We start from the raw sequence: 56,651 nt of genomic DNA, 5'->3' as shown, positions 1-56,651 counted from the left end.
TGCGTCACCGACGGCATGACCGGCAGTCCGGCGGCTCTCAGCACCGCCTTGGTACGGGCTGCCTGTTGCTGATGTGCTTCGCGCTCGGCGCGGCTTTCCTTGAGATGGCGGATCGAGGCGGTCGCGGCGGCGCAGAGGCCGGGCGGCAGCGCCGTTGTGAAGATGAAGCCGGGGGCGTAGGAGCGAACGGCATCGACCAGCGACTTCTTGCCGGTGATATAGCCACCCATCACGCCAAAGCCCTTGGCCAGCGTGCCCTCGATCACGTCCATGCGGTCCATGACACCGTCGCGCTCGCAAATGCCGGCGCCACGGTCGCCATACATGCCAACCGCATGCACCTCGTCGATGTAGGTGAAGGCATTATACTTGTCGGCGAGATCGGCGATCCTCTCGATCGGCGCGACATCACCGTCCATCGAATAGACGCTCTCGAAGACGATCAGTTTGGCACGGTCGGGGCCGGCGGCGATCAGCAACTCCTCAAGATGGCCGAGATCGTTGTGCCGCCAGATCTGCTTGGAGACACCCGAAGACCGTACCCCGTGGATCATCGAGGCATGATTGAGCGCATCGGACAGGATCAGACAGTTGGGCAGCAGCTTGGCGATGGTCGAGATCGCCGCCTCGTTGGAGACGTAGCCGGAGGTAAACACCAGCGCCGCTTCCTTGCCGTGCAGATCGGCGAGCTCATGCTCGAGCTGAACCAACGGATGATTGGTGCCGGAAATATTGCGCGTGCCGCCGGCTCCGGCGCCCATCGCTTCGGCGGCGGCGGTCATGGCGCCGATCACCTTGGGGTGCTGGCCCATGCCGAGATAGTCGTTCGAACACCAGACGGTGATCTCGCGTGTCCCGCCGCCCTGATGCCAAAGAGCGGTAGGAAACCGTCCGGCCATCCGCTCCAGTTCGGCGAATACGCGGTAGCGCTTCTCGTCCTGCAGGGCCTGAACGGCACTCTCGAACACCGCATCATAGTTCATGATTGAGCCAATCCCTCCGACGCCCGACAGGCGTACGTCTCTTCATGAACGGATCGCCGTGCATGCCGCCGACGGTCCGCCGTCTTTCCACCTACGATAACCTACGCACATTACTGCGAACCGCCCTTGATCACGATCAAATCATAAACTGTCTTGATCAGCGGTTTCAGCGAAAAGACGAGGAAGCCCTCGATATTCATGCGCGGTCACAGCGTTTTGAACGGGTCCAAAAACCCGACGCATCTGCCTGAATTTAAAGCACGGTGTCGCTGAAGTCTCAAGCTGTTTCCTCCTGTCGAATGCTGGAACCGGTGAGCGGCCATGCAGGCCGGGCATCCAGCGCGACCTTTGGTTATTGTCGAAAGCCAGCCGGAGCTTTGACAACGCACCTAACCGCTTTTTCACCTTTGGCTGTTAGGAGGAAAGCGAAGGAGTATGCCGGTGCAGCTTGATCTGTCATCCCTGACCTTTTTGGTCGTGGAAGATAGCGCCTACATGCGCACGATCCTAAGGACGATGCTGCAAGGCTTCGGCGCGCGACGAATCGTGGAAGCCGAAGACGGCGCCTCGGGTCTTGAAGCAATGGACCGCGCCAATCCGGACATTCTCATCCTCGATTGGGTCATGCCGATCCTCGACGGCGCCGACATGGTGCGGATGATCCGCGTTCCGTCCAATCCTTTCGCGTATATTCCGATCATCATGGTCACTGGCCACACCGAGCGCAGCCGGATCATCGAGGCCCGTCGGCTCGGGATTCATGAGCTGTTGTGCAAGCCGATCTCGGCCAAGTCGCTTTACCAGCGCATCCAGTCGGTGGTGCTGGCGCCGCGCGACTTCGTCAAGACGCCGACATATTTCGGCCCGGCGCCGCGCGAGATCCGTAACCGTCAAAATATCTGGCAGGCCAAACCCGGCGACAAAGCCGCCTCCTGAGGCGCTTCTTTCATCGCCCCTGCAACTCTTTGCTTCGCTCGACGTTGAATCTGCTGTCGACGGCCCATTTTCGCCGCAACTCGCACGATAGCCGTCTCCCTGGAGGCACGACATGGCGCGCACCCTCAGTTGTCTGGCTTTTCTATCAATGGCCGCTGTTGGGGTATCGGGCTTAGCCTCCCCGGCCAGTGCCCTCGACGCTCCCTCGGCCGCCCCTCAAGGCGCGCCCGTCTGCTTGGTTGGCCTTGGCTCGGGCGATGGCTCTCCCGCTTGGTCCGAGCTCGATGTGACGGCAAGTCGTAGCGTCGATCTCGATCTTGCATATGGCGCCGGCCTGACGGTCGCTTGCGGCACGTTCGGAGCCCCCCAATCCCGCCCGACTGCGATCGGTACTCCCAACCGCGCCGCCGACCCATCGGCCAAGGGCGACTTCGGTTCGCTGTGACGGTCGCTAGACGCCCTCAGCCGGTCGGTATCTGAAAGGCGGCGTCTAGCCGCTCGAAGCGCATGCCTTTCGCAACGAGAAGACGGATCCCCTCGACAACGCCGGCTCCTGCCGGTCGTTCCGGATGATTGATGTGGGCGATGATCACGTCGCCGGGCTTTGCCGCCGCAATGCGTTTGCTCACCGAGGCGGCTGGCAATGAGGCGCCAACGTCGGCGTTGAGGGAATAGCCAGCGATCCGATATCCGAGGTTACCAATCAGTTCGACAGCATCACGGCTGTAACGCGCCGACGCGTCTCGATACCAGACAGGCGCCCGACCGAAGGTCGCGGTTACCGCCGCGGCGCCGCCCAAAACCTCCTGCGATACAGCCGTCAGCGATCCGGCGGTCGGCAGGCCGAAGACGCTCGGTTGGTCGGTGATGGCCGGCACGTGATTTTCGCCGTGGTTTTCAATTTCGAACAGGTCGGAATGGGCCAGAAGTAGTGCCGCGGTCGCCGCGTTGCGCCTCAGCCAGCGGTGCGTGACGAACACCGTGGCCGGGATGTGCTCGGCGATCAGTTCGTCGAGGATACGACTATCGACGGTGCCGGAACAGGCATCGAAGGTGAGGGCCACAGCCCGATCACCAGCCGGCAGCACCAAGCGCGGCTCGATATCGTGGGCCAAAACGGGAGAAGCTGCCATTACGGCGATGGCAACAAGAAGAAACCGCATTGCTCGACTCTCTAAAGTCCTGATGGCGCGTCGATGCGCCGGCGGCGTGTCGAAATCAAGGCTGCCGTCGTGCCGCTGAAAATCCACAACTGACACTCAGGATTTGCTCCTCTCGGATTTCCTCCCGTGTCTATCATGCCGCCGGATTTGCTCCGCATCGTCCTGCTGGTCGCTTCCAATCATCAGCTTTGGGCGGCGGTACCGGCCTTCTGGGCGGATGCGTTGGCAGCAATGACCGGATTGCCGGGGGCGAGGGTCAATGCCTCGGCGAACAGCAGTTTCGCCGCGTCACGATTGCCTCTCAGCCATTGCGACCACCCCATGTTGTTGACCACCTCGCCGCGTCGTCCGGCGATAGCGATCACCTGCGCATAGGCCTTGTCGGAGGCATCGAATCTGCCGAGGCGATCGGAGGCGGCGGCAAATCCGAGCCAAGCCTCCGGATCGAGCGGATCCTTGGCAAGGGCAGCGCGGAAGGTGCGTTCGGCACCAGCAAAGTCACTCTGGCGGAAGGCCGCTTTGGCTCGATCGCGCAAGGTGGCTTGCTGGCTCGCGAACTGTGAATGCTCCGGTCCGCCATCGATGAGCGCGTCCTCGAAAGCTGTACTGCAGGCACTGAGCGGTGCCGAAAGGAGAAGCACGAGCGCGGGTATGAAAAAATGACGATCCATGATGCATACCTTTATGGATCGTTGGAGCGTAGAAGAGATGGTATAAATCTGCGTCAAGGATTCATATTCAATTTTAGAAAGATAGAGGACTGAAGTAATTCTTAAGGCGTGTGGCGATACTGAATTTCATTAAGGGCCTGTTCATAGGCTTGATCAATTATCGCTCCGAGTTGATCTGTGGGCGGGGAAAAAAGAAAAATGATCAGGCTCAACAGCATCGCCGGACGATTCTATGCCTTGATAGCGTTGGCTGTCCTGGCGGTCGCTGGTGTCGCCGGGCTGTCGACCTATGAACTCACCGCCACTAACCGGGTTCATCGGACCGAGACATTACGTTCTATTACGGATGGCGCGTTGTCCTCGGTCGGTCACTTCGCAGATCTGGCAAAAAGCGGTACGCTCGACGAGGCGACGGCGAAGAAGGAGGCTCTCGCGACCCTTTCCGCCATGCGCTACGACGGCAATGAGTATTTCTTTGTCATCGACTTTGACGCCCACATGGTCATGCATCCGATCAAGCCAGAGCTTGATGGCAAGGATCTTTCCGCCTCCACCGATCCAGCAGGCGCGCACTTGTTTAAAGACATGGCACAACTGGCCCAAAACGGTGGCGGCTTTTACAGCTATTTGTGGCCGCGTCCCGGCGCTGAGCGGCCGGTGGCCAAAACCAGTTATGTGCTGCCTCTCCCCGCCTGGCGTTGGGCGATCGGCACGGGTGTCTATGTGGATGACATCGCCGCTGAAAACCGGTTGTCCGTGATCTGGGCGGCGGTTTCCACGCTGGTGATCGCCGTGCTTCTGGTGCTCGTCGCAAGCCTCCTTACCCGTACCATCACCCGTCCCATGAGCGCGTTACGCGTCTCAATGGCTGATATCGCGGAGGGGCGACACGCCGAGGTCGCGGGCATCGAGCGTACCGACGAAGTGGGCGAGATGGCGCGTGTTGTCGATGTTTTCCGGCGCCATGCCGAGGAGCGCGATGCCTTGCGCGCCGAACAGGAGCGCGCCGACCGAGACCGTCAGCACCGTCGCGAAACGGTGGAGCTGCTCATTTCCAGTTTTGGCGACGAGGTCGGGCGGCAGCTCGACGCGGTGATTTCAGAAATGGACGGCCTCGACCGGTTGGCCCACGATCTTTCCTCTTCCGGCGAGGAGACGGAGCGGCTGGCCGGAACTGCGGCTCAAGGGGCCGAGAAGTCGGCCGACAGTGCCTCGGCGGTCGCTTCCGCATCCGACGAATTGCGTGGCGCCATATCCGAAATTTCACAGCAGATCGCCAGAACGTCCGAGGTGACCTTGCGCGCCGCCGAAATGGTCGACGGGGCGAACAAACGGGTCGGCGAGTTGGCAGAACTGGCAGTCGCCATCGGTGAAGTGGTGACGCTGATCGACAATATCGCCGCTCAAACAAACCTTCTGGCCCTCAACGCCACCATCGAGGCCGCCCGCGCCGGTGAGGCGGGGAGGGGGTTCGCGGTGGTGGCGAGCGAGGTGAAATCACTGGCCGCCCAGACGGCCACGGCAACAAGCACCATTTCCGAAAAGATCGAAAGCATCCAATCGTCGACCGGCGAGACCGTCGACGCCATCCGCTCGATCGGCGTGGTCATGAGCGAGGTCCGCTCCTACACCACCGCCATCTCAGCGGCGATCGAAGAACAGGGCGTCGTCACGGGATCCATCGCGGCCAACATTGGAGCGGTGTCCTCGGGAGCCGCCGATCTGACGCATAGTGTTGGCGGCGTGACGGCGGCGGCCGGAAAGTCCCGCGCCGCGGCCGGGTCGGTTTTCACCACCTCCGCCGATGTGACGGCCAAGACCGCCGAGCTTCGCCGGCGGGTGCGATCTTTCCTCGACGATGTGGCTGCCGCCTGATCAACTGTTGAACTTCACCACCACCGGCCAGATGGCGATGAAGAGCACCACCGGCAGGATGCAAGCCGTGACGGGTACCGACAGTTTGGCCGGCAGGGCATAGGCTTTTTCCTCGGCGGCGGACAGGCGCTGATGGCGCATGTCTTCGGAGAAGACGCGGAGTGCGTCGGAAAGGCTTGAACCCAGTTCGCGCGACTGTTGAAGCAGCGTTGCAAAGGCGCGCACTTCCGGCACGCCGACACGATCGGCCAGCGTCTGCAAGGCAAGCTCCATCGGACGCCCAGCCCGGACTTCGAGGCACAACACCTGAAGATTGACGCCAAGCGCTGGATACATCGGCGCCAACTCCTGCGTCACGCGCTCCAGGCTGCCTTCCATGGAAAGGCCCGCGTTGGCGCAGACGCCCATCAGATCCATGAAATCGGGAAAGGCAATGCGGTTTTGCCGCAGCACAGTCTTGGCAAGCCGGTCGACGTAGAGGCTCGGGCCAAGATAGCCGGCGATGGCGGAAACGAGCAGGACGAGAAGCAGCGTCGTCGTCTTGGGCTCAAAGCCGGTCCCGGCTACAAGCAGAAGCACGCCGACCGGCAACCCGACCGCGCCAGCGATGCGGGCAAGAAAGAACAGACCAACGGCATGCGGTGAAAACAGGCCGGCGCGGATCATCCGCTGGCGGGCCAACTTCATCTTGCCGGCATCGCCGCTGCTGAGAATGCCGTTCGCTTGGGCGAGGAACTTTTCCAGCGTCGGTGGCAGGCGACTGCTGTCCGATGCGAGGCTGAGAGCCGATAGCGCATCATCGCCCGCCTCATCGCCAGCCGCTTCACGCTTCGACGTCGGCAGGTCGACCTTGAGACGACGCTTGACGCGCCGGCTACGTTTTAGCGATCCGGTCACGGCCGTGGCAATGGCCGCCGACATGGCAACGAGGGCCGCCAGCACCATGAGTTCGGGGCGGGCCGCTACGGTATCGAGAACAAGGCGGATGACGTCGAGCATAAAGGCCTCAGAAGCGGAAGCTGATCATCTTCTTCATCATCAGGTTGCCAACGCCGAGCCAGGTGACGGCGCCGACAAGACCCCAGGTGGTCATTGGCTTGCCCCAGACCGAGCCGTAGTAGTCCGGCGATATGAAATTGAGGGCACCGAACAACATGACAGGCATGGCGGTCAGGAAGATGGCCGAGATCCGTCCCTCGGCTGAGATGGAGCGGATCTTGCGCCGCATCTTGATGCGCTGGCGGATCACGTCGGTGAGGTTCTGCAGGATTTCGCGCAGGTTGCCGCCGGTCGACGATTGGATCGACACGGCCGTGACGAACAGCGGCAAGTCTTCCTGACCGACGCGGACCTGCATGTTGACAAGTGCCGTCACCAGGTCGGCGCCGTAGGTGACCTCATCGGTCATCATGCCGAACTCCGTGCCGATCGGATCGGGCATCTCGCGCGCCACCATGGACATGGCCACGGGCACTGGATGTCCAGCCTTGAGGCTACGGACGATCAACTCGATCGCCTCGGGAAACTGCAGAGCGAATTTCATTTGCCGTCGGTTACGCCGCATGCGCAACGCCATGACCGGCAGCACGAAGCCGCCGAGCGGCAGTGCGATGGCGGTCTTAATGAGGTCGTGGTTGGTAAAATTGAAGACCAGGCCGGCGATGATGACGCCGGTGGCGGCAAACAGCATCATCAGCTTGGTCAGGCCGATGGTGATGCCGCATTGGACGATCAGCTGGCCGAGCCAGGCAAGGTGACGAGGCATGCCGCCGGCGGCGGTGAGGCCACGCTCACGCCTGAGCATCACCATCACTTCCTGTCGGTTGGCGTCTGGCGCGGAAACCCGGAGCCGGCGGTTGACCTGCCGACGATCAGAGCCGGCGTTCACCGTCAGAAGATATACCGCTTCGGCCAGGAAGGCGGCGGCGAAGCCGGCGAAGGCGTAGAACAGATACATCTCGTTCATGCCGGCCTCACAAGAGCGGTTTGGTGGGGTCGAAATAGGCGCTCGGCACGGAAATTCCCTTGGCCACGAGATCGTCGAGGAAGCGCGGCCGGATGCCTGTGGCGCGGAATTCGCCCACCACGGTGCCGTCCGCTTCGGTGCGCAGGCGATTGAAGCGGAAGATCTCCTGCATCTGGATGATGTCGCCTTCCATGCCGGTGATTTCGGAAATGGAGGTGACGCGGCGCTTGCCGTCGGAAAGGCGGGTCAGTTGCAGGATCAGCCGGATGGCCGAGGCAATCTGCGAGCGGATGGAGGATACGGTCATTGGCATGCCGGTCATGCCCAGCATCTGTTCCAGTCGGGCAATGGCGTCGCGCGGCGTATTGGCGTGAATGGTGGCCATCGATCCCTCGTGGCCGGTGTTCATGGCCTGCAGCATGTCGAAGGCCTCTTCGCCTCGGCACTCGCCGAGGATGACGCGATCGGGGCGCATGCGCAGCGCATTCTTGACGAGGTCGCGCTGACGGATCTCGCCATGGCCCTCGGTATTGGCCGGCCGCGTCTCCATGCGGGCGACATGCGGTTGCTGCAGTTGCAGCTCGGCGGCATCCTCGATGGTAATCAGCCGCTCGTCCGGTGAGATGAACGCTGAGAGGGCGTTGAGCATGGTTGTCTTGCCGGTGCCGGTACCTCCTGAGATCAGCGTGGTCACACGGGCATTGACGGCGGCGGCCATCAACTCACCCATCGGCTTGGCCAGTGCTCCGACGTCGATCAGCCGGTCGAGCGACAGTTTCTTCTTAGCGAATTTGCGGATGGAGACCAACGGCCCGTCGACGGCGATCGGACGGATCGCTGCGTTGAAGCGTGACCCGTCGAGCATGCGGGCGTCGCAGGTCGGATGGCTTTCATCGACGCGGCGGCCCACCGCGGCGACAATCTTGTTGATGATGCGGAGAAGGTGCGCCTCGTCCTTGAAGGGAATGTTGATCGGCTCGAGCTTGCCGAAGCGTTCGACGAAGCAGTTCTGGTGGCCATTGATCAGGATGTCGTTGACGGTGGGGTCGCGCATGATCGCCTCGAGCGGCCCGAGCCCCATCATCTCGTCGTAGACGGCGGTGACGAACTCACCGAACTCCTGTTCATTGAGCGCGAGCCGCTCTTCGGTGGCAAACGCGCTCACCTGTCCGTAGATCTCACGCATCACCGCGTCGGGCGACAGCTTTTCAAGCTGAGAAAGATTGAGGTCCTCGATCAGGCGTTTATGCAGCTTATCCTTGGCAGCGATCAGCTTTTCGTTGATCGGCTTGGGGAGCGGCAACGGCTCCATCTCACGCAATGGCGCCACCTGGATCAGCGGCGCGGCAGGGCGCTCGGCCAAGAGCGGGACCGACGCGTCGCTCGATGGCGGGGTCTGGAAGCGGCTACGCATGGCGCCGGCCCTTGGTAAGAGTTGGTGCGTCGGAGCGTTTCAGCCGGGCGAGCAGCGAGCGGAGCGGCGCGGTCCAGGATGAGGCGGCGAGTTCGGTGGGGTCGGCGATGATCGCCCTGAGGTCGGTGATCACCCGGGAGTTGGGTGCCACCTCGCCGAGGGGACGGCCCTGATCGAGGGCTTCTCGCACGGCCTTGTAGTCGTTGGCGACCGAGCCGGCAAAGGTGTCGCCGAACAGCTCCTTGACCTCGGCGAGCGATATGCTGGGGCTGCCCTTGGCATCGACGCGGTTGATGATGACGCCGAAGCGCGCGTCCTTATGCACCCGCTCTCGGACGGCATGGGAGAGACGTTGCGCGTGCCTGAGGGCAGGCACCGTCATCTCGGTGATCAGAAAGACATGGTCGGAACCCTGCAGCACGGAGTCGGTCCAGGGGAACCAGGTGCGTGGCAGATCGATCACCACATTGTCGAAGTGGCCGGCCACCAGATCGAGCAGACGGCCGACGATTTCAGGCCGATAGCTGCGCATTTCCCACGGGCAGGGCGGGGCCGATACGATGGCAAGGCCCGATTTATGCCGGCTCAGCATGACGTCGAGCAATTTGCGGTCGAGCCGATCCGGCTGGTTCTCGATCTCGGCGATGTCGAAATGCGGTTCGAGATCGAAGTACTCGGCGCAAGAGCCATGCTGGAGGTTGAGATCGACGACGCAGGTCGTCTGGTGGCGCCGCGTCGCTGTCTGATGAAGCAGCACAGCCGCCTGCAAGGCCAGCGTCGTATTGCCGACACCGCCCGCCGCCGGCAGGAAAGTGTAAATCCGGGAGTCCGGATAGGGGTCGGCGTCGTCACGGCCGATGCGTGTCAGCGTATGGGCAAGGTCGGAGGGCGCAACCGGCTTCACCAGGAAGTCCTGCAACCTCAAGCGCAGGAAGCCGCGCGCCACTTCTGCGTCGAAAACGCCGGTGACGGCAAGGAAGCGCACGGAGGGGCCTGCCTGCCGGTAGAGTTCTGATAGGCCGGCCACCGGCCCGTCGGGGAAGGCGTCGAGATCGGGAACGACGAGACCGCAGGCCGGGTCGGCCAGCTCTCCGGAAAGCTTGTCGGGCGCTCGCACCTTGAGATCGCCGACGCTGGCGCCGGATGCCCTCAGCGCATCGGCGACTACGACGGCGAAATCCTTGTCGGTGGTGACGACGACGACGGTACCGAAATTGATCGAGGACTCGGCCATCAAAATCACCGTACCGGCAGGTCGAGAATGTAGCCGCCGGTCGAGGCACCATTGGCAGCGAGATAGGCGGCGGTGTTGGGTGGCGCTTCGGCATTGCCGCGTGCGAAAGCATCGAGATCGCTGCCTGGCAGGGCGCGGTCGAAAGGCGAGGCGATTCTACTGCCGACGCCCAGCGGGTCGACGATGTGGGGCGTCACGATGATCACCAGGTCGGTTTCCGAGCGTTTATAGGCGGTGGAGCGGAACAGGTTGCCAAGCACCGGCATCGAGCCGAGCCAGGGAACGCGGTTGTTGGATACCGAACGCGAATTGGTGAGCAGCCCGGCCATGACGAAGCTCTGGCCGTCGCGCAGTTCCAGCGTTGAGTCCGAGCGACGTACCTTGAGGCCCGGGATGGTGATGCCGTTGATGGTGACGGCCGCCGAGTAGTCGATCTCGCTCACCTCCGGTTTGATGTTGAGATGGATGAGGCCGTTGGGTGCCACCGTCGGGGTGAAGTCGAGACCGACGCCGAATTTCTTGAACTCGACGGAGATGGACGCGTTGTCGCCGGCCACCGGCACGGGAAACTCGCCGCCCGCCAGGAAACTCGACGTCTGGCCGGACAGCGCGACGAGATTGGGCTCGGCAAGCGACCGGACGAGGCCCCGCGCTTCGAGCGCTTGCACCACCATATCGACGGACAGGCCGCCCGACAGGACCTGGCTGACGATTTCGCCGAATGGCGTCGAGCCGGAGGCGAGCGTCGATGAGCCGACACCGACGGAGATGCCGTCGCTTTGCACGGCCCAGCCGAGGCCGAGCTCGCGGTTGGCCGAGCGGGTCGCCTCAAGGAAGCGTACCTTAAGCTGCACTTGTTTGCCGCCGCCGATGTCGACGGTGTTGACCACCTTGTCGCCGCCGAATTCCTTGGCGATGGCGCCGGCTTCGTCGATGGTTTTCTGGTCGGCGGCCGTTCCGGACAGTAGGATCGAGCCGTTGGCCGAGGAAACGTCGACCCGTGCGTCGGGGAGTTTCCGTTCCAGCGCTGCCTGCAGTCGGTCGGTGTGCAGCGCGATTTCGAAGTCGGCGGCACCGACCACGTTGCGTTCCTTGTCAAACAGAACGATGCCGGTGACGCCGCCTTTCGAACCAAGCACCATGAACGACTTGTCTGTGAGCGGCCAGGCATCGGCCAGCGCTGGGTCGCCGACGACGATTTCCGAGAACGCGGACGTCGTCTCGATCATCTGTGGCACGCCCTTGGCGATCGAGAACGACTGACCGGAGGTCGCCGACGTCATGCGGATCGGTTGGGCGGCTTCGACAGGCAGGCCGGTGGCCAGCATGAAAACAAGGAGCGTAACGAGTTGAAGGATCGCGCGCATCGGCAGGATCATTGCGGTTCTCCGGCGGCAGCCGAGGCGGCGGGCAGGGGAGAGGCGTCGGCGACCGGTCCGGCGGGCGCGACAGGCGCCTCCGGCGGCGCGACACGGCGGCTCGGGCCGCCGTCCTTCACCGGCACGGAATATTGCGTGAGTTCGGTCGCCCTGCGTACCCATACCGTGGCATCGGTGACGGGCGGTGGGGTGGTTGGTGCTTCGGCCTTGGCATTTTCGGTCTTGCGGGCGGTGGTGAGATCGGCGACGCCAATTGGCCGGAATGCGGCGGCTCGCACCTCGCCCGCCTTTCTCAGTACCAACGACAAGCTGCCGACGTTCTGGGCCAGCACGAGCTTCTGGGCAGCTTCCGGCGACGCCTCGACGGTGACCGTATGAGCGACCACCGCCTCGGTACTCTTCTCGTCGGCCATCTGGTCGATCGACAGAATCCGCACGTCCTGCAGGATGACCTCGGCTACGTCGCTGGTGGTCAACACGACGTCGACCCGGTCGCCCGGCAGCACCAGGCCTCCGACGCCAGCAACATCGTTCACTCGAAGCGTCACGGCACGGTTGCCGTCGGAAATCAGGCGGGAGAGAGCGGCCCGCTCGCCGGGGCCGGTCAGCTTGGAGGCGAACAGCGGTTCGCCCTGCTCCAGCGGATAGAGCACGGTGCGATCGCCGTCCTTGAAGAGATCGTCGGTGGTGGCGAATGCTCCAGGCGGTAATTCGCTATCCGCCCAGGGAATTTCGCGGACCGACCGCCGGGAAAGCGGCGCGCCGAAGCGGAGCGGTTCGGCTGCCACCACCAGGGTTCCCAAGGTCACCGATGGTCGCGCTGCCTCGAGCTCCCTGAGGCGAGCCGCCGAGGCATTGTCGAGCCAGCGACTGCCCGCCCAGACGGCACCGCCGCCGCAGGCGATGGCAAGCAGGATCATGACCTTGAAATTGGCGCGCATCGGAATATTTTCTCCGGAGACAGCCAAGCTAGCAGCTTCGCGATAAAGGCCGGTTCAATCGGCTCGTGGCTTTTCCGCAAGCAAAGCAATGTTTTGTTAACCTCTCCGGCGCCGGTTCTTCGCCGGTTCGGCTTGCGGTGGGCCGGTCGGCGGACTAAGCCGGTCCATGGCGATCCATCGGACGACGGAGGAAAAAGTGTCGGCTTCTGGGAACGTTTCAGGTGGAACCGCGGCAGGCGGCATTCTGACGATCAGCGTCGATGCCGTCGTCGCCAACTGGCGGAGCCTTGCCGCCCGCGTCGCGCCGGCCCGCTCGGCGGCCGTGGTCAAGGCCGATGCCTATGGCCTCGGCGCCGCGCCATTGGTCCGGCCGCTCTATGATGCCGGTTGCCGTGATTTCTTCGTGGTCGCTCTGTCGGAAGCTGACGCGCTCCGGCCGCTGCTACCGCTCGACGCGACGATCTACGTGTTGAATGGCCTGCTGCCGGGCACGGCCGGCGCTTATGGCGACGGCATCCTGCCGGTCCTGAACTCGCTTGCCCAGTGTCGGGCCTGGGCCGAGGCCATGCTTGGCAGTCGACCATCGGTGATCCAGGTCGACACGGGCATGTCTCGTCTTGGCCTCGATGTTGCTGAGCAGCAGGCGCTCGCCGGTGATCCTGGCCTGCTCTCCGCCACCGGTGCCCGCCTGATCATGAGCCACCTTGCCTGTGCCGACGAACCGGTGAAGTCGGCGAGCGGCGAGCAACTCGCCGCCTTCCGCGCTGCCCGCGAGCGCCTTCCAGGCCTTGCCGGCTCGCTCGCCGCCTCGAGCGGCATCTTCCTCGGACCTGATTATCATTTCGATCTTTGCCGTCCAGGTGCTTCGCTCTATGGCATCGAGACCAGCCCGCTTGCCGGGGGCATCAAGCCGGTGGTTGATCTCAGAGTCCGTGTCGCCCAACTGCGGGAGATCGAGGCTGGTGCCTCGGTCGGCTACGGCTATACATTCCGCGCCAGTCGGACGACCCGCCTCGCAACGCTTGCCATAGGCTACGCCGATGGCTGGTGGCGTCGCTACTCGAACGGGGCTGGCGCCGCCTACTTCGGCGATACGCGCCTGCCGTCTGTCGGACGCGTCTCCATGGACAGCTTTTCGGTGGATGTGAGCGCATTGCCGCCGGGAACGCTCGCCGAGGGTGATCTTCTGGAACTGATCGGTCCGCACCAGAGCGTCGATGACGTGGCGCGCGCCGCGGGCACGATCGGCTACGAAGTGCTGACTTCGCTCGGCCGTCGCTATCATCGCGTCTACGCCTGAAACGGCAGCGGCCGCATTCCCGAAAGAACGCGGCCGCCGTATTCAATCATGTCAGCCGATCAGGGCTGCTTGCCGATGTAGGCGAGAATGCCACCGTCGACGTAGAGAATATGCCCGTTGACGAAGTCCGATGCCGACGAAGCGAGGAACACCGCCGGTCCCTTGAGATCGTCGGTGGTGGCCCAGCGGCCGGCCGGCGTCTTCGCGCGGATGAAGGAATCGAACGGGTGGCCGGGCACGCGCAGCGGCGCGGTCTGCGGCGTCTCGACATAGCCTGGCCCGATGCCGTTGCACTGGATGTTGAAGGCGCCGTATTCGGAAGCGATGTTGCGGGTCAGCATCTTGAGGCCGCCCTTGGCCGCCGCGTAGGCCGACACCGTCTCGCGGCCCAGCTCGGACATCATCGAACAGATGTTGATGATCTTGCCGCTGCCCTTCTTCATCATGCTGGGGATCACCGCCTTGGCGACGATGAACGGCGCCGTCAGGTCGATGTCGATCACCTGGCGGAAGTCCTTGACGTCCATCTCGTGCATGGGAACGCGCTTGATGATGCCGGCGTTGTTGACCAGGATGTCGATCGTGCCGAGATCTTTTTCGATATCGGCCACCAGCTTCTGAACGGCGGCTTCGTCGGTGACGTCGGCGATATAGCCGCGCGCGTCGATGCCGGCTGCCTTGTAGGCGGCGACACCTTTCGCGAGGAACTCTTCATTGATGTCGTTGAAAGCGATGATGGCGCCGGCTTCGGCCAGAGCGCTGGCCAGCGCAAAGCCGATGCCGTAGGAGGCGCCGGTGACCAACGCCACCTTGCCTTCGAGCGAGAATGCGTTCGGATAGGTCATTGCAGTCTGTCCTTGCTCGCTCAGCGCAGGTCGCTGATGGCGATGTGGTCCATGTCGTCGAAGGTTTGGTTTTCGCCGCCCATCGCCCAGATGAAGGTATAGGCAGCGGTGCCGCAACCGGCATGGATCGACCAGGACGGGGAGATCACTGCCTGCTCGTTCTGCACCAGGATGTGGCGGGTCTGATTGCCTTCACCCATCATGTGGAAGACGGCCTGCCCCTGGGGGATGTTGAAGTAGGTGTAGATTTCCATGCGCCGCTCGTGGGTGTGGGCGGGCATGGTGTTCCAGACGCTGCCGGGCGCGAGCTGGGTGAGGCCCATGGAGAGCTGGCAGGTTTCCAGGACGTCCGGATGGATGAACTGGTTGATGACGCGCTTGTTGGCAGTGGCCTCGTCGCCAAGCGGCTTCTTCTTGGCGTCGGTGAGCGACAGGAAGGTGGTCTTGCAGGCTTTATGCGCCGGGGCGGAGACCATGTAGAACTTGGCCGGCGCCTTGGCGTCGTCGCTCTTGAAGATGACGGACTTCGTGCCCTTGGTGACGTAGAGGCAATCCTGGAAGCCGAGGTGGAAGGTCTCGCCATCCGCCTCGATCGAGCCGGCCCCGCCAATATTGAAGATGCCGATCTCGCGGCGTTCCAAAATGTAGGTCGTGCCGAAATTCTTCAGGCAGTCGATACCCTTGTCGAGTGCCACTGCTTCGTTCACCGGCTTGCAGCCGAATGTCACCATGCGGTCGACGTGGGAATAAACCGCGACGACCTGGTCATCGACGTAGAGATTTTCGATCAGGAATTCCGCGCGCATCTCCTCGGTGGTGTAGCGCTTGAAATCCTTCTGATTAGCCGAATAACGAATATCCATTGATACCTCCAATAATGATGAGTGGCGGAAAGTCAGGCCAGAATCTTGACCACGACCTTCCGAACCTTGGTCGGCGCACCGGCGATACAGCCGGGGCGGTGAATGTCGGTGGGATGGAATACGGCATAGGCACCCGTGCCGAGTACGAGATCTGTCTCGTCAGCCACTGCCGAAAAGAACTGCACGTCACGGTCCTCGAACAGGTTCTCAGCCACCGGATTGTCGCCGGAGAGTGGCGCATAACCGATCACTTCGCGGCCGCTCGCCATGTACTGGATGTCGATGTAGCGGGCGTGCGATTCGGGACGCTTGTCAGCCTTCGGTGCCGTCTCGTAATCCTGGATCAGTGCGAACATGCGATCGCCGTCGATATCGACGCGCCCGGCCGGCAGGGCGGCGATATCGGTTCCGGCAAGGAACCGAAGACCGCGCCGGATATCTTCCGGCAGGTTCGCGGCATCACGGTCGAGCGTGGCGATATGGCTGAGATACATCGGCTTCCTCCTGAAATGGGGTTGGGGCCGGCGTGCCGGCCCCTCCGCGATTACTCCGCTACCTGCAGCCCTTCCGCGGGAGCCGCGGGTGCCGCGGGCGTTGCGCCCTTGATACGCTTGGCCCACATGCCGGTCAAAATCGGCACAAGGATGGCTGTGGTGAGACAGGCGGCGGCGACCAGAGAAGTGGCGGCCGCGGCGGCCGGTTTGAAGGCGGGCACCATCTCGGCGATGATCATCGGATTGGCGACAGCGGCGCCGGCGGTTGAGGAGGCCGCCAGGCCGGCGGTGCCATTGCCGCCACCGATCAACTTGTCGGCCAGCATCAGCGGAATACCGGTGATGATCATGACGATGACGCCGAGCAGCAGGCCGCCGAGGCCGGTCTGGGCGATGACGTGCAGGTCGATGCCGTTGCCAAGGGCGAAGCCGATGAACGGGATCAGCGTGTGCACGCACTTGCCGAAGAATTCCTTCAGGTCCTTGTCGAGGTTGCCGAGCAGGAAGCCGACCAGGAAGGGCAGTACCGCGCCGACGAACAGATGCGGTTCGAAGGTGGCGACGCCGGCCGCGCCGAGGATGAACATCGACACAAGCGGGCCTGATTCGATGGACATCAGCACGAAGGCACCGGCTTCTTCCTTGGAGCCGTACTGCTGCATAACCGCCGCGTAGAGGCCACCGTTGGTCATGTCCATGGCGGCGCAGATGGCCAGTGCCGAGAAACCTGCGAACAAACCCGATTGCACACCCTCGAGCGGCAAGAACTGGGCGGCGGCATAGGTCGCGGCCCAGGCGATCAGCGTCTTGACGACGACGAGGTTGCCCGACTTGCGCAACACGGTGCCGGTGGCCCGAAGGTCGATGGTGGCACCCATGCAGAAGAACCAGACGGCGAGGATCGGCACGGTGCCGGAAACCAGGCCGTTGGTGAAGGAGCCGAAGTACTTGCCGGCTTCAGGATAGAAAGTCTTGCAGAGCGCGCCGAGGATCAGCGGCACCAGCATCAGGCCGCCGGGGATTTTGTCGATCGTCTTCTTGATGTTCATGGGTCCAGTCCTCTCCAGCGTAGAGTATTTGGTTTTTTGTGTGGGCCGGCGGATCAGCGGTGCCGGGCGATCTCAGCGGCGAAGACGTCTGGGGTGGCATCTTTCGGAATGATGGCGCCCCGATGCTGCACGACCGCGCCAGCAACGACGTGGGCGCGACGGGCGGCTTCCGTCGGGGCAAGGCCAAGGCTGCGACCAAGAAGGTAGGCGGCCGAGAAACTGTCGCCGGCGGCCGTGGTGTCGACGACCTTGTCGACGACGATGGCCGGCACGGTTTCCACCTTGCCGTCATGGATCAGCGTGCACGGCTGGGCACCATCTTTGATCACCGTCTCAAGGCGCGGCAGCGCCTTGAAATGGGCGGCGCCGGCCTCGGGAGTTGGCTCGATGCCGAGCACCGAAAGCTCCTCGACCGTCACCAGAACGCGGCTCGCAAAGGCGATGACCTGTTCATAGACAGCGCGCGTCGTTTCGATGTTCTCCCACAGGAGCGGTCGGTAGTTGCAGTCGAAATCGACGGCGACACCTTCGTTGGCAAGCTCGGCAAGGCGGGCGATGAGCCGGGCGCGACTTTGTGGCTTCAGAACTGCCAGGCTGATGCCTGAGAGATAGACATTGCTGTAGCCGGCAAGCGCCGTGAGGATGGCGTCGGAGCCGTCGGTTTCAAACGCTTCGCGAACGGCGGCCTCACCGCGCCAGTAGTAGAAACGGCGTTCGCCTGCTGCGTCGGTCTTGATGAAGTAAAGGCCAGGACGACGGCCCGGACGGCGCAGCACCAAGCGATCGCTGACGCCCTGGGCACGCCAGAAAGCAGCCATGGCGTCGCTGAATGGATCGTCGCCGATGGCGCTTACATAGTCGACGAAAGCTCCAAGCCCTTCGCCGAGCCGCGCCATGTAGGCCGCGGTGTTGAAGGTGTCACCGCCGAAGGATTGCGTGATGCCCCCATCGGGCCGCTCCTGCAGTTCGACCATGCACTCGCCGATGGCTGCTACACGGATGTCCTGGGTCACGTCATCCTCCGATCGTCGCTCTTCCAGTCCGTTTCGGGCCGGATGTCGTCTTCCCGCTCCTCGGCGGGTTGCGTTTTGCTGGCCCGAAACATCTGAGTCTTGTGTCTATAAGTCAATACGCATTAATCCACGCTAAAAATCAGAAAATTTCGGAAATACGAAAGTCTATATTTCAATATATACTCGATTTAGTTTGCGTATAGATGCGATAGATGGAAATAATAGTGGAGACATGCAGGCGGCGAGATGAATATATACATTCTTATATACAAGATATATGAGGTATATGAATTTGAATAGTCGCATTGAAGTGGCTCGACACATTTTGGACAAATTGGAAAAACTGCGTCAGAATGTTTGCGTGGTCACGTGAGCGTCACGTTGCACTTTCCGGCCGCTCAGTTTTGCTGGAGGTGGCACATCGGCGCGGTTTGGGCTGGCGTACGTATCGGTCCGGATCACGCGCGGATGCGGTGGCTTGGTACTAACCCGCTCTGATCTTTTTTATATATCTGATATACAAAGCTCCGGCCGCGCTGCTCACGATCGGTCGTCGGCAGCCCCGTCGGGGTGATCTGAATTTTTGCCTTTGCCGAACCGCCTGGGCGTGGGCAGGGCGCCTCATTTTCAAAGCTGTCCATGGAGCGGACGTGATGACGACATGGTCGATGAGTGACACCGGGCGATCGCCGGCCAGCAATCTGCCGGTCGGAGAAACCGCTGCCCAGCTCGTTCATCGCCGGTTGCGCGACGACATCGTTTCCATGCGGCGCCGGCCGGGTGATGCCATCTTCGAAAAGGAGATCGCGCTTGAGGCGCGCGTCAGCCGGACGCCGGTGCGCGAGGCGCTGCTTCGCCTCGCCGATGAGAAGCTGATAGAGATCGTTCCCAAGTCGGGCACCATGGTGGCCCGCATCCCGGCCGAAATCCTGCCTGAGATCATCGTTGCCCGCGCCGCGCTCGAGGCGGTGACTGTGCGGGCGGCCGCCGAGGGCGCCAGAGGGTCCGATGTGGCCAGTCTGAAAGCGATCATTGAACGCCAGCGCGAGACGCTGGCCACGGGTGACATCGACGGCTTCCACGCGGCCGACGAACTGATGCACCGCGCCATCGCCGAAGCCGGCAGACTGCCGGGCCTTTGGACGATGGTTGTCCAGATCAAGGTGCAACTCGATCGCTATCGCCGTCTGACCCTTCCCCAGCCGCACCGCATGGAGCGAGCGCTTGCCGAGCATGAGGCAATCATCGATGCCATCGCCGGCCACGACGTTGCCGCCGCCGCCGCCGCGATGGACCGTCACCTTGATGGTCTCAGGGTCAGCCTGGCGCCGATCCGTGACCTTAATCCAGACTATTTCTCCGGCAATGTCGGCGCCGTTTACGAACGCTGGGCCGGCGAAACGGTCTGAGGGCCGACCTCGTAAGGTGCCAAGCTAACGGTGCACCCACCACCGATTTTCACGACCTCGTTTTAGACGCCGCGTTCCTCTTGCCTGCAGTTCTCCGTTATGGCCGCTCACTCGGCCGCCTCAAGGAACGGCATGGCTTGCCGCCGCCTGAGTTTTGGCGGTACGCCGTAGGCTTTCCTGAAGGCGGTGGCGAAGCTCGACGGCGCTGAATATCCGGCCATGAAGGCGGCGCAGGCGATGCTGACGCCCCGGTTGTCGAGGGCATCGCGAGCCGCATCAAGGCGGCGGCGACGCACGAAGTCGAACACCGTCATGCCATAGAGCTCCTTGAAGCAACGCTGCACGACGCTGACAGAGGCACCCATCGCTTGGGCGACCGCGTCGATGGTCAGCGGCTCATTGAGATGATCGAGCAGATAGATACGGATGCGCTCGCCGAGCAGTGATTGGGCCGGGCGAGGAAGGGTGTTCTCCTCCCGTCGGAGCGCCAGGGTGCTGAGCGTCAGGCAGATCAGGTCGAAGGCACGGGCGCGCCGGTAGAGAGAGAGTGCCTCGCGTGGCATCCAGGCCGGCGGATCGGCGGCGAGCTGGGCGAGACGGATACTGTGATCATCGAGACGCCAGGTGTGGCAGCTGCCGTGCGTGGCGAGAAAAGTGGCGAGAGCATCGCCATGGCCGGTTTCCTTGAGATCCAGAGCTGAAGCCCAGTCGCGCGGGGCGGTGATCACCAGGTGACCCATCCGATCTTCCGATTGGGCAATCCGCCTCAGCTGTGCTGGACGGGTGAGCGATAGTGCCAGCGCCACCGGTCCTTCATCGGCGGAGACGTCGAGCCGCTGGTCATCGACCTCGAAACGCTGCCAGCCACAGAGACAGACGAACAGGCGAAAACCCGGCTGGATCTCGGCTACCGCCTCTGGGTCCGCGCCCCCCGGCGTGAGCCGGTAGGCGAGCGATATGCCGTCGTGTTCCGATGCCGCCGCCGACAGTTCCATGAATGCACCCAATGCCACTCGGAAGCCGTCTCATCATGTTTGGAGCGACCTCAGCTGTTTGCGAAAAAGAAACCGCCGTTTTCGCTGAAACCCTGACCGTCGACAGCTTCAAGTCTCCCTGTTTATATACATGATCGAACGAGTCAAGTTTAAGGGAAAACCCTTATGCGATTGATTTTCAGTCGCAAATGCAGGCGTGGGTCAGAGGTAAATGTCTGAAAAGCGGGATTTTTTTCGCGAGTGCCGTCGGCGAACTGGCGAGGCGATCACCCACGGCTTCGCTCTGTTTGACTACGAGCTGATGAACCGCATCCGCGCGGCCACGTTGCCCCCTGCTGCTTCAGCTTCGCAATCCCCGCTCCCATGACTCCGCCTCCCCATCTCCTTTCCGGACTGACGCGCGTGACCCAGCAACGTCTCAACCCGCTCTTTCGTATGGTCGCCGCCGCTGTTGTGCTGTCGGCCTCGCCATCACTTGCCCAGTCGGCTCCGTCTCCTGCTGGCGCCTTTTCACTTGAGCTGAACCGCCTCGATGCGGTCGATGGTGGCTGCCGTGTGACCTTGGTCGAAAAGAACGGGACGGCGTCATCATTTTCGGCGCTGAAGCTCGATCTTGTCGTCTTTGACGGAGAGGGGATCGTGGCAAGGCGAGTGGGTGTGGACGCCGGTCCCCTCAAGGCTGGGCGGACGGTGGTCAAAACCTTCGACCTCAAAGGTCTTGCCTGCGAGAGCGTCGGTCGCTTGCTGATCAATGACGTCCTGTCCTGCGAGGCGGGGGGGCTTGCCTCCGACGCCTGCCTCGATGTGGTGGAGCCGCGGTCGCGCGCCTCGGCCACATTCGACAAGTGAGGCCGCGATGAACCCCGATTCCATCGTTGCCGCCGTTACCCTGCCACACGACCTGACGCCCTTCGGCATGTTCATGGCCGCCGATCTCGTCGTGAAAGCGGTGATGGTCGGTCTCATTGCCGCCTCGCTGGTCACTTGGGTGATCCTGGTCGGTAAGGTGTTGGAGCTCTTCGCCCTTGGCCGCGCAGTCCGGCGTGGCGTTGCTGCCGTCGCTGCCGAGGCCGGCATCGCCGGTCTTGCTCGTCGCACTCGTCTGCCACGGCCGCTCGCCGTCATGCTGGCAGAGATCGCCGATGAAATCGCTCAGACCGGTCGCGACGCGGCCGGCACCGGCGTGGTTGCCGGTGGTCTCATCGAGCGGGTGCGCTCGCGCCTCTCCCGCCTTGAGGCGGCGGCAAGCCGGCGAGCCATGGTCGGCACCGGCCTGCTGGCCACCATCGGTTCAACAGCTCCGTTCGTCGGTCTGTTCGGCACCGTCTGGGGTATCATGAACGCCTTCGTCGGCATCTCCGAGAGCCAGACGACCAATCTCGCGGTGGTCGCGCCGGGTATCGCCGAGGCGCTTCTGGCCACCGCGACCGGTCTTGTCGCCGCCATTCCGGCGGTGGTGGTCTACAACCACCTTGCCCGCCGGACCGCAGCCTTCCGCGCCGATATGACGGACCTTTCCGAAGGACTCATCCGCACGCTCTCGCGCGATCTCGAAACCGGCCGGCTCGACGCCGGCTCCCTCAATTGAGAAAGCGCTATCGAGCCGGGCCAGCTCCCGGCTCGGCGCTCGAAGGAGGCCTGCCATGGCTGCCCGACTCGACGACGGTTCCGATCTTGCCGAGAACCACGAAATCAACGTGACCCCGTTTATCGACGTGATGCTGGTGCTGTTGATCATTTTCATGGTGGCGGCGCCGCTGGCCACGGTCGATGTCCCCGTCGACCTGCCTGGCTCGACGGCCGCGGGTGCCCCGCGTCCGGAAAAACCTCTGTTCGTTACGGTGCGGGAAGACCTCTCGATCAGCGTCGGCGAGGACAAGGTGGAGCGCGATGCCCTGGCAGGCAGCCTCGACGCGGCAACCGGCGGCGACAAGGATGAGCGCATCTTTCTGAGAGCCGACAAGACGGTGCCCTATGGCGACCTTGCCGAGGCGATGAACCTTCTGCGGGCAGCCGGCTACCTCAAGGTGGCGCTGGTCGGCATCGAGCAGGCTGCCGCCCCGGCGGGCGGCTGACGATCAGAGACCGAACCGATCCAATGGGTACTTACTCCCGACCGATGACCGAGCTTCTCTCGCGGCGGTCCGGGCTGATGCGTTGGTCGTTGGCCGGCGCCTTTGGTCTGGCCCTGCATGGGGGAGCGCTGTGGTGGCTCGTTCCGACCAGTGGCCCAGAGGCAGCGGTGGCCGCGCCGGAGGCGGTTGTGATGATCGACCTGCCTCCGGAGCCAGAACTGCCGCCGCTTGAGAGCGTCGAGCAGATGGCCGTTGAGGAAGTGGCGGAAACGCTGCCCGAGGAAGTGATCACGCGGCCGCCCGAGCCGGAGCTCGCCGAGGTGTTGCCCGCACCGGAGGAGATCGAAACCGTCGACACGGTGGAGGATCTCGCAGAGGCACCATCCGAGCCGGAGACGCTGCCGCCTTCGGAGGTGGCCATTCCGCTGCCACCCATCCCGCCGCCGGAGATGGTCGAGACCGCCGAGGTGAAGCCAAAACCTGAACCCAAAAAGCCCGAGCGCAAGAAGCCTGCTCCAAAAAAGCCACCCGAAGTACAGCCCCCACCGGCCGACGCGCAGGCAGCCGGCGCTGGAGCGGGCCGCGAGGTAGCCGACGTGCTTGCCGCCTATCGCAGTTCCATCCGGCGAGCGATTGTCGGCAAGCGCCGGGCAAGCGACGCCGATGGCGCGACCGGCCGGGCAACAGTGTCACTGTCGATTGGCCGCGACGGTTCGATCATCGGTCTCTCCGTCGGTGGCGGCACGACCGTCGCAGCCGCCGCCGAGCGTCTGATCCGTCGCGTCGGCAGCTTTCCGCCGGTTCCACAGGCCCTTGACGCACCTTTTAAGGTCACGGTCCCCATTGAGTTCAAAACTGAGTAAGAACTCTCCATTTCCAGAAAGCCAACCCAGGCGAGTTTCCGATCGCCGCATCAGTGGCATTCGGCAGCGTCGGGATGCCGTCCCCCGTGCTCATATGCGTCGCACTGCACACTCGATGGTGGCCATCGCGTCGACAGTTGATGGCGCAACGACTTGCAGGCAGGCGGCCTTCAGTCTCTCCGCCCATTCTTCCGAACTATTTTAAGTATATAGACTTATATGCTTTCGTATTATGCAGGGTGGTGTCAGGAATGACTGCAATTCGTGCGTGACAAAACCAGGTTTTGCCTCGAACCTTTAGAGGTGGGAAGCCGGTCCCCTCCCAGCCGGCCCGACCTGAGGAGCCATGGCATGATCGTGGCAGTCCGCCAAGCGTCGCGCCTTGCACCGGCAGCGACGGTGCCCGTTACACGCCGTGAAAGCCGGCAGAGCGCCGAGATGGCGCTGTTCGGCCTTTACGAGATCTCCAAGATTCTCAACGCGCCCGTCCGCCTTGAGAGCATGTTGGCGAGTGTCGTCAATATCCTCACCTCCTTCCTCGCCATGCGGCGCGGCATGATCGTGGTGATCGACGAAGCCGGCGAGCCGGAAATCGTCGCCACCGCCGGCTGGGCCGGCGAAGTGAAGGGGCGGCCGATCGACAGCTTGCCGCAGGCGGTGATCGACCGGATCGTAGCGACCCAGACTTCCCTGGTCGTGCAGGACACGGCCATAGATCCGCTGTTTGCCGGCACGCAGGCCGCCCACGATCCCAGCCGCGTCTCCTTCGTCGGTGTGCCGATCAAGGACGACCTCAAGGTCATTGGCACGCTCAGCATCGATCGCGTCTGGGACGGCTCGGCCGATATCCGCATCGACGAGGACCTGCGCTTTCTCGCCATGGTCGCCAATCTCGTGGGGCAGGCGGTGCGTTTGCATCGCGTCGTTGCCGCCGACCGTAAACGTCTGATCGACGAGCGGTCCCGGCTCGAAAAGGCACTCGACGAAAAGCCCAAGCCATCCCGCGCCCGGGTTGCCATTGGTGGCATTGTCGGTGACAGCCCGTCGGTGCGTCGCGTCATGGAGACCATATCCATTGTTGCGCCGTCCAATTCCACTGTGCTGCTGCGCGGTGAGAGCGGTACCGGCAAGGAGTTGTTCGCCCGCGCCGTTCATGAACTGTCCAGTCGCAAGACCAAGCCATTCATCAAGCTCAACTGCGCCGCCGTTTCCGAGAGCGTGCTGGAATCGGAGCTGTTCGGTCACGAGAAAGGCGCGTTCACCGGCGCCATCGCGCTGAAGCCCGGCCGGTTCGAACTTGCCAACGGCGGCACGCTGCTGCTCGATGAAATCGGCGAGATCTCGCCCGCCTTCCAGTCCAAGCTGCTGCGCGTTCTCCAGGAGGGCGAGTTCGAGCGGGTTGGAGGTACACGGACGCTGAAGGTCGATGTTCGCCTGATCTGCGCCACCAACCGCGACCTCGAAGCGGCCGTGACGCGGGGCGATTTCCGCGCCGACCTCTATTATCGTATCAACGTCGTACCGGTGTTCCTGCCGCCGCTGCGTGAGCGGCCCGGCGACATTCAGCTGCTTGCCCGCGCCTTCCTCGACCGCTTCAACCGGGAAAATAGCCGCCGGCTGACCATCACCGACAAGGCGCTCGATCTTCTCGGCAAGTGCTATTTCCCCGGCAACGTCCGCGAACTGGAGAACTGCGTCCGCCGCACTGCGACGCTGAGCCGCAGCGATACCATCCGTCGCGAGGATTTCGCCTGCGCTCACGGTGAATGCTTGTCGGCGACGCTGTGGACTGGCGCTCACCATGTGACCGCCGACGAGCAACTGACAGCGCTGAAGCGGGGCGAAATACTGGTACCCGGTCTGCGGCCTCAGCTTCCTCAGACCAGACCACCGCAGGCCGAACCCATACATGACGAGTCTCCGGCCGAAGGCCACGTCTGTGAGCATGCCGGTGCCGACTGTCCCGCCCTCGGCCACCGCGCGGGCGAGAAGGAACGTTTGATCGACGCCATGGAAAAGTCCGGCTGGGTGCAGGCCAAGGCCGCCCGCATCCTCGGTCTGACGCCGCGCCAGATCGGCTATGCGCTGAAGAAGCACCGCGTTGAGCTGAAGCGCTTCTGACCACGCTCTGTCGGAAGTCCGACAAGGGCATGTCGCTTCCAGGCCTTTTCTCAGTGAGCTCTCCATAGCGCATTGATGGAAAACAAGATTTTCCGTGGCATGCGGCTTGCGATGTTGATGGCGACCCGTTCCAAGGAGATATCGCCATGGCCATGTCCATCAACGCCGACGACTGCACCGCCTGTGGTGCCTGTGAAAGCGAATGCCCCTCGAAGGCCATCCGCTTCAAAGGCGCTGTTTACGTGATCGACCCAAAGAAATGCACCGAATGCCAGGGCGCCGCTGACGCACCGCAATGCGACGAGGTCTGCCCATCCGGCGCGATTGCCAAGGCGGCCTGAGATGGCCTTTGTCGATCGCGAGCTCGATGTCGAGATCGACGGCCCGCCGCGCTTCCTGCCCGGCGACAAGGTGGTCGCACGTCTCAACGTGAAAAACGACGGCACCTATCCGGGACGCGATATCGGCGAGCGCCTCGTTCACAAGGGGGATGTCGGCTATGTGCGCGACATCGGCACCTTCCTGCAACAGTTCTACATCTACGCGGTCGACTGGGTCGATCGCGGCATTCTGGTCGGCATGCGGGCGCGGGAATTGACCGCGCTCGATGCTCTCGAGAGGACGGAGCGCCCCCCGCGATGAAAGTGATGATCCGCCAGTCGGCGAAGGGCCTGTCGGCCTACGTTGCCAAGAAGGACCTCGAAGAGCCGATCATCTCTCAGGAAAGGGATGATCTGTGGGGCGGCGCAGTGACGCTGAAGAACGGCTGGGTCCTGGACCTGCCCGACATGCCCTCCGAAACCCGCCTGCCGGTGACTGTCAACGCCCGCCGGCGCGGCGAGGACGACTGACATGAGCGCGCTTCTCGCCGGCGGTCCTCTGGAGATGCTCTCCGGCGCAGCCGCGCGCGTGGCCCTCGTTGACCTTCGCGCTAACCTTCTCGCCGATCGCCTCGTTCCCTATCTCGGGCCGGGTCTGCTGACACTCGAAGGGGCTTCGCCGATGCCCACTTCGCCGGAGGAGGTGGCCGCGGCATTGCAGAAGCGCGTGCCGGTGCCCGGCCGCATCCGCGGCAACATGTGGGCCGTGGCTCAGTATATCGAGAGCCACCGCCATCGCCGCACCTTGAAGAAGCTGATGGCCGACATCTTCGCGGCGGAGCCGCACCCTTCCGACTTCCATCGCTTCCTTGCCGGGCTGCCACTCGGCCTCGTCGTCGACAGCTGGTACGACGGCACGCTCGCCGCCGCTCTGGCCGAAACCGGACGGACCGACATGGTCGACGTTCAGGGAATGTCGCGTGCCACCATCGCCGAAGATCGCTGGTATCGTGGCTTCGACCACGCCGGTCGCGCCGCCGAGCCGGACGGTGCCCATACGCTGGTCTACACGCCGCACGGTGGCATTCGGCCGGAAGGCGATGTGCTGGTTTCCGACAGCGATTATGTCGAGGTGCTGACCGAGATCGACATCCAGACGCCGATTCCGGAGGAGGTTCGGACACGGAGGGCGACGCGCGGCTTCCTGTTTCTGGGTTGTCGCTTCCACGACCAGATGCTGCGGACCTACGCCCGACAGATCCTCAAGCGATCGGCCGGTCCGCATGCCTGCGTGGCAGAGGCCGATCGCCTGAGTTTGAACGAGCGGCGCTTCCTCGCCGCCGAGGGCATTGCGTTGATCGACATGCCGCTCGTGGAGGCAACACAGCTCCTCGCCGGCTGATCCCTTGGGCGGACATCGTGTTCGACTCCCCTCCGTCCGCCCCATCTGGCCGCCCTTCGGGGCGGCCTTTTTCATGACGCCGACGTGCCTTCTTCCGACATTGACTGTCGACTTTTGTCGGACCCGCGACAGCCCCTGTCCCCGCTCTCATCATGAGCTGTTTTCCTTTAAGACAATGAAAGTATTATATTTTCTTTTCAAATGGCCACTTGGCACGGCCCTTGAAATTAAGACGTCGTGAGGCAGCCCGTCGCTGCCGACCGAATTGGCATCCCCTCCCGGTGCTTTTTGCAAGACAAGGAACCATGACCATGGCTGCACTCCGCCAGATCGCCTTTTACGGCAAGGGTGGCATCGGCAAGTCCACCACCTCCCAGAACACGCTCGCTGCCCTCGTCGAGATGGGGCAGAGGGTGCTCATCGTCGGCTGCGACCCCAAGGCCGACTCGACCCGCCTGATCCTCAACGCCAAGGCCCAGGACACCGTCCTCCACCTCGCCGCCGAAAAGGGCTCGGTCGAGGACCTTGAGCTCGAGGACGTGCTGAAGCTCGGCTACAAGGGCATCAAGTGCGTCGAATCCGGCGGCCCGGAGCCGGGCGTCGGCTGCGCCGGCCGCGGCGTCATCACCTCCATCAATTTCCTTGAGGAGAACGGCGCCTACGAAGACGTCGACTACGTCTCCTACGACGTACTCGGCGACGTGGTGTGCGGCGGCTTTGCCATGCCGATCCGCGAGAACAAGGCGCAGGAAATCTACATCGTCATGTCCGGCGAGATGATGGCGCTCTACGCCGCCAACAACATCGCCAAAGGCATCCTGAAATACGCCAACACTGGTGGTGTTCGCCTCGGTGGCCTGATCTGCAACGAGCGCCAGACCGACCGCGAGGTCGACCTTGCCGAGGCGCTTGCCAAGCGCATCAATACCAAGCTGATCCACTTCGTGCCGCGCCACAACATCGTCCAGCATGCCGAACTGCGCAAGCAGACCGTCATCCAGTACGCGCCGGAGTCCGATCAGGCCGAGGAATATCGCCAGCTCGCCACCAAGATCCACGCCAACGGCGGCAAGGGCACCATTCCGACGCCGATCACCATGGAAGAGCTTGAGGACATGCTGCTGGACTTCGGCATCATGAAAACCGACGAGCAGATGATCGCTGAGCTCGCTGCCAAGGAAGCCGCCCGCCAGGCCGCGGTTCCCGCCTGATCCCTGGGGAGGGCGCGCGGGTACCGGGCCTTGACCCTGGTATCCGCGCTGTTTCCCTTCCCCTTCCGCGAGGACAAGTCCATGAGCGACAGTTACGAAAACGACGGCAAGGCCCACGAGCAGTACATCACCGAGGTCCTCGCCCAGTACCCCGAAAAGTTCGCCAAGCGGCGCAAGAAGCATCTCGCCGTTGCCAAGGCAGTCGAGGCGGTCTCGGACGCCCCTGTCGGCGAGGAAGGGCCTCTTCTCACCGAGTGCGACGTCAAGTCCAACATCAAGTCGATCCCCGGCGTCATGACCATCCGCGGCTGTGCCTACGCCGGCTCCAAGGGCGTGGTGTGGGGACCGGTCAAGGACATGGTCCATATCAGCCATGGCCCGGTCGGCTGTGGCCAGTATTCCTGGTCCCAGCGCCGCAACTACTATGTCGGCACCACCGGCATCGACGCCTTCGGCACCATGCAGATTACCTCTGACTTCCAGGAGAAGGACATCGTCTTCGGCGGTGACAAGAAGCTGGACAAGGTGATCGACGAGATCGAGCAGATGTTCCCGCTGAACGGCGGCATCTCGGTGCAGTCCGAATGCCCGATCGGCCTGATCGGCGACGACATCGAAGCCGTCTCCCGCCGCAAGGGCAAGGAAATTGGCAAGACCATCGTTCCCGTCCGCTGCGAGGGCTTTCGTGGCGTGTCGCAGTCGCTCGGTCACCATATCGCCAACGACGCCATCCGCGACTGGGTGCTCGACAAGAGCGCCGAGGCCGAGTGGGAAGCCGGCCCCTACGATGTCAACATCGTCGGCGACTACAACATCGGCGGCGACGCCTGGGCTTCACGCCGCCTCCTCGAAGAGATGGGGCTTCGCATCTGTGGCAACTGGTCGGGCGATGCCACGCTCGCCGAGATGGAGCGTGCGCCCAAGGCCAAGCTCAACCTCATCCACTGCTACCGCTCGATGAACTACATCTGCCGGCACATGGAAGAGAAGTACGGTATCCCCTGGATGGAATACAACTTCTTCGGCCCGTCGCAGATCGCCGCCAGCTTGCGCAAGATCGCCAAGCACTTCGGCCCGGAGATCGAGGCGAAGGCCGAGGAGGTCATCGCCAAGTACAAGCCGCTAGTCGATAGCATTCTGGAAAAATTTGGCCCGCGCCTCAAGGGCAAGAAAGTCATGCTTTACGTCGGCGGCCTCCGGCCGCGCCACGTCATGACCGCCTATGAGGATCTCGGCATGGAGATCGCCGGCACGGGCTACGAGTTCGGCCATAACGACGACTACCAGCGCACCGGCCACTACGCCAAGCCGGGCACGCTGATCTACGACGACGTCACCGGCTACGAGTTGGAGAAGTTCGTCGAGAAGATCCGTCCGGATCTGGTCGGCTCGGGCATCAAGGAAAAGTATCCGGTCCAGAAGATGGGTATCCCGTTCCGCCAGATGCATTCCTGGGACTATTCGGGCCCGTACCACGGCTACGATGGCTTTGCCATCTTCGCCCGCGACATGGATCTCGCCATCAACAATCCGGTCTGGGCCCTGTTCGACGCGCCTTGGACCGATGGTGGCGAACTCCTCGCCGCCGCCGAATGACCTGATGCTCCCTCCCGGGAAGGGGAGGGGGCTCCCCAAAAGCCGATCCTTTCACCACGCGTTCCGCGTGACCGATACTCCTATGCCCGTCTGGCCGCCGTATGGCGCGGCGCGGGCGATGAGGTCAGACAATGCCCCAGTCAGCAGAGAAGATCCTCGACCACGGCCCCTTGTTCCGCGAGCCGGAATATCAGGAAATGTTCGCCCGCAAGAAGGCTTGCGACGGTGCCGCCAGCATCGACGCCACGGCGCTTCAGGGCGAATACACCAAGGGTTGGGAGTACCGGGAAAAGAACTTCGCCCGTGAGGCGCTGGTGATCAACCCGGCCAAGGCCTGCCAGCCGCTCGGCGCGGTATTCGCCGCCGCCGGCTTCGAGAAGACCATGAGCTTCGTGCATGGCTCGCAGGGTTGCGCTGCCTATTTCCGCTCGCATCTCTCCCGTCACTTCAAGGAACCCTGCACGGCGGTCTCCTCGTCGATGACCGAGGACGCGGCGGTGTTCGGCGGCCTCAACAACATGGTCGATGGCCTCGCCAACTGCTATGCGCTGTACCAGCCGAAGATGATCACCGTTTCGACCACCTGCATGGCCGAGGTGATTGGCGACGACTTGCACGGCTTCATCGGCACCGCCAAGGCCAAGGGGTCGGTACCTGAAGACTTCGACGTGCCCTTCGCCCATACGCCGTCCTTCGTCGGCAGCCACATTGATGGCTATGACAACTCCATCAAGGGCATCCTCGAGCATTTCTGGAAGGACAATGCGGCGGTTGCCGGCTCGTCCGAGACCATCAACATCGTCCCGGGCTTCGATGGCTTCTGCGTCGGCAACAATCGCGAGCTTGCTCGCATCCTGGGCCTGATGGGCGTCAGCTATACCTTCATTGGCGATGCCGCCGACCAGTTCGACACTCCGTCGGACGGCGAATATCGCATGTATGACGGTGGGACCACCATCGACGAGCTGAAGGCGGCCAAGGGGGCGAAGGCGACCATCGCGCTGCAGCATTGGAACAGCCGCAAGACGCTGGACTATGCCGCGAATGTCGGCCAGGAGACGGCGAGCTTCCACTATCCCCTCGGCATCCGTGCCACCGACGAGCTTCTCATGAAGATCTCGTCCCTGTCCGGCAAGGCTATTCCCGAGGCGCTTCGCCTCGAGCGCGGCCGCCTTGTGGACGCCATGGCCGACAGTCAGGCCTATCTGCACGGCAAGCGCTACGCCATCTTCGGTGATCCCGATTTTGTCCAGGCGATGGCTCGCTTCATTCTCGAGACCGGCGGCGAGCCCGTCCATTGCCTCTCCACCAACGGCGGCAAGGAGTGGGCCGAGAACATGCGCAAGCTGTTCGACAGCTCGCCCTTCGGCAAGGACTGCAAGGCGCATGAGCACAAGGATCTCTGGCACCTGCGCTCGCTGCTGTTCACCGAACCGGTCGACTTCGTGATAGGCAACAGCCATGGCAAGTATCTCGAACGCGACACTGGAACGCCGTTGATCCGCCTGACCTTCCCGATCTTCGATCGTCACCATCATCACCGCTTCCCGGTGATCGGCTACCAGGGTGGTCTCCGCGTCCTGACCACCATCCTCGACAAGCTGTTCGACAAGCTCGATGCCGAGACCAACATCGCCGGCGACACCGATATCTCCTTCGACCTGACACGCTGACGTCCGTTTCGACGGAAAAAGCGAAGGCCGGCCCCGGCAGCGGAGCCGGCCATTTCGTTAGGCTCAACGTGGCTCGTCGCAAACCCGACAATGGCGTGTCGGGCCGCCATCATCGCTTTGCAGGGCTTGGGCGGAAATCACGGGTCATACCGGAAAGTGACGCAATTTCAGTTGGATATGGGTTCTTCATCCACTGGCATGCGGCTTGCGAACTTCAAAGTAATCGAAACATCTTGGAGGCGCCGATGTCCCTCAAGGCCAGGATTGCCACCGTCTTCGACGAGCCGGCTTGCCCGACCAATCGGGAGAAGTCCGAAACGGTGCGCCGCAAGGGCTGCTCGAAGCCGCTGACGCCCGGCGCGGCGGCCGGCGGCTGCGCCTTCGACGGCGCCAAGATCGTATTACAGCCGGTGACAGACGTCGCCCATCTCGTTCACGGCCCTCTCGCCTGCGAGGGTAACTCCTGGGACAATCGCCACGCCGCCTCGTCCGGCTCAGATCTATGGCGGCGGTCGTTCACCACCGACCTCAGCGAGCTCGACATCGTCATGGGCAATGGCGAGAAGAAGCTGTTCAAGGCGATCCGGACGATCGTCGAGCGGCACGATCCGCCGGCCGTGTTCGTCTATTCCACTTGCGTCACCGCGCTGATCGGCGACGATATCGTTGCCGTCTGCAAACGCGCCAGCGAGCGCTTCGAGCGGCCGGTCGTTCCTGTTGAGGCGCCGGGCTTTGTCGGCTCGAAGAACCTTGGCAACCGCCTGGCCGGCCAGACGCTTCTCGACCACATCGTCGGCACGATCGAGCCGGACGACGTCACCCCCTATGATGTCAACATCCTCGGCGAATACAATCTCGTCGGCGAGTTCTGGTTCGTGAAGCCGCTGCTCGAAGAGCTCGGCATCCGCCTGCGCGCCGTCATCCCCGGCGATGCTCGCTATCGCGACATCGCCACCGCGCATCGGGTCAAGGCCAACATGATGGTCTGCTCGTCGGCGCTCATCAATCTCGCGCGCGGCATGCAGGAGAGATGGGGCATCCCGTATTTCGAGGGCTCCTTCTACGGCATTTCCGACACCTCGGCCGCTATTCGCGGCATCTGTGGTCTCCTAGTGGAAGAAGGTGCTCCCGCCGAACTCCTTGATCGGGCCGAGGCGCTGATCGCTCGCGAGGAAGCGATCGCCTGGCAGCGCATCGCGCCGCTGAAGCCCCGGCTCGCCGGCAAGCGGGTGTTACTCAACACCGGCGGCGTCAAGAGTTGGTCGGTGGTCAACGCTCTGCAGGAAGCCGGCATGGAAGTCATCCGCACGTCGATCAAGAAGTCGACCGAGGAGGACAAGGCGCGTGCGCTCGCCGCGCTGAAGGACGAAAAGCACCTGTTCGATCGTCTGGCGCCGCGTGAGATCTACCGCATGCTGGCCGACGGCGAGGCCGACATCATGCTGTCGGGCGGCCGCACGCAGTTCATCGCTCTGAAGGCGAAAACTCCGTGGCTCGATGTCAACCAGGAGCGCCATCACCCCTACGCTGGTTACGAGGGCATCGTCGAGCTGCTCAAGCGGATCGATCTCGCGGTCAACAGCCCGGTTTTCCCGGCCCTGCGCGTGCCTGCGCCATGGGACGAGGCAGGGCGGCTCCTCGATGTCACCGACACACCCGTCGAGGTCGCCCACAGCTTCCGCAAGTTCGCCAGCGGCGCCCTTGAAGACGCCGACGATTGCTGAGGAGATGGTGATGCCAGCAAACGAAGTCCGCTCCCTCTCCACCAATCCGCTGAAGTCGTCGCAGCCACTCGGTGCCGCCTATGCTTTCCTCGGCATCGAGGGCGCCATACCGCTTCTTCATGGGAGCCAAGGCTGCACGGCCTTTGCGCTGGTGCTGTTCGTCCGCCATTTCAAGGAAACCATCCCGATCCAGACGACGGCGATGAACGAGATATCGACGGTGCTGGGTGGCGCCGATCATCTTGAGGAAGCCATCGTCAATATCCGAACACGCGCCAACCCCAAGCTGATCGGCGTCTGCACCACGGCGCTGGTCGAGACACGTGGTGAGGATTTCGCCGCCGACCTAGCCGCGATCCGGAACCGCCGCGCCGACGAACTCGGCGATTGCCATGTCGTTCTCGCCGGAACCCCCGATTTCAAGGGCTCGATCGAGGAGGGTTGGAGCGCTGCCGTCACGGCGATGATCGAGACGTTGACCCGACCGGCGACCCGCCGCGATCCCGAACGCCTTGTTATCCTCGCGCCAAGCCACTTCACGGTCGGCGACATCGAGACGTTGCGGCAGACGGTCGAGGCTTTCGGTCTCACACCGGTGATCCTGCCGGATATCTCCGGTTCGCTCGACGGCACGGTGCCGGATCGCTGGATCCCCTCCACCTATGGCGGCACCCCGATCGCCGATATCGAATCCTTGGGCGCCGCCTGCCATTGTGTTGCCATCGGTGAACACATGCGCCACCCGGCCGAGGCGCTACGCCGGAAAACCGGCCTTGCCTATACGCTGCTGCCAACCCTGACCGGCCTTGCCGCTACCGATCGCTTTATATCCCTGCTTGCCCGACTCTCCGGCCGGCCGGTACCCGCTTCGATCCGCCGTCGCCGATCGCAGCTTCAGGATGCCATGCTGGACGGCCATTTCCACTTCGGTGGCCGCAAGATAGCTGTCGCCGCCGAGCCGGACCTTCTCTACCAGATGGCGAGCTTCTTTACCGAGATGGGCGCCGAGATCCCCGTCGCCATCGCATCGACGGCGGACAATCCCTGCCTGGACGCCGTGCCAGCCGAGGTGATGGTCGGCGATCTTGGCGACTTTGAAGCGCGCGCGGGTGGCGCCGATCTGCTGGTCAGTCACGCCCACGGCCGACAGGCGTCGGAAAGGCTGGGCATCCCGCTGTTTCGGGTCGGCTTCCCGATCTTCGATCGGCTAGGCGCCCAGCATCGCCGCGGCGCCCTCTACGAGGGCACGCGCGACCTCATCTTCGAGGTGGCGAACACTCTGATTGCCACCGACCACCACCCTTCGACCCCTGAAAGCCTCAATCCGCTCCGCAACCGGGAGACACCTCATGACAGCCGTCCGTCGCCTGAGCCTCGTCGACACTGACGCGGCGCACGACGCCACCCCGCCGCTCGGCGCGGTGCGCGTCGCCATTGCTTCCAACGATCTCAAGGGGCTCAACGCCCACTTCGGCTCGGCGCCCAAGTTTGCCGTCTATGACGTGACACCCTCCGGCTGGAGCTTCGTCGAGGCCGTCGAGTTCGAGGGCAACACCGAAGGCGACGGCACGCACCGCGCCGAAGGCGACGATCGCATCACGCCGAAGGTGGACGCGCTCGCCGGATGCCACCTGCTGTTCTGCCTGGCCATCGGTGGTCCGGCCGCTGCCAAGGCGGTGGCGAGCCGCATCCATCCGATCAAGGCGCAGCCGGCAACCATCGAGGATGTGCTGGAAAAGGTGCGCGCCATGCTGACCGGCAGCCCGCCCCCCTGGCTGCGCAAGGTGCTTGAGGCAGCCGGTGTCGGCGCCCCCAGACCCGATTTCGAGGATGACGGAGCATGAGTGACATAGCCGCCGCAGCGCCTGCCGCCACCGACCATCCCTTCGTGAAGATGCTGGCCAGCCTCGTCCGCGCCGCCGACAGTCACGGTGTCTGGGAACGCAAGTCCGACGCCGAAGTACTGGCCGAGTTCGTGGTCAGCCGCGAGGAAAGACGGGCGCGGCCGATCATCGACGACCCTGATCCCGACATCATCGACCGTGTCGAGGCCTTCTATGGTGCCGTCGGTCTCGCGGTCGAACAGGCAACCGGCCGAGTTGCCTCGCCGATCCTGAAACTCAATCACGAGGGCTTCGGTCGCGTGCTGCTCACCGCCGGTCGCCTGGTGGTGATCTCCAAGACGCTGCGCGACGTCCATCGCTTCGGCTTCGATGATTTCGCGGCGCTGGCCACCGCCGGCGGCAAGATGGTCGACGAGGCCACCGCCATGATCGGCCGTTTCCCCGAGGTTGCAGACCTCTGACGCTATCGACCCCGAACCATGCGAGCTGGAGATATTGATGGCCGACTACACCACCCGCGACGGCAGTCCCTGGACGCCGCTGTTTCTCGTCTCGATCAATGGCGACGCGTGCATCGGCTGCGCCCGCTGCTTCAAGGTCTGCGATCGCGACGTCATGCACCTCTACGGCGTCGATGAGGACGGCGAAATCCTTGGCAAGGTGGTCGAGGACGACGACGACGATTTCGATGGCGAGCTCAATCGCAAGATCATGGTCGCTGACAACGACGGCGCCTGCATCGGCTGCAACGCCTGCGCCCGCGTCTGCCCGAAGAACTGCCAGAGCCATGTCGCGCCCGACAAGCTGGCGGCATAACGCGGTCAGTGCTTTCCTTCATCCGAAAGTCGGCAAGAGCGGCACGACATTGCCGCTTTCCGCTGCCGCGCGGGCGAGTATCTTCTGCCGCCGGTCATCGGTCTCCTGCCACCAGCCGCGCACCACGCGCAGGCGGCAGGCGAGCAGCGTGCCGATCCCGCCAGTGAACCGCAGCCAAGCTTCTACGTCCTCCCGCCGGACCGCCGTCAGGACAGGAAGGCCGAAGGCGGCAAGCGTGCCGAAGGCGTCGGCATAGCCGCCGCCAGCGATTTCGGCTACGCCGAAGCGGGGTATGACAGCAAGATCGGCGCGGGCCTCAATGGCCGAGAGAATGCGCCGTGTCGTCACGGCAAGTCCGACCGGGTCGATCGTTGCTCGCGATTCCAGCCAGTGATCGCCGGCAACGAGATCGACCACAGTCGTGTCTCTGCTTGGGGGCTCCTCATCGTCGGGTAAGTGGAGAATGCCTCCGACCTGCCGCCCCGCCGTTTGAAGCTCGTCGGCGAAAAAGGCGATGAGATGATCGACCGAGGCTCCTTCCTCGAAAACGATCGCCGCGAGTTCGGAAGCATTGATGCTGGCGGGGTCGAGGGCGGGAAAGCGGTCGAGCAGGCGGCGGGTCATCAGGGGCTCCCTGTCGGATGCGGGCTGCAACGGGGTGCGCCTCGCAAGGGGCGGGCCAATTGCCTTGAACGTTATTATCGTAGCTATATAACGAAACAAGGTTTCACGAGACCACGGAGACGGCCATGCGGCTTTCGGCGCGTAACATCCTGAAAGGCAAGGTGGTGGCCCTTACCAGGGGCGCCACCACCACTCACGTCAAGGTCGAGATCGTTGAGGGCATGGTCGTCACCGCCTCGATCACCAATGAGGCAGCCGACGATCTGGGGCTGATGGTCGGTCTGGAAGCCGCCGCCATCATCAAGGCGTCCGACGTAATGATCGGAATAGAACTGTGATTTCGCGCGCCGACATCGATCGCCTGTTGGCGGAGGATGTACCGGCCGGCGACCTCACCACCGATGCTCTTGGTATCGGCGATCGTCGCGGTCGCATGACCTTCGCGGCGCGCTATGACATGGTGCTTGCCGGCGTCGAGGTCGCACTGAAAATGGTGGATGGCCTTACCGTTGTCCGTTATGCCCACGATGGAGATCGGCTTTCCGCCGGAGCCCCGATCCTGGACGCATGCGGGTCGGCCGCCGATCTGCACCGCGCGTGGAAAGCGGCGCAGACGCTTCTTGAAATCCTCTCGGGCATTGCCTCCGCCACCCGCGCCGTTGTTGACGCTGCAGCTCCTGTTCCGGTCGCCACAACACGCAAAACGGTACCAGGCGCCCGCGCCCTGTCGCAGCTCGCCGTCCGAGCTGGTGGGGGCATCCTGCATCGCCACGGTTTGTCGGAGACCATCTTGGTGTTTCCTGAGCACCGCTTGTTTTTGGCTGGTGAAAGCCTTTCAGAGACTGCCGCCCGGCTTAGGCGGACCCAGCCCGAGAAGGCGCTTAACATCGAAGTGAGTACTATTGACGAGGCGGCTGAGGCTGCTATCGCTGGCTTCGACGTGGTGCAGCTTGAGAAATTCACACCCGAGGCGCTTGCCGAATTGGTCAGCCGCCTGCCGGCAAAGGGCAAACGCGCCCGTCTTGCTGCCGCCGGCGGCATCGATCCAACCAATGCCCCGGCCTATGTCGCAGCCGGTGCCGATCTTCTCGTCACCTCCTGGCCCTACACCGCTCGCCCGCGCGACGTCGCCGTCCGCTTCTTTGCCGACTGATCTCGGCACGGCCCTTGCGCTGTCTTTCTTCAACGACCCCGGAAATCAGGCAGGGCAGCTTTCGCCTTGTCGGGTTTCTGACAGAGTTGAAGGAGGTGACACATGCTGGCGTCGACCTTTGCCCACCACTATGCCACGCTTCGTGCCGCGGCCCTCCCAGCACGGGATGAGGCGGAGGCTTTCGACAGCCACGTGCTGGCTGCGATCCTCGCTTCGGCGCTGACCGAAGCGGAAGCGCCGGGCGTCCGCTGTGCCGATGGTCTTGGCCTCTCGCCTACCGAAATCAGCAGGCTCATTAGCCGCCGCTTCCCCCGCTATGCCTCCGTCGGTCTCGATGGCCTCGCCCCGAGCGCCCCTTTGGAAGAGGAAATGCTCCTCGCCGATCTCCTGTTGGCGCATCGCTCCGGTCCAGAACCCGTCTCAGCATGGCTCGCCGTCTTGATTGCCCGCCGGGCGATGCGGCCCGACCACCTCTGGCAGGATCTCGGTCTGAACGATCGCGGCGAGCTCAATCGTCTGCTCGCCCGCCATTTCCGCACGCTGCACGCCGGCAATACCCACAACATGCGCTGGAAGAAATATTTCTACCGCGTGCTCTGCGAGGCTGAGGGCTTCTCGCTGTGCGCGGCGCCGTCTTGCGCGGTCTGCTCCGACTTCACTGATTGCTTCGGCGCCGAGGATGGCCTCAGTCGCCTCGCCGATCTGCGTCGGCGCATCGAGGAGGCCGCCTGAGCCGAAACGTAGGACATGTCGGGTTTCCGACATGTCGGGGTGCCCGCCTTTTCATTTCAATGGGTTAGTCGCTGGCATGCCTCATGCACTTTGGATGTGGACCTCTTCGTTTTCCGAAACGCGAAGGACGAGACCATGATCGAACTTACCGAAAGCGCCGCTGATGCTGTTCGTACCGCGCTCGCCGGGGCCGGCGAGCGGGCAGAGGGGCTGCGTATCGTCGTTGAAGCCGGCGGTTGCGCCGGTTTGAAATATCGCATGGGCCTTGAGAGAGACGAGCGCCCCGGAGATCTCGTGCTGGAGCAGGATGGTATCAGGCTCTACCTCGACGCACTCACCCAGCGGCATGTCGGCGGCCTGGTGGTCGACTTCGTCGATGGCATCGAGCAATCGGGCTTCGTCTTCGATAATCCTAACGCTGCCTCCCGCTGCTCTTGCGGCAAATCCTTCTGCTGAGAGGTGCCATGTCCTGTCCGATCGACCGCCCCATTCCCGACACCGCTGACATCCTGGAGAGGATGAGGCATCTATCCACAGCCGAGGATTTTTTCGACGCCCTCGGCGTCCGCTTCGACCCGGAGCGCCTGGCGGTTTGTCGCCTGCACGTCATGAAGCGCATGGGCGAGATGCTCGCCGGTGACGATCTGGAGGGGCTGCCCGACAGCATAGCCGCCGCACGCGCCCGCTCCATGCTGGAGCGCGCCTATAAAGAGCTGGCCGGCGCTTCGCCGCTGGAAAAGCGACTGTTCAAGGTGCTGAAGGATCGCGATCCCGCTCGCCCGGCCACGCCGCCGCGTCGGCCATTCGTGGCGCTTGGCGATGCACTGCGACCGATCGACGGCAGCTGAATCTCCGGCAGACCTTGGAATAGTGGAGCGACCTCCATCGTGGCTGGAGCAACGATCAGCGAAGAGATGGGTGGGGCGCCTGATAGCGACCTGATCGGCCATTCGACCAATCTTGTCGGGTTGTCGACGCCCTTTCTCGCCGATGTCGCCTTCAATGCCCGGCCGGTGGTCGTTCACATCTCCGGCGTGCGGGAAATGAACGGCGGCCTGTTCGAGATGCTCGGGCTCGCCGCCGATCTTGCCGAGGCGGGAGACGCCTTCGCCGCCTACATGATGGCGATGTTCGGCATCGATCGCGAGCAGCGCGAGCCGGGGAGCGCCACGCAACGACGCCGTTATCGCTCGTCCTATCTGAGGCTGATCAAGGGCTGGGGCTACGACAGCAATAGCCCCGAGGGAGCGGTGCTGAAGGGCTGGGTGGAAAGCCGCTTCGGCATCTTCCCAACGTTTCATCGCGAGCGGTTGGTCCGGCAGGCACCGGCTGCTTGGGCAACCTATGTCGCCGAGAAGATGTCCAGCCGCTTCCATAACAATTCGATCATGGCCCAGCTCGATCTGCTCTACGAGTTCTGCCAATGGGCGCTCGTCCGCTTCGCCTCGCCGACGGAAACCCATCTGACACTTTATCGCGGCGTCAACGACTTCAACGAGCATGCTATCCGGCAGCGGATCGATCGGCGTCGGATTGTGATGCGACTCAACAGCCTTTCCTCCTTCACGGCCGAGCGCGAGATTGCCGATTGCTTTGGCGACGTCATTCTGACGGCGCGCGTGCCGCGTGAAAAAATCCTGTTTTTCAACACGCTGATGACCTCCCATCCGCTCAAGGGCGAGGGAGAGTACCTGGTGATCGGCGGCGACTATGAACTCGGCGTGTCGCGATGAGGCACCCTCCGCGCACCGTCTGTCGAGCGGACGTCTGGAGGTTGGCATGACCGACCCTGGGGTTGCCGATCGGGCGCTTGCCGCCTTCGTGGGGCTTGCCATTGGCGATGCGCTCGGTGCCACTGTCGAATTCATGACCTCACGCGAGATCGCCGCCGAACATGGCGTGCTGCGCGATATTGTCGGCGGCGGCTGGCTTCACCTCAAGGCGGGCGCGGTGACGGACGACACGGCGATGTCGCTGGCGCTTGCTCGCTCGCTCGTTCGCAAGGGCGAACTCGATCTCGTCGACCTCTGCGAGGAGTTCGCCGCCTGGCTGAGGTCGGGCCCGCCCGATGTCGGTAACACCTGCCGGCGTGGCATCCGCCGCTATATCCAGCGCGGCATCGTCACCGGTCCGCCCAATGAGGGCGACGCCGGCAACGGCGCGGTCATGCGCGTTCTGCCGGCGGCAATCGCCAGCTACAGCGATCCGGCGCGCGCCCGACGCTGGGCGGTGGAGCAGGGCCGCGTCACCCACAACCATCCGCTATCGGATGCGGCCTGCGATACGCTTGCCGGCATGCTCGCCATGCTGATTGCCGGAGGAGGGCGCGCAGCGGCGGCGCGGCTCGCCGATGGCCTCGTCGGTCGCTACCCGACCTTTCGGTTTGTTCCCTACAGGGGGATGTCGTCGGCCTATGTGGTCGACACGCTTCAAACCGCCTTCGATGGCTATTTTGCTACGACATCCTTTGAAGACTGCCTGATCCGCACCGTCAACCATGGTGGCGATGCCGATACGACGGGTGCCATCGTCGGTGCGCTCGCTGGCGCAACCTACGGCATCGAAGCAATTCCCAGGCGCTGGCTGAAAGCGCTCGATCGCGACGCCGTCGCCGCGATCCAGACGCTGATGCCTGCCCTGCTTGCTCTTGCCGATCGCTGAGTGACCGATCCGCCGAAGCCGCCAACCGGCCGGGGCCAAGATCTCCAAACAAACGGCATCAACCCAAACGCTTCTTTGCCTCTCAGCCGTCTCGTCACTGTCCGGCGCCAACCACCTTTCCGGCCAGGACGAACGGGCTCGACAGGGTCGCTCCGACGGCGTTGAGCACGAAGGCGCCGGTCTGCCGCAAGCTGACCTTCGACTGGTTCAGTTTTGCGAGCTTCGGATATAGCGTCGCGAGCTCGGCAAAACGGCCGTGTTTGAGCTCGTCGGGCGCGTCGAGACTGGAAATGTCGACCACCATGACGCCGGCCTTTTTTGTCGCCTCTTCGACACGGGGGTCGTTGACGTCGAGCTTGCCGATGCGTGCCCGCTCGCCGGTCAGAAACTCCGAGGCTCTCAACGCAAGATCGTCCGATGAAACGAGGATCGTCATAGGCGGAGACAGTGGGCCGATGACCTCCATCTGGGCCTTGAAGACATCAACATCGATGTCGGGCGCTGCCAGTATGACGTTCAATCGAGCAACAACGCCGTTCTTTCCTGTCAGACGGAGTTGCCGGACGGCTTCGGTTGTCAGCCATCCGCCCATGCTATGGCCGATCACGGTGATATCGCCACGGGTTTTCATTTTAGCCAGCATCGTCAGCAGTTCGGCAAGCTGGTCTCGCGAATAGGTGACGGCATCCTTGTCCGAAACGTAGCCCGTTACTTGCCCTTCCGACGGCCAAGCGAACAGGACCGACGATCCTCCCTCGACATTCGCATCGGCCGTCATCTGCGCCATACGGAACAGAGATTCCTGGAAATTATTGTTGAAGCCATGCACGAACACGCCAATGTCGGGTGGGGCGCCGTTGTGTGGTTTCGCGACCTCCCGAGCGAAATCCGTCGGTTCCAGTTCGCGATAGTTGGTAACGGCGAAGTCCTTTGCCGGGTCCACAAGACGCGTCGGCCATTCGATGTTGCCGGGCTTGTGAGACGGTGGGATTGAGATCGTGTATTCGGCGTAAGTGACCTTGTCCGCACGTCCTGAAGTAAACGCGCGGCTGTCATTTGGATCGCGCTCCCGCGTCGTGGCCACGTAAATGGTGACTGTGCGGGTGCCTGGAGCGGTTGTGGCGGGAGAGTGGAGAAATTCGGGTCCCGGTCGGTCGGCGCAGGCAGCCAGAAAGCATAGGGTGACCAGAACGAGAAAGCGGGAAACCAGCTTTGACATGAGTGCTGCCGAACCTGAGGGTGTGCCATTTGGCGCTTGTTGATTGCAGTATATTCCAGCCAATACAAATCACAGAAACTTTGGGTCGATGCTCCTCTGGAGAGACGCATCGCAAATTGGCGAAAGCGCGGCCTTAGCCCCACCCTTTTGGCATTATCAGCTTGCATGGAGGTTGGAGGCCCCGCCCTGGATTTGAACCAAGGGTATCAGGATTTGCAATCCTGCGCGTAGCGCTCCGCCACGGGGCCATATAGGGCGGCTATATATCGCCGTAAGAAGTTACTATCATTCAAATCTATCTCAATGTTTAACATATAGATAAGTGTGGTCGTGCTGGAAGCTAGGCCCGAAATTTGGGCCGTCGCTCCGCCCCTTTGGTTCCATCAGTCAGAATAGACCGGGTTTGTGAATAGCTTGGGCGTCTCGCTGTGCCAGACCTCGAAGCGGACAAACCGGCCCTCAAGCTTACTTTCCAAGGTTTGACAGCCGGTCGTCGCCGGTTCCTGCCGCACCACGCCATGCTCTGTTACCGCGCGGATCTCGTCGCCGCGCACAAGGCCATCGAAGCAAACAGCGATCGGGCTGCCCGGCTCAGCGACATCTCCAAACATAGGCAAGCTTGCGTCAGCCGGCTCGGCGGTCAGATCGTCGGCGGAGAAGCTGACGACGTTATGTCCAGCCCGCACGGCGGCGAGAAGATCTGCCATCGTCCGAGCCTCCGAGAACAGGCGGTTGGATGGCCGGCCGTGCCGGCGGCGATTCTTCTGGTGGAAGTCGCTGCCACCGGTGGCGGGGATGCGCTTGCCTGCCACCAAGAGCTCTTGCCAGAAGGCCAGCGCATCAATGTTGTGCGCCGCCCAGTTGCCATTCCAGATCTCCAGCGCATCGAAAGGAACATCGAAGCCGGCCTGCCATTTGCCACCGGCCGAACGCTGGAACGGGTGATTGATAACGATGGTGGCGCCGTTGGCCCTCGCCTCGATCATCTTGTCGCCAACCTCGGCCGGCGTATGGCAGCGCCAGTCGGCCACCGGCTGGACGAGACCGTGGAAGTTTGTGTGACCCCAGTAGGTGGTCAGTTCCATAGCCGGAAACACCAGGATGGCGGGATCGTCCGGCCGGATGACGTTCTGGGAGATGGTGTTGTGATCGGTGATCGACACGAAGTTGAGCCCGGCCTGACGGGCGCGATAAATGGCGTCGAGGACGGTGACGCCGCCGTCGGAATGCTCGCTGTGGCTATGCAGCTCGCCGACGAACCAGCGCGCCTTGCGCTCGATAAGGCGGACGGTGACGTCGACGCGGGCGCCTTCGGCAACCTTGACGATGCCGAGCACCACGTGCCAGTCGCCTGGGATCGGGCCGGCATCATAGCCGGGCGTCGCCGCGTCGCCTTCCACCGTGACATGGCCGCGCTCCGATCCCGACCAGCCGCGCATCCGTCCATTGCGGGCAAGCCCGAGGTCGATCACCGAACCGGAGGTGAAGGCATAGGACACTTCGATCCGCTCGATGGTTTCCGGAACCGCGAACGGCAGTTCGACGAAGGATTTGTCGCCTCCGGGAAAGTCGGTGACCGTGTAGTCGAAGTGGGTGCCGGCAAAGGCCATCGGGTCAGGCTCCGAGCTTGAGGGTTTTGATTTCGAAGGGCTTGAAGATGAGCGTCATCCGGCCGTCGATCATCGGCAGCGGTACCGGATCGCGTTCGAGGAGATCGACGGTGGCAGCCGAGGCGAAGGGCGTCGACATAACCACCTCAGCCCGCCGACCACGCGTCTCAAACAGGCGGATGACAATGCCATCGTCCTCATCCGCCTTCTTGACGGCGGCGATGGCGACCCCGTCGCCTTGAAGTGTAAACGGTGGCTCGGCGTGGACCGCCGCGCTCGGCTCGGCCGCTTGGTCCAACCAGCGCAGTGGCATGTTGAAATCCTCGGCGGCCTCGACGATGAGACCGCCGTCGATGGCAAAGCCACGGTGCGGCATCAGCGCCAGACGGAAACGGTGCTCGCCTTGATCGGCGTCCGGCCATGGATAGACCGGCGATTTGAGCAAGGTGACGCGTAGTTGGTTGCCGCGAGCGTCGTAGCCGTATTTGCAATCGTTGAGGACGGCGAGACCGGCATCGCCGTCGGACAGATCAATCCAGCTATGCATCAGCGTCTCGAAGCGCGCCTGATCCCAGCTGGTATTGGCGTGAGTTGGTCTGCGAACGTGACCGAAATGCACCTCGGCGCGGCTTTCGTCGGTGGCGACCGCCACCGGCACGGCGAGCTTCAGCAGGGTCTTGTGCTCGTGCCAGTCGATGAAGACATCGAGTTCCACCCGATCGGATCCGGCGGCCAGCGAGACCACCTCGACGATGCGGGAACTCTCGTAGCGCCACTCGAAACGGATGGCGGCCCGATACGGACCTCTCTCCACCACCTCTGCCAGGATGAGATCGTCAATCTCCCAGGCTTTGTCCTCGAAGTGGGCATCGATGTTCCAGGCGTCGAACTCGACCGGCATGTCCTGATGGGCGACGATACGGTTGGCAAGTTCACCGGCGGGGATCAGCTCGCGACCGGTCTTCTTGTCGAGAACCGACGTGATGCGCCCCTTGGCGTCGAACCGAACGCGCAGGATGGCATTTTCGAGTAGATCAACCTTGGCTTCGAGTGTGTCACCAGCGGCAACCTCGACCGGCCCGGCGACGCCAGCACTGTTTCCGGCGATGGCCCCCACTGGAGAGAGCCACTCGGTGGTCCCGTCGGCGCGGTGGATGACCTGGGCGCCCGACCGTTCCGGCCCGGTGACAAGACCGCCGCGCGGCCGATGAAACGCATTGAGGACCAGAGATTCGCTTGAGAGAACAGCGGCGAGACGGACCTCAAGGTCGTCGGCCAGCGCATCGAAGGCGGCAAAATCGATATTCGCATCTTCGTAGACGCCGCACACCGACGAGCCCGGCAGAATGTCGTGAAACTGATTGAGCAGCACAATCCGCCAAAGCTGGTCAATTTCACCTACCGGATAGCCGGCGCCGGAGCGCATGGCGAGCACGGCGAGCAACTCGATCTCGCGAAGACGGATCTCCGCCTTGCGATTGTCGCGCTTCACCTTGCCGACCGAGGTCAGCGTGCCGCGATGGCATTCGAAATAGAGTTCGCCCACCCAGGTTGGGAAGGTGGCGGGTTCTCGCGCCATGCGTTGGGCAAGCTTGTGGAAATAGGGGGCAAGTGCGCCCTGTTTCACCTTTGGCGCGCCGGGAATGCCGCGCTCGAAGCGCCTTACGGTCTCCACCATTTCGCGCGTTGGTCCGCCGCCGCCGTCGCCGTGGCCATAGATCATGAACAGTTCGGATTGGTGCGCCTTGCCAGCATGACGCTTCCATGTGCCGAGCACGTGGGAAGCCCTGAGATTGGCGCAATAAGTGGTTTCAAAGCCGTCGTATTCGTAGGTCTGCGTTGTGACGAAGCTGGCCGGAATCTTGGTGCCGTCGATGCCCTGCCAGAAGAAGGTGTCGAAGGGCATGCGGTTGGTATCGTTCCAGCTCAGCTTGTGCGTGACGAATGTCTCGACGCCCGCAAGCTTCATCAATTGCGGCAAGGACGCTCCGTAGCCGAAGGTATCCGGCAGCCAAAGGAGGCGCGGACGTACGCCGAAAGTGGTCTCGTGATAGCGCACGCCCCGAACGATCTGGCGAACGAGCGATTCACCGGAAACGAGATTGACGTCCGGCTCGAGCCAAAGCGCGCCCTCGATTTCGAACTGTCCGGCTTTCACCTTGTCGTGGATCCGCGCCATCAGCTCGGGATGGTCCTCGGATAGCCAATCGAACAGCAGACACTGATTGTACATGAAGCGATAGTCGGGATACTCGTCGAGCAGCGCCAGCGCCGTGGCCATCGAGCGGCTCATCTTGCGGCGCGTCTCGCGCGTTCGCCACAGCCAGGCGACGTCGATATGGGTATGGCCGGCGGCAACGATCGTCGGCATGGCCGGATCGCCCGCCAGTGCGTAGATGCCGTCGGCCTCAGCCGATGCCGCGGCAAGACTGGCTTGAAAGCGGGCGGGATTGCCCGGCCGAAGATCGACGGCGGCGAGAGCCGCTTCCGCGTGGTTCAGGATCGCCAGAGCCCGTGCGTCATCGGGCTTCAGCAGGCGCGCGACGTCAACCGGCACCTTGAGGTCGAAGTAGAGCGCCTCAGCCGCCTGGTCGTGGATAGCGAGGCGCAGACTGAAGCCGAGCTGGCGCCGGTCTTCAATCGTGCCTGCCTCGATGGTCACCCGGTAGCGGTCACCGGGCCGGGCGGCCGGCGACAGCAGGACATAGCGATGGTTGCCATCGACCGCCTGCACGATCCGCCCGTCGATCCGAACCAGACACTGGGGATCGCTTCGCCCCATGGTGTCGCCGAAGGCGGCATCAACGAAGAAAACGAGCCGCTCTCCAGACGCTTCCTCGGGCACGACGATGTCGCCGACGAACCAGAAATAGCTCTCCGGTTCCCCCCAAACGAGGTCGTGACGAACGGGTTGCCAGTCGACCACCGAGTCGATCTCGTCGATCGGATCGTCCGGCTGTGCCCGACGGAATTGAAGGGAAATATCCCCCTTGAGAGAGATAAAAATATTTTCGGAAAGCTCCCGCAGAAGCCGATCAATTTTCGGCAATCGCTTCATTTATTGCTCCCGAACCCATTTGAAATTATACAAGTGCCGAACCGAAAGAGGATCCGCGTCATGAAAGCCGGCATCAAGGAAATCGCCCAGCAGGCAGGCGTCGCCATCAGCACGGTGTCGCATGTTTTGAACGGAACCGCACCGTTCAGCAAGGACGTGCGCGACCGGGTGATTCGGGCGGCGCGGCAGCTCGGCTATCTTGAGAAGCGGCGGGTGCGCGCCTCCATCTCGGCGCTGTCGGATCTGCTTTTGGCGATCCCGGAGGATGCCACGCCCCAGATCGACACCAACCTGTTCACGGTGGCGATCCTCAATAGCCTGCGCCAGGAATGCGATCGTCGCTCCATCCGGGTGATCCCCGTCGTTGGCGTCGGCCGAACGGTTCAGATCTCCGCCATCCGCGAAACGTTGCGCACCGAGACGCCGCAGGGTCTGGTGCTGTTCACCGATGATCGGCCCGACCTGTTGCAGGCGATCGGCGGTCTTGACGTCGCAGCCGTGCTGGTCAACGGCGAGGACCCTTCGATGTCGGTCGACACGGTGGTGCCGGCCAATCGCTTTGCCGCCCTGGAAGCGACGCGCCATCTGCTGCAACTCGGCCATCGCCACGTCCTTCACATGACCTGGGACGGCCGACAGACCATCCGGCACCGCCAGGATGGTTTTCTCGACGCGTTCCGCGAATTCAATCTGCCCATCCCTGAGGACGCGATCGTTAGGGCTGCGAGTTTCGAGCCGGAACACGCCGAGGCCGAAGTCGATCGCCTGCTCGACCGCGATGGCGGCCTCCGAGGAGCAACGGCCATCTTTTGCGCCTCGGACAATCTGGCGCTCGGTGCTCTGCGTGCCTTCGAGCGGCGTGGTGTCAAGGTGCCGGACGATGTCTCGATCATTGGCTTCGACGACATCATGCTGGGCGAACTCTCCCGGCCGCCGCTGACCACCGTGCACGTGCCACTGGACCAGTTTGGCGCGATAGCTCTCAACCTCATCGAGCTGCACATCCTTGCCAACAACCCGGCTCGCGCGGCACTGAAGGTCGAAATCGGCTGCCGGCTTATTCAGCGGGCGACGGTACGGCCACTTTCCGGCTGATGGCATCATTGCCCTTCAAAATCTCAACGAGCAGCAGCATCACCAAAGCCTGACCATAGGGCGCGGCGACATTGCCGATTTTGAGATAATGCTCGAGATCGTGCCCCATGGCGGTGCCGTCGGATACCTCGCGGACGATTCCGGCCGCATCGATGCGTTGCAGCACCGCCGCTATGGCGCGATCGCAAGTGGTCCGCAGTTCCTCTCCGATCAGCCCGAGGTCGATGCCGCGCAGCATGCCGTAGGCGAAGCCGGCGGTCGCCGACGTCTCGATCGGCGAAGAGGGATCGATGAGCAATGTCGTCCACATGCCGTCGGGCCGCTGCAGGGCGGCGAGCGCTTCGACCTGTGCCACGTAGACGCGCTTCAGGTAGCGGGCGGCCGGCTCCGGCACTGCGTCGATCAGTTCGAACAATTCGGGAATGGCAACGGTAATCCAGGCGTTGCCGCGCCCCCAGAATGCCTGGGCGAAATTGTGCCGGCCGTTGAATGTCCAGCCGTGATACCAGAGGCTTGAAACCGGATCGGCCAGATAGCGGGCGTGGATCAGGAACTGATAGACCGCCTCGTCGATCCAATCCTGGCGACCGAACACCTTGCCGGCGCGGGCGAGGAACAGACAGGCCATGAACAGCGTGTCGTCCCAGAGTTCGCCCTCGTTGAGTCGTTCCTTGACCACGTGCTGAAAGCCGCCGTCCTCGGTCTTCGGCAGCGAATTGACCAGCCAGTCGGCCCAATCCTCCACGAGGTCGCGGAAAGCCGGCCGGTCGACATGGCCGAGCAGCATGACCAGCGGCAGCATGGGCGCGGTCGAGTTGATCTGGCGCGGCGGCAGCCCGCGTCCGATCTGCCAGTCGAACCAATCGACAAGCGCATCGATCGCCGCCTTATCGTCATTGAGAATGGCTTGTTTGTAGAAGCCGTAGAGGCCGACGCCGACCTCCCAGTCCCACTCGTCGAACTGTATTTTCACCTTGCCGTCAACGGGGGCGAGACCTTCGCCGATACCCTTCAGGCGGCAAAGACCAAGCGCGACCATTTGTAGCGTCTCGGCAATTTTCTCACTGGCAGGCATGGTCGGACTTTCAGGCGGAAAGGAAGGGGGAAAGGTTGCAAATCGCGGGCTGGGCACTGTGGAAGGTCAGCGTCGGCGCCGAGATGAAATGGCTGAACGGCCGCGGCCGGCCGTCGAAGCTGAGGCCATCGGTGTGCGACAGGGTCAGCATCGGGCGGTCAGGCAGCTTTAGGTCGAGCCGGAGGTCCTCAGCATTGAAGCGCACGTCGGCGGTTCCGACGCGGGCCTTAAGCTCGGCAAAGCTCTGGCCGATCGCCACAATCCAGCCGTTGCGCCGACCATCGGAGCGGACTTCGTGATCGGCGGTTGGCCCGGTTTCGATCGGATAGAGGCCGTTGGCGGCGAATAGGGCGGCGGCCCCCTTGCCGGAGCGGACAAGCAGCCAGTCGCCGAAGCGCTCTATGTCGTCCATGCCCTCGCGGCCGAAATAGCCATGCGTCCAGCCAATGCGATCGTCGCCGAGATCGAAGACGAGCATCGACACGTCGAGCAACTGCCCGACGCGCGGCAACACGCCGTTGCCAGCCCAAAAGGAGGGGCGGTGACTGCCGGAGGGATCTTCCTCGCCGGGGTGGTTGACGAACAGACGCGCCAGTGGGTGGCCGGACAGCTGAACGTCGACCACGTGCTGTTGATGTCCGTGGCGTCCGGTATTGTGGTCGATCACCGACGACAGCTGCGCATCCCGCGTTCGGTAGACCACCAGCCTGGCGGTGTGATCAAGACCCTGCGTGTAGCGGGCTTCGAGCGACTGCCCTTCACCGGGATCGGCGAAGGCGATGGCGCTAGCCGGCGGCTCGTAGTCGCTGGCCGCCAACATGGGCGGCGCGGTGACGCCGTGGTTGAGCCACCCGGGACCGAAGGCGATGCGGACGATCGACACCAGTTCGGTGAGCGGACCGCCGAGGAGTTCCTTGTTGTAGGCGCGCCCCTGAGAGCCGCCGGGAACGCCGGCAGTGGTGTGCAACGCCACCATCTGACAGATTCGGTCGAGCATACTGGCGGCACGCGCCTTCAAAGGCGAGCCTGCCATATGCTGAAGGCCCAGCAAACCAATGAAATCGATCGGGTAATAGGCCGATGAGTTCCATTCGGCGAGGCCTTCGCGCTCAATCGAATCGAACCAGAGTGCGAGCTTCTCGGCGCCTTCTCGCTCTTGATCGCGCCCGCTGCGGCCCGAATTGGCGAAACGCTCGTCGGGGAAGAGGTGGCCTGCCACATGCTGCGCCACATGGAAGCAGAGCACGTGGTTCTCGCTCCAGAACCACATGGCGTCGTTGCCGGGTTCATCCACCCAGTAACGATAGCCGAGGATCGCATCCTTCACGGCTTGCCGCAGGTCTTCGGGCAACTGGTCGCGATAATCGCGCCAGATCCACAGCAACGGCACCATCCAGAAGTCGGAGCAGTCTTCTCGATTGACGATGAAATCGATGGTGCGTTCAAGGATCGCGCGCATCACGGGCGGATCAACCTCGCCCGAGTGCAGCATGGCCAGCACGCGACCGACCAGAAGCTCGCCATTTTGCGCGAACCAACGCGATGCCTCTGTCTTGCGTTCGGCAATGCTGGAAAGCGCCGGCCGTGGCGTCAGTGATGACAGGAAGGCGCCTTCGATCACCTTTTCGACGACCGCGCCGCCCACGTGGAACTGGACGACGACGCGATACATCCCGTCGATGATCGCGCCGGCCGGACAGATCTCGAGGCGTCGCTCTCCGGCCTCAAGACGAAGATCGCGCTCAAGGACGACATATCGCTCATGGACGTGATTGCCGATGACAACGCGCACGGCGACATCGGCACCAACGCTATTGTCGAACAACAGGGCGAAGGGGCGGTCGATATTGAGCCCGAACTCCGGCCGTACGCTGGCAGCGAGGCGTTGGACGTCACCGATCCCGGCGGCGCCAACATTCATCGGCAAGCGCGCAACGATCGGAGCGTCGTCGAGACGGACCAGTTCGAAGAACCAGTCGGTATCGCGTTCCGCGAGGTCTTCCGTGAACACCATGACCTGATTGAGGCCAGCCGCCAGCGGCAGCCGAACATCGACGCTTTCCGATCGGTTGCGCCGGAATGGCTCAAATCGGACAATCTCCTTGCCGTCAACGAACAGGCGGACGCCGCCGTTGGTGGTGAGACGGAAGGCGGCTTCGATTGCCTTGGGCATATCGAGGATGGTCGCGGCCCAGCGCGAAAGGTGGGTCGGGCGGTACCAGAACTCTGAAAAGTCGATGCGCGTACCAGCATCCGGCAGGCGCAGATGGCTGACCGGCCACTGATCGTCGAACGGCACGTCGCGACCGATCATGGTGGAGCGGAACGCCGTCCGGCAGGGAAGGTCGCCTACGCCGACGAAACCATTGACGAAACGATAGTTCTGAGGATCGACGAGCAGCCCCGGCTCTCCCTGGAAAGGCTGCTCGCGGATCGGCGACAGCGCCCATAGGTCAAGCGCCTCGCCAAGGCTGATCGGACGACTGTAGGCATCGAGTGCCAGAGCGGCGATCCGATCGCAAATATTGAAATTTTTTTCCGACATGGCGTCTCTTCTTTGGCCTGCCCTAAAGAAATGCCGAACGCCCCAGCAGAGATCAATGGAATTCGAGTTGGTGTCAAGCCTGCACCAAAGGAGGGGCACCAAGACAGGAAATCAAACTCGAAATTGAAAATTTTCAAATTTGTTTCTGAGTGAGAGGACGCACTGGCTTCGAGAGCAACTTTGACGCGCTGTGCATCGCGTCGATCTGCCGAGGTGGTCTAACGAGCCAGGGAAATAAAATATAATAAAATCAAATAGAAAACCAAATTTTTTCTATGATCGAAGCTGTCGTTGAGTCTGATTGAGTGTTGGTCTAGGTGCGCTACTCAGGGTGGATAAAATCAAGATACACCGGCCGAAAGCATGCATTTCAGGTGCCTATATCGGTACCAAAGTCGATGAAAATAAAAATTTTTTTATATTGCCTAGTGACGAAGGCCACAACATACTGCGTTTTATACACGGGACAAAAAGGCAGCCGCACAAAATAGAACGGCGCATAGTTCCGGCCGAGGCATGAGCCGTGTACTTGAAAAAATTCAAGGCACAAATGCCGGAGGCGGCCGGACGGGATGGAGAGGTTCAGACTTTCGATTTGCCCCCTCACGGGAGGGTGCTTGTCGTCATGTAAGAACGCTCGCGATCGATGATCGCGGGCGGTGCGAACCGTAGGCGTATCGAGCCAAACGTAACGTGAAGAGGAGAACTCGCATGTCTTTCAGCCTTCCGCTTTTCCGCCATGCCACCAGGGGCGCGCTTGCATCGCTTCTCCTCGTTGGTGTGGCGTCGTCCGCGCTGGCCTTCAATCAGTCGCCGATGCTCGACGATCTTGTTAAGGCGGGCAAATTGCCGCCGGTCGACCAGCGCCTGCCGGAAAAGCCGGCGGTGATGGATGTATTCGGTGAGGTCGGCACTTATGGCGGCACGCTGCATCGCGCCTACAAGGGCATCGGCGATCGCTGGGGCACGACCAAGCTGATGGAAGAGCGGGTCGTGAAGTTCATGCAGGACGTCGACGGCAAGACGGTTCTGAAGCCGCGCTTCATCGAGTCCTACACCGTCAACGATAACTCGACCGAGTTCACCTTCACGCTGCTCAAGGGGCTCAAGTGGTCGGATGGCGAGCCGGTGACCACCGATGACGTTCGCTTCTGGTACGAGGATGTCTTCCTCAACACCGACCTGACGCCGAATATTCCGTCGACGTTGATGGCCGACGGCAAGCCGCTCGTTGTCACCATCAAGGATGCCCAGACCTTCACGGTCACCTTCGCCAAGCCCTACGCGCTGTTCCCCGAGATCGTCGCCAAGGATGGCACGGGCAAGCCGGGCCTCGATCGCACCTCGTTCCTAGTGCCGGCCCACTATATGAAGAAGTATCACCCGAAGTATGTGAGCGCCGACGAGCTGGCCAAGATCGCCACCGACAAGGGCGTCAAGAGCTGGGTCGATCTCTGGGGTGAGAAGGGGCCGATCCAGTCGTGGTGGCTGAATCCGGATTATCCGGTGATCACCGCCTATCGCATGGTGACGCCGCCGCCGGCTGACACCATCGTCATGGAGCGCAACCCATACTACTGGGCCGTCGACAAGGCCGGCAACCAGTTGCCCTATATCGACAAGATCGAGAGCAAGGTGTTCCAGGATCAGCAGGCGATGAACCTGATGATCGTCCAGGGCCAGGTCGACATGCAGTCGCGCTTCGTGCCGGCGACAGACTTCCCGCTCTATAAGCAGAACGAGGCCAAGGGCGGCTACAAGGTTGAGGTTTCCAAGGGCGGCGAGAACGTCGCGGTGATGCCGAATATCGCCAGCGCAGATCCGATCAAGAACAAGCTGTTCAACGATCCGAAGTTCCGCGAGGCGTTGAGCATCGCTGTTGACCGCGATGCCATCAACGAAGTGGTCTACTCGGGTCTCACCACGCCTCGCCAGGCTGCGCCTGTGACCGCCTCGCCCTTCTTCGACAAGGAATTCGCCGGCAAGTGGGTGAAGCACGACAAGAAGAAGGCCAACGCCCTGCTCGACGAGATCGGCCTGACCAAGAAGGACGGCAAGTTCCGTCTTGGGCCGGACGGCAAGCGTCTTTCGCTGACGCTTGAAGCCGTGCAGGATGACCTGCCGCCGCAGACGCTCGAGCTGCTGCGCAAGAACTGGGAATCCATCGGCATCGAAATCCTGATCCGTATCGAGCAGGAAGACATGGCGACGCAGAAGTTCAAGAACGGCGACTTCGACCTGTTCTATACCTATGCCGACCGCATGCTGCAGGTGTCGGCCGATCCGACGCTGGTTCTCGGCCACGAATCTTATGCCGAGAACTACTACAAGTGGTGGAACACCAAGGGTGCCGATGGCGTCGAGCCGCCGAAGGACCATCCGATCCGCAAGGTTTGGGCGGATTGGGAGGCTGCTGCCAGCGCACCGACGCTTGATGAGGCGCACAAGCACGTCCAGGACATGATCACCGACCTCAAGGGGCAGGTCTACATGATCGGTCTGGTCGGCGAGGGCGCGGCGCCGGTGATCGTCAACGCCAAGCTCGGAAACTTCCCGAAGGGCTTCACCAACGAGGAAGTACTGCGCAACGAAGGCAACTTCCAGCCGGCGCAGCTCTACTTCAAGAAGTGATACACACGGGGGGAGGGCCGAGATGCCCTTCCCCCAACTTTCATTCCTCCGACGGAGCCTGATGGACGATGCTGGCCTACCTGACGAAACGGCTGTTCTGGTCCATTCCCATGCTGATCGCCGTGTCGATCGTGGCCTTCATCATCATCCAGTTGCCGCCGGGCGACTACGCGACCGCCTACGTAGCGGAGCTGCGCCATCAGGGCGATACGGTCGATCCGCTGATGGAACAGGAAATTCGCGTCCATTTCGGGCTCGATCAGCCGATCTACATTCAGTACTGGTGGTGGATTTCCGGCATCGTGCTGCATGGCGATTTTGGCCAGTCGCTCGACTACAATATGCCGGTGTCCAATCTGATCTGGACGCGACTTGGCCTCACGCTGGCAATCTCGATCAGCTCACTGCTGCTCACCTGGCTGATTGCCATTCCAATCGGTGTCTACTCGGCGACGCGGCAATATTCGGCACTTGACTACGTCTTCACGGTTTTCGGCTTCATCGGCCGTGGCTTTCCCGAATTCCTCACGGCACTCGTCCTGATGTGGCTGGCCTATTCCTGGCTCAACATGGATGTCGGCGGTCTGATGAGTCCGGGTATGGAGCAACAACCTTGGTCGTTCGCCAAGGTCATCGATGTCGCCAGACACATCTGGGTGCCTCTGGTCGTACTGGCCACCTCCGGTACCGCCGGCCTCATCCGGGTCGTCCGCGCCAACATGCTCGATGAGCTCAATAAACCCTATGTCGAGACCGCTTACGCGCAGGGGCTCAGCGAACGACGAGTCGTCTGGGGCTACCCAGTGCGCGTCGCCCTCAATCCCTTCATCTCGACCATTGGCTGGGCGCTTCCGTCGCTGATCTCGGGCGACGTCATAACCGCCGTTGTTCTCAATCTGCCGACCACCGGCCCCCTGTTACTCAGAGCTCTCAAGAACCAGGACATGTATCTCGCTGGCAGTTTCATTCTGATCCTCAGCGTTTTCACCATCATAGGAACGCTGATCTCCGACATTCTGCTCGCGCTGTCCGACCCGCGCGTGCGCCGAGGCTGAGGAACCGGTATGACCGACACTAGCCTGATCAATCCGACGCCCGTCGAGACCAACGACGCCAAGGAGGCGCTCTACCGCGCCACGCCGCGCCAGTTGATGTGGTGGCGTTTCCGCAAGCACAAGCTCGCCGTTGTCTCCCTCTGCGTGCTCCTCTTCGCCTATGTGACCATTGCGTTCGCCGAATTTACCGCGCCCTACGATCCCTACGAGATCACCGAGATGGCGACCATGCAGCCGCCCCAGCCGGTGCATCTGTTCGACGAGGAGTGGAATTTCCACGGGCCGTTCGTCTACGGCCTCAAGCGGACGCGCGACCTCGAAACGGCGGCTGTTGTCTACACCGTCGATACCGATGACATCGTCCCGCTGAGCTTCTTTACGCAAGGGTCGGACTATCTGTTCTGGGGCCTCATTCCTGGCTCGATCCATCTGTTTGGCGCCGAGGATCCCGACGCGCGCATCTATCTGCTCGGCACCGACACGCTCGGCCGCGACCTGCTTTCCCGTCTTATTCACGGCGGTCGAACGACGCTGACCATCGGTATCCTGGGTGTGTTCTTCTCTTTCCTCATCGGCATCACCTTGGGATCGATCTCCGGCTATTACGGCGGTCGGATCGACGGGGCGATCCAGCGGTTGATGGAGTTCATTCGCTCGATCCCCACCATCCCCCTATGGATGGGACTGGCGGCGGCTCTGCCGGTGGAATGGGACCCGCTGTTCGTCTACTTCCTGATCACCATCTTGCTGTCGCTGATCTCCTGGACCTATCTCGCCCGCACGGTGCGCGGTTCGTTCCTGTCACTGCGCGGCGAAGACTACGTGCTGGCTGCCCGTCTGCTCGGCGCTTCCGAACAGCGGATCATCCTCAAGCACATGCTGCCGGCCATGACCTCCTACATCATCGCGGCGGTGACGCTGTCGGTGCCTGAAATGATCCTTGGCGAAACCGCTCTGTCGTTCCTCGGCCTAGGCCTCAGGCCACCGGTCGTTTCCTGGGGCGTATTGCTGCAAGAGG

At 62.7% G+C, this 56,651-nt stretch carries 54 protein-coding genes and 1 tRNA gene (2 of these 55 cut by a window edge); 33 read left to right on the top strand and 22 right to left on the bottom strand.

The genetic code is table 11. The features are described 5' to 3' along the window. A protein-coding gene (gene hemA, locus AB6N07_RS24680; protein WP_370675675.1) for a 5-aminolevulinate synthase crosses the window boundary here: on the bottom strand, positions 1-983 show its 5' portion. It extends 289 nt beyond the left edge of the window; only the first 983 of its 1,272 coding nucleotides appear in the window; it begins with the start codon at positions 981-983; its stop codon lies beyond the left edge, outside the window. A 435-nt stretch (positions 984-1,418) separates the two neighbouring features. On the opposite strand from hemA, the gene AB6N07_RS24675 reads away from it, so the two are divergent. Continuing rightward, positions 1,419-1,919 carry a response regulator gene (locus AB6N07_RS24675; protein ID WP_370675674.1) on the top strand — a complete coding sequence of 167 codons (501 nt, stop codon included), beginning with the start codon at positions 1,419-1,421 and terminating at the stop codon, positions 1,917-1,919. Between the two features lie 112 nt (positions 1,920-2,031). Continuing rightward, entirely contained in the window at positions 2,032-2,364 is a 333-nt protein-coding gene (locus tag AB6N07_RS24670; protein ID WP_370675673.1) for a hypothetical protein, read from the top strand. Positions 2,365-2,380: 16 nt separating this feature from the next. Here the strand turns inward: AB6N07_RS24670 and AB6N07_RS24665 are convergent, their stop codons facing one another. Both AB6N07_RS24665 and AB6N07_RS24660 read right to left on the bottom strand, forming a co-directional pair. Further along, positions 2,381-3,082 (bottom strand): polysaccharide deacetylase family protein, encoded by a 702-nt coding sequence (locus AB6N07_RS24665; protein WP_370675672.1) that lies wholly within the window; start codon positions 3,080-3,082, stop codon positions 2,381-2,383. A 182-nt stretch (positions 3,083-3,264) separates the two neighbouring features. Then, positions 3,265-3,753, bottom strand: coding sequence for a tetratricopeptide repeat protein (locus AB6N07_RS24660; protein WP_370675671.1), 489 nt, complete (start codon positions 3,751-3,753; stop codon positions 3,265-3,267). Between the two features lie 198 nt (positions 3,754-3,951). On the opposite strand from AB6N07_RS24660, the gene AB6N07_RS24655 reads away from it, so the two are divergent. Beyond that, positions 3,952-5,628: a cache domain-containing protein gene (locus tag AB6N07_RS24655; protein WP_370675670.1), complete on the top strand. Its 1,677-nt coding sequence runs from the start codon at positions 3,952-3,954 to the stop codon at positions 5,626-5,628. On the opposite strand, the gene AB6N07_RS24650 is transcribed toward AB6N07_RS24655, so the two are convergent. Genes AB6N07_RS24650 through cpaB form a run of 6 tightly spaced genes read right to left on the bottom strand, consistent with a single transcriptional unit; the run spans position 5,629 to position 12,562 of the window. Continuing rightward, on the bottom strand, positions 5,629-6,627 hold the full coding sequence (locus AB6N07_RS24650) for a type II secretion system F family protein (RefSeq protein ID WP_370675669.1): 999 nt from the start codon (positions 6,625-6,627) through the stop codon (positions 5,629-5,631). 7 nt (positions 6,628-6,634) lie between these two features. Continuing rightward, entirely contained in the window at positions 6,635-7,594 is a 960-nt protein-coding gene (locus AB6N07_RS24645) for a type II secretion system F family protein (protein WP_370675668.1), read from the bottom strand. Positions 7,595-7,601: 7 nt separating this feature from the next. Next, positions 7,602-9,008, bottom strand: coding sequence for a CpaF family protein (locus AB6N07_RS24640; RefSeq protein WP_370675667.1), 1,407 nt, complete (start codon positions 9,006-9,008; stop codon positions 7,602-7,604). Then, positions 9,001-10,242 carry a CpaE family protein gene (locus tag AB6N07_RS24635; protein ID WP_370675666.1) on the bottom strand — a complete coding sequence of 414 codons (1,242 nt, stop codon included), beginning with the start codon at positions 10,240-10,242 and terminating at the stop codon, positions 9,001-9,003. Before AB6N07_RS24635 ends, AB6N07_RS24640 begins: the two co-directional genes overlap by 8 nt. A gap of 5 nt (positions 10,243-10,247) precedes the next feature. Continuing rightward, complete coding sequence (locus AB6N07_RS24630; protein WP_370675665.1) at positions 10,248-11,621, bottom strand: type II and III secretion system protein family protein; 1,374 nt, start codon at positions 11,619-11,621, stop codon at positions 10,248-10,250. Beyond that, complete coding sequence (cpaB, locus tag AB6N07_RS24625; RefSeq protein ID WP_370675664.1) at positions 11,618-12,562, bottom strand: Flp pilus assembly protein CpaB; 945 nt, start codon at positions 12,560-12,562, stop codon at positions 11,618-11,620. The genes AB6N07_RS24630 and cpaB overlap by 4 nt, the downstream gene beginning before the upstream one ends. 196 nt (positions 12,563-12,758) lie before the next feature. Between cpaB and alr the strand changes: the two genes are divergently transcribed. Next, positions 12,759-13,862 carry an alanine racemase gene (gene alr / locus AB6N07_RS24620; RefSeq protein WP_370675663.1) on the top strand — a complete coding sequence of 368 codons (1,104 nt, stop codon included), beginning with the start codon at positions 12,759-12,761 and terminating at the stop codon, positions 13,860-13,862. A 59-nt stretch (positions 13,863-13,921) separates the two neighbouring features. Here the strand turns inward: alr and AB6N07_RS24615 are convergent, their stop codons facing one another. From AB6N07_RS24615 to AB6N07_RS24595, 5 genes are read right to left on the bottom strand one after another with little or no spacing between them, the layout of a single operon-like run. Beyond that, complete coding sequence (locus tag AB6N07_RS24615; RefSeq protein WP_370675662.1) at positions 13,922-14,707, bottom strand: gluconate 5-dehydrogenase; 786 nt, start codon at positions 14,705-14,707, stop codon at positions 13,922-13,924. Positions 14,708-14,727: 20 nt separating this feature from the next. Continuing rightward, positions 14,728-15,570, bottom strand: a complete 843-nt coding sequence (kduI, locus tag AB6N07_RS24610; protein WP_370675661.1) for a 5-dehydro-4-deoxy-D-glucuronate isomerase — start codon at positions 15,568-15,570, stop codon at positions 14,728-14,730. A 32-nt stretch (positions 15,571-15,602) separates the two neighbouring features. Further along, entirely contained in the window at positions 15,603-16,064 is a 462-nt protein-coding gene (locus AB6N07_RS24605) for a YhcH/YjgK/YiaL family protein (protein WP_370675660.1), read from the bottom strand. A gap of 50 nt (positions 16,065-16,114) precedes the next feature. After that, complete coding sequence (gene kdgT, locus AB6N07_RS24600; RefSeq protein ID WP_370675659.1) at positions 16,115-17,113, bottom strand: 2-keto-3-deoxygluconate transporter; 999 nt, start codon at positions 17,111-17,113, stop codon at positions 16,115-16,117. Positions 17,114-17,166: 53 nt separating this feature from the next. Then, positions 17,167-18,126 (bottom strand): sugar kinase, encoded by a 960-nt coding sequence (locus AB6N07_RS24595; RefSeq protein WP_370675658.1) that lies wholly within the window; start codon positions 18,124-18,126, stop codon positions 17,167-17,169. A 653-nt stretch (positions 18,127-18,779) separates the two neighbouring features. Here AB6N07_RS24595 and AB6N07_RS24590 point away from each other — a divergent pair. Then, complete coding sequence (locus AB6N07_RS24590; protein ID WP_370675657.1) at positions 18,780-19,535, top strand: GntR family transcriptional regulator; 756 nt, start codon at positions 18,780-18,782, stop codon at positions 19,533-19,535. 107 nt (positions 19,536-19,642) lie between these two features. On the opposite strand, the gene AB6N07_RS24585 is transcribed toward AB6N07_RS24590, so the two are convergent. Continuing rightward, entirely contained in the window at positions 19,643-20,530 is an 888-nt protein-coding gene (locus AB6N07_RS24585) for a helix-turn-helix domain-containing protein (protein ID WP_370675656.1), read from the bottom strand. Positions 20,531-20,932: 402 nt separating this feature from the next. Here AB6N07_RS24585 and AB6N07_RS24580 point away from each other — a divergent pair, with 402 nt between their 5' ends. The 17 genes from AB6N07_RS24580 to fdxB all read left to right on the top strand — a co-directional run bounded on the left by AB6N07_RS24580 (position 20,933) and on the right by fdxB (position 36,175). After that, positions 20,933-21,379, top strand: coding sequence for a hypothetical protein (locus AB6N07_RS24580; protein ID WP_370675655.1), 447 nt, complete (start codon positions 20,933-20,935; stop codon positions 21,377-21,379). A gap of 7 nt (positions 21,380-21,386) precedes the next feature. Continuing rightward, positions 21,387-22,118, top strand: a complete 732-nt coding sequence (gene exbB / locus AB6N07_RS24575) for a tonB-system energizer ExbB (protein WP_370675654.1) — start codon at positions 21,387-21,389, stop codon at positions 22,116-22,118. Between the two features lie 55 nt (positions 22,119-22,173). Further along, positions 22,174-22,605 carry a TonB system transport protein ExbD gene (gene exbD / locus AB6N07_RS24570; protein WP_370675653.1) on the top strand — a complete coding sequence of 144 codons (432 nt, stop codon included), beginning with the start codon at positions 22,174-22,176 and terminating at the stop codon, positions 22,603-22,605. Positions 22,606-22,628: 23 nt separating this feature from the next. Beyond that, positions 22,629-23,468, top strand: a complete 840-nt coding sequence (locus tag AB6N07_RS24565; RefSeq protein ID WP_370675652.1) for an energy transducer TonB — start codon at positions 22,629-22,631, stop codon at positions 23,466-23,468. A gap of 351 nt (positions 23,469-23,819) precedes the next feature. Beyond that, on the top strand, positions 23,820-25,589 hold the full coding sequence (gene nifA / locus AB6N07_RS24560) for a nif-specific transcriptional activator NifA (RefSeq protein ID WP_370675651.1): 1,770 nt from the start codon (positions 23,820-23,822) through the stop codon (positions 25,587-25,589). Positions 25,590-25,735: 146 nt separating this feature from the next. After that, positions 25,736-25,930 carry a 4Fe-4S binding protein gene (locus tag AB6N07_RS24555; protein ID WP_026791015.1) on the top strand — a complete coding sequence of 65 codons (195 nt, stop codon included), beginning with the start codon at positions 25,736-25,738 and terminating at the stop codon, positions 25,928-25,930. A 1-nt stretch (position 25,931) separates the two neighbouring features. After that, on the top strand, positions 25,932-26,231 hold the full coding sequence (locus AB6N07_RS24550) for a nitrogen fixation protein NifZ (protein ID WP_370675650.1): 300 nt from the start codon (positions 25,932-25,934) through the stop codon (positions 26,229-26,231). Continuing rightward, positions 26,228-26,440, top strand: a complete 213-nt coding sequence (nifT, locus tag AB6N07_RS24545) for a putative nitrogen fixation protein NifT (RefSeq protein ID WP_370675649.1) — start codon at positions 26,228-26,230, stop codon at positions 26,438-26,440. The genes AB6N07_RS24550 and nifT overlap by 4 nt, the downstream gene beginning before the upstream one ends. Position 26,441: 1 nt before the next feature. Next, a complete protein-coding gene (locus tag AB6N07_RS24540) occupies positions 26,442-27,311 on the top strand; it encodes an SIR2 family protein (RefSeq protein ID WP_370675648.1) in 870 nt (289 codons plus the stop codon). Positions 27,312-27,622: 311 nt separating this feature from the next. Beyond that, the gene (gene nifH / locus AB6N07_RS24535; protein ID WP_370675647.1) at positions 27,623-28,522 is read left to right on the top strand and encodes a nitrogenase iron protein; all 900 of its coding nucleotides are present in this window, start codon (positions 27,623-27,625) and stop codon (positions 28,520-28,522) included. Between the two features lie 81 nt (positions 28,523-28,603). Continuing rightward, entirely contained in the window at positions 28,604-30,118 is a 1,515-nt protein-coding gene (gene nifD / locus AB6N07_RS24530; protein ID WP_370678318.1) for a nitrogenase molybdenum-iron protein alpha chain, read from the top strand. A 131-nt stretch (positions 30,119-30,249) separates the two neighbouring features. Beyond that, entirely contained in the window at positions 30,250-31,791 is a 1,542-nt protein-coding gene (gene nifK / locus AB6N07_RS24525) for a nitrogenase molybdenum-iron protein subunit beta (RefSeq protein ID WP_370675646.1), read from the top strand. 245 nt (positions 31,792-32,036) lie between these two features. After that, complete coding sequence (nifE, locus tag AB6N07_RS24520; protein ID WP_370675645.1) at positions 32,037-33,515, top strand: nitrogenase iron-molybdenum cofactor biosynthesis protein NifE; 1,479 nt, start codon at positions 32,037-32,039, stop codon at positions 33,513-33,515. 4 nt (positions 33,516-33,519) lie between these two features. Further along, on the top strand, positions 33,520-34,902 hold the full coding sequence (gene nifN / locus AB6N07_RS24515; protein WP_370675644.1) for a nitrogenase iron-molybdenum cofactor biosynthesis protein NifN: 1,383 nt from the start codon (positions 33,520-33,522) through the stop codon (positions 34,900-34,902). After that, positions 34,865-35,359 (top strand): nitrogen fixation protein NifX, encoded by a 495-nt coding sequence (gene nifX / locus AB6N07_RS24510; protein WP_370675643.1) that lies wholly within the window; start codon positions 34,865-34,867, stop codon positions 35,357-35,359. The genes nifN and nifX overlap by 38 nt, the downstream gene beginning before the upstream one ends. Further along, a complete protein-coding gene (locus AB6N07_RS24505; protein ID WP_370675642.1) occupies positions 35,356-35,820 on the top strand; it encodes a NifX-associated nitrogen fixation protein in 465 nt (154 codons plus the stop codon). Before nifX ends, AB6N07_RS24505 begins: the two co-directional genes overlap by 4 nt. Positions 35,821-35,857: 37 nt before the next feature. Next, the gene (gene fdxB / locus AB6N07_RS24500; RefSeq protein WP_370675641.1) at positions 35,858-36,175 is read left to right on the top strand and encodes a ferredoxin III, nif-specific; all 318 of its coding nucleotides are present in this window, start codon (positions 35,858-35,860) and stop codon (positions 36,173-36,175) included. An 18-nt stretch (positions 36,176-36,193) separates the two neighbouring features. On the opposite strand, the gene AB6N07_RS24495 is transcribed toward fdxB, so the two are convergent. Next, on the bottom strand, positions 36,194-36,799 hold the full coding sequence (locus tag AB6N07_RS24495) for a DUF2478 domain-containing protein (RefSeq protein WP_370675640.1): 606 nt from the start codon (positions 36,797-36,799) through the stop codon (positions 36,194-36,196). Between the two features lie 125 nt (positions 36,800-36,924). Here AB6N07_RS24495 and AB6N07_RS24490 point away from each other — a divergent pair, with 125 nt between their 5' ends. The 7 genes from AB6N07_RS24490 (at position 36,925) to draG (ending at position 41,345) form a co-directional block, all read left to right on the top strand. Continuing rightward, on the top strand, positions 36,925-37,137 hold the full coding sequence (locus tag AB6N07_RS24490; protein WP_026791028.1) for a molybdopterin-binding protein: 213 nt from the start codon (positions 36,925-36,927) through the stop codon (positions 37,135-37,137). After that, on the top strand, positions 37,134-37,952 hold the full coding sequence (gene modD / locus AB6N07_RS24485; protein ID WP_370675639.1) for a ModD protein: 819 nt from the start codon (positions 37,134-37,136) through the stop codon (positions 37,950-37,952). Before AB6N07_RS24490 ends, modD begins: the two co-directional genes overlap by 4 nt. A 102-nt stretch (positions 37,953-38,054) precedes the next feature. Then, entirely contained in the window at positions 38,055-38,684 is a 630-nt protein-coding gene (locus AB6N07_RS24480; protein WP_370675638.1) for a nitrogen fixation protein NifQ, read from the top strand. A 135-nt stretch (positions 38,685-38,819) separates the two neighbouring features. Beyond that, the gene (locus AB6N07_RS24475; RefSeq protein WP_370675637.1) at positions 38,820-39,140 is read left to right on the top strand and encodes a HesB/IscA family protein; all 321 of its coding nucleotides are present in this window, start codon (positions 38,820-38,822) and stop codon (positions 39,138-39,140) included. Positions 39,141-39,148: 8 nt separating this feature from the next. Then, positions 39,149-39,532, top strand: coding sequence for a nitrogenase stabilizing/protective protein NifW (gene nifW / locus AB6N07_RS24470; RefSeq protein WP_370675636.1), 384 nt, complete (start codon positions 39,149-39,151; stop codon positions 39,530-39,532). 66 nt (positions 39,533-39,598) lie between these two features. Continuing rightward, positions 39,599-40,417, top strand: a complete 819-nt coding sequence (locus AB6N07_RS24465; protein WP_370678317.1) for an NAD(+)--dinitrogen-reductase ADP-D-ribosyltransferase — start codon at positions 39,599-39,601, stop codon at positions 40,415-40,417. A 46-nt stretch (positions 40,418-40,463) separates the two neighbouring features. Beyond that, complete coding sequence (gene draG, locus AB6N07_RS24460; RefSeq protein ID WP_370675635.1) at positions 40,464-41,345, top strand: ADP-ribosyl-[dinitrogen reductase] hydrolase; 882 nt, start codon at positions 40,464-40,466, stop codon at positions 41,343-41,345. A 94-nt stretch (positions 41,346-41,439) separates the two neighbouring features. On the opposite strand, the gene AB6N07_RS24455 is transcribed toward draG, so the two are convergent. The 4 genes from AB6N07_RS24455 to AB6N07_RS24440 form a co-directional block, all read right to left on the bottom strand. Continuing rightward, positions 41,440-42,564 carry an alpha/beta hydrolase gene (locus AB6N07_RS24455; protein WP_370675634.1) on the bottom strand — a complete coding sequence of 375 codons (1,125 nt, stop codon included), beginning with the start codon at positions 42,562-42,564 and terminating at the stop codon, positions 41,440-41,442. A gap of 173 nt (positions 42,565-42,737) precedes the next feature. Next, positions 42,738-42,812 (bottom strand) — tRNA-Cys (locus AB6N07_RS24450). A gap of 135 nt (positions 42,813-42,947) precedes the next feature. After that, the gene (locus tag AB6N07_RS24445; protein ID WP_370675633.1) at positions 42,948-44,174 is read right to left on the bottom strand and encodes a CehA/McbA family metallohydrolase; all 1,227 of its coding nucleotides are present in this window, start codon (positions 44,172-44,174) and stop codon (positions 42,948-42,950) included. 4 nt (positions 44,175-44,178) lie between these two features. Then, complete coding sequence (locus tag AB6N07_RS24440) at positions 44,179-47,232, bottom strand: alpha-mannosidase (protein WP_370675632.1); 3,054 nt, start codon at positions 47,230-47,232, stop codon at positions 44,179-44,181. 60 nt (positions 47,233-47,292) lie between these two features. Here AB6N07_RS24440 and AB6N07_RS24435 point away from each other — a divergent pair, with 60 nt between their 5' ends. Then, positions 47,293-48,327 carry a LacI family DNA-binding transcriptional regulator gene (locus tag AB6N07_RS24435; RefSeq protein ID WP_370675631.1) on the top strand — a complete coding sequence of 345 codons (1,035 nt, stop codon included), beginning with the start codon at positions 47,293-47,295 and terminating at the stop codon, positions 48,325-48,327. Here the strand turns inward: AB6N07_RS24435 and AB6N07_RS24430 are convergent. Then, positions 48,290-49,402 carry a glycoside hydrolase family 105 protein gene (locus tag AB6N07_RS24430; RefSeq protein ID WP_370675630.1) on the bottom strand — a complete coding sequence of 371 codons (1,113 nt, stop codon included), beginning with the start codon at positions 49,400-49,402 and terminating at the stop codon, positions 48,290-48,292. The genes AB6N07_RS24435 and AB6N07_RS24430 overlap by 38 nt on opposite strands. Before the next feature lie 10 nt (positions 49,403-49,412). Then, positions 49,413-51,947, bottom strand: a complete 2,535-nt coding sequence (locus tag AB6N07_RS24425; protein ID WP_370675629.1) for a hypothetical protein — start codon at positions 51,945-51,947, stop codon at positions 49,413-49,415. A gap of 711 nt (positions 51,948-52,658) precedes the next feature. On the opposite strand from AB6N07_RS24425, the gene AB6N07_RS24420 reads away from it, so the two are divergent. The 3 genes from AB6N07_RS24420 to AB6N07_RS24410 all read left to right on the top strand — a co-directional run. Further along, positions 52,659-54,578 carry an ABC transporter substrate-binding protein gene (locus AB6N07_RS24420; RefSeq protein WP_370675628.1) on the top strand — a complete coding sequence of 640 codons (1,920 nt, stop codon included), beginning with the start codon at positions 52,659-52,661 and terminating at the stop codon, positions 54,576-54,578. Between the two features lie 68 nt (positions 54,579-54,646). Beyond that, the gene (locus AB6N07_RS24415; RefSeq protein ID WP_370675627.1) at positions 54,647-55,633 is read left to right on the top strand and encodes an ABC transporter permease; all 987 of its coding nucleotides are present in this window, start codon (positions 54,647-54,649) and stop codon (positions 55,631-55,633) included. Between the two features lie 9 nt (positions 55,634-55,642). Beyond that, a protein-coding gene (locus AB6N07_RS24410; protein WP_370675626.1) for an ABC transporter permease crosses the window boundary here: on the top strand, positions 55,643-56,651 show its 5' portion. It continues 131 nt past the right edge of the window; the window shows 1,009 of its 1,140 coding nt (coding positions 1-1,009); its start codon is at positions 55,643-55,645; its stop codon lies beyond the right edge, outside the window.

The sequence above is a fragment of the Pleomorphomonas sp. PLEO genome, assembly GCF_041320595.1.
In the GTDB taxonomy this organism is placed as follows: domain Bacteria; phylum Pseudomonadota; class Alphaproteobacteria; order Rhizobiales; family Pleomorphomonadaceae; genus Pleomorphomonas.
Note: the sequence above shows the minus strand (reverse complement) of the source record. Positions and strands in the feature narration are given on the sequence as shown.

Coding starts and splice junctions, on each gene's coding strand:
- AB6N07_RS24675 (WP_370675674.1), top strand. CDS start 1,419: ATGCCGGTGCAGCTTGATCTGTCATCCCTGACCTTTTTGGTCGTGGAA.
- AB6N07_RS24670 (WP_370675673.1), top strand. CDS start 2,032: ATGGCGCGCACCCTCAGTTGTCTGGCTTTTCTATCAATGGCCGCTGTT.
- AB6N07_RS24665 (WP_370675672.1), bottom strand. CDS start 3,082: ATGCGGTTTCTTCTTGTTGCCATCGCCGTAATGGCAGCTTCTCCCGTT.
- AB6N07_RS24660 (WP_370675671.1), bottom strand. CDS start 3,753: ATGGATCGTCATTTTTTCATACCCGCGCTCGTGCTTCTCCTTTCGGCA.
- AB6N07_RS24655 (WP_370675670.1), top strand. CDS start 3,952: ATGATCAGGCTCAACAGCATCGCCGGACGATTCTATGCCTTGATAGCG.
- AB6N07_RS24650 (WP_370675669.1), bottom strand. CDS start 6,627: ATGCTCGACGTCATCCGCCTTGTTCTCGATACCGTAGCGGCCCGCCCC.
- AB6N07_RS24645 (WP_370675668.1), bottom strand. CDS start 7,594: ATGAACGAGATGTATCTGTTCTACGCCTTCGCCGGCTTCGCCGCCGCC.
- AB6N07_RS24640 (WP_370675667.1), bottom strand. CDS start 9,008: ATGCGTAGCCGCTTCCAGACCCCGCCATCGAGCGACGCGTCGGTCCCG.
- AB6N07_RS24635 (WP_370675666.1), bottom strand. CDS start 10,242: ATGGCCGAGTCCTCGATCAATTTCGGTACCGTCGTCGTCGTCACCACC.
- AB6N07_RS24630 (WP_370675665.1), bottom strand. CDS start 11,621: ATGATCCTGCCGATGCGCGCGATCCTTCAACTCGTTACGCTCCTTGTT.
- cpaB (WP_370675664.1), bottom strand. CDS start 12,562: ATGCGCGCCAATTTCAAGGTCATGATCCTGCTTGCCATCGCCTGCGGC.
- AB6N07_RS24615 (WP_370675662.1), bottom strand. CDS start 14,707: ATGACCTATCCGAACGCATTCTCGCTCGAAGGCAAGGTGGCGTTGGTC.
- kduI (WP_370675661.1), bottom strand. CDS start 15,570: ATGGATATTCGTTATTCGGCTAATCAGAAGGATTTCAAGCGCTACACC.
- AB6N07_RS24605 (WP_370675660.1), bottom strand. CDS start 16,064: ATGTATCTCAGCCATATCGCCACGCTCGACCGTGATGCCGCGAACCTG.
- kdgT (WP_370675659.1), bottom strand. CDS start 17,113: ATGAACATCAAGAAGACGATCGACAAAATCCCCGGCGGCCTGATGCTG.
- AB6N07_RS24590 (WP_370675657.1), top strand. CDS start 18,780: ATGACGACATGGTCGATGAGTGACACCGGGCGATCGCCGGCCAGCAAT.
- AB6N07_RS24585 (WP_370675656.1), bottom strand. CDS start 20,530: ATGGAACTGTCGGCGGCGGCATCGGAACACGACGGCATATCGCTCGCC.
- exbB (WP_370675654.1), top strand. CDS start 21,387: ATGAACCCCGATTCCATCGTTGCCGCCGTTACCCTGCCACACGACCTG.
- exbD (WP_370675653.1), top strand. CDS start 22,174: ATGGCTGCCCGACTCGACGACGGTTCCGATCTTGCCGAGAACCACGAA.
- AB6N07_RS24565 (WP_370675652.1), top strand. CDS start 22,629: ATGGGTACTTACTCCCGACCGATGACCGAGCTTCTCTCGCGGCGGTCC.
- nifA (WP_370675651.1), top strand. CDS start 23,820: ATGATCGTGGCAGTCCGCCAAGCGTCGCGCCTTGCACCGGCAGCGACG.
- AB6N07_RS24555 (WP_026791015.1), top strand. CDS start 25,736: ATGGCCATGTCCATCAACGCCGACGACTGCACCGCCTGTGGTGCCTGT.
- AB6N07_RS24550 (WP_370675650.1), top strand. CDS start 25,932: ATGGCCTTTGTCGATCGCGAGCTCGATGTCGAGATCGACGGCCCGCCG.
- nifT (WP_370675649.1), top strand. CDS start 26,228: ATGAAAGTGATGATCCGCCAGTCGGCGAAGGGCCTGTCGGCCTACGTT.
- AB6N07_RS24540 (WP_370675648.1), top strand. CDS start 26,442: ATGAGCGCGCTTCTCGCCGGCGGTCCTCTGGAGATGCTCTCCGGCGCA.
- nifH (WP_370675647.1), top strand. CDS start 27,623: ATGGCTGCACTCCGCCAGATCGCCTTTTACGGCAAGGGTGGCATCGGC.
- nifD (WP_370678318.1), top strand. CDS start 28,604: ATGAGCGACAGTTACGAAAACGACGGCAAGGCCCACGAGCAGTACATC.
- nifK (WP_370675646.1), top strand. CDS start 30,250: ATGCCCCAGTCAGCAGAGAAGATCCTCGACCACGGCCCCTTGTTCCGC.
- nifE (WP_370675645.1), top strand. CDS start 32,037: ATGTCCCTCAAGGCCAGGATTGCCACCGTCTTCGACGAGCCGGCTTGC.
- nifN (WP_370675644.1), top strand. CDS start 33,520: ATGGTGATGCCAGCAAACGAAGTCCGCTCCCTCTCCACCAATCCGCTG.
- nifX (WP_370675643.1), top strand. CDS start 34,865: ATGACAGCCGTCCGTCGCCTGAGCCTCGTCGACACTGACGCGGCGCAC.
- AB6N07_RS24505 (WP_370675642.1), top strand. CDS start 35,356: ATGAGTGACATAGCCGCCGCAGCGCCTGCCGCCACCGACCATCCCTTC.
- fdxB (WP_370675641.1), top strand. CDS start 35,858: ATGGCCGACTACACCACCCGCGACGGCAGTCCCTGGACGCCGCTGTTT.
- AB6N07_RS24495 (WP_370675640.1), bottom strand. CDS start 36,799: ATGACCCGCCGCCTGCTCGACCGCTTTCCCGCCCTCGACCCCGCCAGC.
- AB6N07_RS24490 (WP_026791028.1), top strand. CDS start 36,925: ATGCGGCTTTCGGCGCGTAACATCCTGAAAGGCAAGGTGGTGGCCCTT.
- AB6N07_RS24480 (WP_370675638.1), top strand. CDS start 38,055: ATGCTGGCGTCGACCTTTGCCCACCACTATGCCACGCTTCGTGCCGCG.
- AB6N07_RS24475 (WP_370675637.1), top strand. CDS start 38,820: ATGATCGAACTTACCGAAAGCGCCGCTGATGCTGTTCGTACCGCGCTC.
- nifW (WP_370675636.1), top strand. CDS start 39,149: ATGTCCTGTCCGATCGACCGCCCCATTCCCGACACCGCTGACATCCTG.
- AB6N07_RS24465 (WP_370678317.1), top strand. CDS start 39,599: ATGGGTGGGGCGCCTGATAGCGACCTGATCGGCCATTCGACCAATCTT.
- draG (WP_370675635.1), top strand. CDS start 40,464: ATGACCGACCCTGGGGTTGCCGATCGGGCGCTTGCCGCCTTCGTGGGG.
- AB6N07_RS24455 (WP_370675634.1), bottom strand. CDS start 42,564: ATGTCAAAGCTGGTTTCCCGCTTTCTCGTTCTGGTCACCCTATGCTTT.
- AB6N07_RS24445 (WP_370675633.1), bottom strand. CDS start 44,174: ATGGCCTTTGCCGGCACCCACTTCGACTACACGGTCACCGACTTTCCC.
- AB6N07_RS24440 (WP_370675632.1), bottom strand. CDS start 47,232: ATGAAGCGATTGCCGAAAATTGATCGGCTTCTGCGGGAGCTTTCCGAA.
- AB6N07_RS24435 (WP_370675631.1), top strand. CDS start 47,293: ATGAAAGCCGGCATCAAGGAAATCGCCCAGCAGGCAGGCGTCGCCATC.
- AB6N07_RS24430 (WP_370675630.1), bottom strand. CDS start 49,402: ATGCCTGCCAGTGAGAAAATTGCCGAGACGCTACAAATGGTCGCGCTT.
- AB6N07_RS24425 (WP_370675629.1), bottom strand. CDS start 51,947: ATGTCGGAAAAAAATTTCAATATTTGCGATCGGATCGCCGCTCTGGCA.
- AB6N07_RS24420 (WP_370675628.1), top strand. CDS start 52,659: ATGTCTTTCAGCCTTCCGCTTTTCCGCCATGCCACCAGGGGCGCGCTT.
- AB6N07_RS24415 (WP_370675627.1), top strand. CDS start 54,647: ATGCTGGCCTACCTGACGAAACGGCTGTTCTGGTCCATTCCCATGCTG.